Raw genomic sequence first — 46,671 nt, forward strand, 5'->3', positions numbered from 1 at the left:
CGTCGTGATCAAGCCGTCGACCGGGGAGATCCTCGCGATCGCGCAGAACGGCGGCGCCGACGCCGACGGTTTACCCGCCACCAACGGCCTGTTCCCGCCGGGGTCGACGTTCAAGATGATCACCGCGGGCGCGGCCGTCGATCGCGACATGGCCACGCCCAATTCGATGCTCGGCTGCCCGGGCCACCTCGACATCGGTCACCGCACCGTGCCCAACTACGGGGGCTTCGATCTCGGCGTGGTGTCGCTGTCGCGCGCCTTCGCCAGCTCGTGTAACACCACGTTCGCGGAGTTGGGCAGCCGCATGCCGCCGCGCGGTCTGACCCAGACGGCCGCCCAGTATGGGATGGGCCTCGACTACACGGTGGACGGCGTCACCACCGTGACGGGGTCGGTGCCACCGACGGTGGACCTGGCCGAACGCACGGAGGACGGTTTCGGCCAGGGCAAGGTGCTGGCCAGCCCGTTCGGGATGGCCCTGGTGGCGGCCACCGTCGCCGCCGGCAAGACACCCGTGCCGCAACTGATCGCGGGCCGCCAGACGGCGGTCCAGGGCGACGCCACGCCGATCAGCCCGAAGATGATCGACGCGCTGCGGCCCATGATGCGGCTGGTGGTGACCAACGGCACCGCCAAGGAGATCGCCGGCTGCGGCGAGATCTACGGAAAGACCGGTGAGGCCGAGTTCCCGGGCGGATCGCACTCCTGGTTCGCCGGATACCGCGGCGACCTGGCCTTCGCCTCGCTGATCGTGGGGGGCGGCAGCTCGGAGTGGGCGGTTCGGATGACCAAGTTCATGTTCGAAGCGCTGCCGCCGAACTTCCTCGCCTAGCCACCCCGGGCCGCTTGAGCGGTAAATTGCGAACATGACGGATACCGGCGGCGACATGGTGGCGTTGCGCGTCTCCGACGCCGACCGCAACGGGACGATGCGGCGACTGCACAACGCGGTCGCGCTTGGGCTGATCGACATCGACGAGTTCGAGCAGCGCTCGTCGCAGGTGTCCTACGCGCGCACCCGCGGCGAATTGGACGGCCTGGTCGGCGACCTGCCGGGACCCGGCGCCATCGTCACCTCCGCCGCCGACCGGGTGGAACTGCGCGGCTGGGCCGGTTCGCTGAAGCGCCACGGCGAATGGACGGTGCCCAGCCGTCTGGCCCTGGTCCGCCGCCTGGGCTCGGTGGAACTCGACCTCACCAAGGCCCGGTTCGCGGGACCGGTGGTGGTCGTCGAACTCGACATGAGATTCGGTTCGGTGGAGATTCGATTGCCCGACGGGGCAAGCGCCTCGATCGACGACGTCGAGGTGTACGTGGGCAGCGCCAGCGACCGGCGCAAAGACCCGCCCGGTGAGGGCAGGCCGCACGTGGTGCTGACCGGGCGGGTGGTGTGCGGCTCGGTGATCATCCGGGGACCGCGCCGCTCGCTGCTGCGCCGCCAGCGGCTCTGATCGCCCGGTCGGGTCGCGCGGCCTGCGATTAAGCTGGCGCCATGCCCGCTCGCACCGCACTCGCTCCCGGAGAGTTGTCCCCGACTCTGCCGGTGCCCAGCAGCATCCCACGCCCCGAGTACGCCTGGAAGCCAACGGCCCAAGAGGGCAGCGAGCCGTGGGTACAGACCCCCGAGGTGATCGAGAAGATGCGCGTCGCCGGCCGGATCGCGGCCGGCGCGTTGGTGGAGGCGGGCAAAGCCGTCGCACCCGGGGTGACCACCGACGAACTGGACCGGATCGCCCACGAGTACATGGTCGACCACGGCGCCTACCCGTCGACGTTGGGTTACAAGGGCTACCCGAAGTCGTGCTGCACGTCGCTCAACGAGGTCATCTGCCACGGGATCCCGGACTCGACGGTGATCGCCGACGGCGACATCGTCAACATCGACGTCACGGCCTACATCGACGGGGTGCACGGCGACACCAACGCGACCTTCCTGGCCGGCGATGTCTCCGAAGAACACCGGCTGCTGGTGGAGCGAACCCGGGAGGCGACGATGCGCGCCATCAACGCCGTCAAGCCCGGTCGTGCGCTCTCTGTCGTCGGCCGCGTCATCGAGTCGTACGCAAATCGGTTCGGCTACAACGTTGTTCGTGACTTCACCGGTCACGGCATCGGCACCACGTTTCACAACGGCCTGGTCGTCCTGCACTACGACCAGCCGTCGGTGTCAACGATCATTCAACCCGGGATGACGTTCACCATCGAACCGATGATCAACCTCGGCGGTCTGGACTACGAGATCTGGGACGATGGCTGGACGGTGGTCACCAGGGATCGCAAGTGGACCGCGCAGTTCGAACACACCCTGCTGGTCACCGACACCGGCGTCGAAATCCTCACCTTGCCATGACGTTTGCCGGATGACCGGAGCGTTGCTGGTCGCGGGCACCAGCTCCGACGCCGGGAAATCGGTGGTGGTGGCGGGCCTGTGCCGGTTGTTGGCCCGCCGCGGGGTCCGCGTCGCCCCCTTCAAGGCGCAGAACATGTCCAACAACTCGGTGGTGACCATCGAAGGCGGTGAGATCGGCCGCGCCCAGGCGATCCAGGCGCGCGCGGCGGGGCTGGAACCCAGCGTGCGATTCAACCCGATCCTGCTCAAGCCGGGCGGCGACCGCACCTCGCAGCTGGTGATCAAGGGTCAGGTCGCCGACTCGGTCAGCGCGAAAAGCTATGTGCGGCATCGTGATCGGCTGGCGTCCGTCGTATTCGACGAATTGTCCTGCTTGCGCGAAGAATTCGATGCGGTGATCTGCGAGGGGGCCGGCTCGCCGGCCGAGATCAATCTGCGCGCCACCGATCTGGCCAACATGGGGCTGGCCCGGGCCGCGAATTTACCGGTAGTCCTGGTCGGGGACATCGATCGGGGCGGCCTGTTGGCGCATCTGTTCGGGACGGTGGCGGTGCTCGAACCCGACGACCAAGCCCTGATCGCCGGCTTCATCGTCAACAAGTTCCGCGGTGACCCCGCGCTGCTCGAACCCGGGTTGCGTCAGCTGCATGACATGACGGGCCGCCCGACCTACGGCGTGCTGCCGTTCGCCGACGAGCTGTGGTTGGACGCCGAAGACTCGCTGTCGGTAGTCGCGCACCGCGTCATCGGCAGGCCCGCGCCCCCGCGCGGTGACCAGTGGCTGCGGGTAGCCGCCGTTCGGCTGCCCCGCATTTCCAACTCCACCGACGTCGAGGCGCTGGCCTGCGAGCCGGGTGTGCTGGTTCGCTGGGTCGCCGACCCCGCCGACCTCACCGACACCGACCTGATCGTCATCCCCGGCACCAAGGCCACGGTTTCCGACCTGTCTTGGCTGCGCGATCACGGCCTTGCCGATGCGATCACCGCGCATGCTCGTGCCGGCAAGCCGGTGCTGGGCATCTGTGGTGGCTTTCAGATGCTGTGCAGTCGCCTAGACGATCCGGTGGAATCCGGGACCACGGGCGTGCCCGGCCTGGGACTGCTGGACATCGACATCGCCTTTCATCCCGACAAGACGTTGCGTCGCTGGCAGCGACCGCTCACCGGCTACGAGATCCATCACGGCCGGGTCGCGCGCTGCGCCGAACAGAGCTGGTTCGCGGCCGGTGCGGATCCGGATACGCAGGGCGTGGTGCGCGGCGCGGTTTTCGGGACTCATTGGCACGGCTTGCTCGATAACGACGAGTTCCGGCGCGTTTGGCTCGACCGGGTTGCCGACGCCGCCGGCCGCAGTGGCTTCGTGGTCGCCGGCGTCAACGTCGTCGACCGCCGCGATGCCCAGCTCGACCTCGCCGCCGATCTGCTGGCCTGCCATCTCGACATCGACGGTATTCTCAGGTTGCTTGACGGTCCGCCGCCACAGCGGCCTCATCTCGCAAGTCGCTTGCGGCCGTGAGTTATTCGCCGTTTTGGCGGCTCGAACGTCGCCGTTGACGACGCGGTCAAAGAGTTAAGGCGCTGTATTAAATGCCCAGAATCGTCGCGCTCGCATGCCGTTTGGCTGTAGCGTGCTGGGGTGTCCTCGATGATGACCACTCTGGACGGGTTTCCCGTACCGGTGGTTGTGGCCGGCCCGGAGACCGGCGTCGTCGTCGTTATCTTGGGCGACGAGGACCGCATCCCGGCGGCGTATGACGCCGTCTGCGAGCGACTGCACACCGCGTCGCTTCGGACGGTCGTGATCGGCTTCGACCCGCGCCTGACGCCCAAGTCGGTGATCGGCATCCTCGACGCGCTGAGCATCGGGTGGGCCGTGGTGATGGGTGACCGCGCCGGCGGAGAACTCGCCTGGGAACTGACGGCAACCCGGCTGGGCCGGTTTGTCGGACTGGTGGTGATCGATCGCGGCCATCCGCGGGCCGCCGACTACGAAGGCGTCGTCACCGACGGCCACTGCCCGCCCGTTGAGATCGGCACCACCGTGTTGGTCAGCTCGCCGGCCGCGCGAGCGGTGGCACAGGCCAGCCAGCGCTTCGTCTACGCCGAATACCGGGTGGTGCACCTGGGGCGGCGCAGCGTGCAGGAGTCGACGGCGCAGCTGGCCGCCGAGATCATTTTGCGCACCAGTACCTGGTAGCGCCTGGTTGACTACGGTCATGGCCAGTGAAGAAAGTGCTGTGACCGAGCCGAACGCCGCGATGTTGTCGTTGACCGCGCTGCAGCGGCTCGTGAGCACCGGCGAGGTGGACACCGTCATCGTGGCGTTCGCCGACATGCAGGGCCGGCTGGTCGGGAAGCGGGTCGACGCACGGTTGTTCGCCGACGAGGTGGCCGCCCACGGCGCCGAGTGCTGCGGCTATCTGCTCGCCGTCGACGTCGACATGAACACCGTCGGCGGCTATGCGATCTCGAGCTGGGAAACCGGTTACGGGGACACCGTGGCCAGGCCCGACCTGTCCACCCTGCGGCGCGTCCCGTGGCTGCCGGGTACGGCGTTGGTGATCGCCGACGTCGGCTGGGCCGACGGCAGCCCCGTCACCGTGGCGCCGCGGGCGATCCTGCGCCGCCAGCTCGACCGGCTGGCCGAACGCGGCTGGGCCGCCGACGTCGCAACCGAACTGGAATTCATCGTGTTCGACGAGTCCTACCGTCAGGCGTGGGCCATCGGGTACCGCGGGCTGACCCCGGCCAGCGACTACAACATCGACTACGCGATCTCGGCGTCGTCGCGAATGGAGCCGCTGCTACGCGACATCCGGCTGGGGATGATCGGCGCCGGCCTGCGCTTCGAAGCCGTCAAGGGCGAATGCCACAAGGGGCAGCAGGAAATCGGTTTCCGCTACGCCGACGCCCTGGTCACCTGTGACAACCACGTCATCTACAAGAACGGCGCCAAGGAGATCGCCGACCAGCACGGCAAAAGCCTGACGTTCATGGCGAAATACGATGAGCGAGAGGGGAACAGCTGCCACGTTCACCTCTCGCTGCGTGACTCGCAGGGCGGTGCGGTGTTCGCCGATCCCAGCCACCCGCACGGCATGTCATCGGCATTCTGCAGTTTTCTGGCCGGCCTGCTGGCCACCCTGGGTGACCTCACACTGTTTTTTGCGCCGAATATCAACTCCTACAAGCGATTCGCCGACGGTAGTTTCGCGCCCACCGCCCTGGCGTGGGGACTGGACAATCGCACCTGCGCGCTGCGGGTGGTCGGTCGTGGGCCCAACACCCGAGTCGAGTGCCGGGTCCCCGGAGGCGACGTCAACCCGTATCTGGCGGTGGCGGCGATCGTCGCCGGGGGGCTGTACGGTGTTGAACGGGGCCTGGCGTTACCGGCTCCCTGCGCCGGCAACGCGTACCAGGCTCCCGGCGTCGAGCGGCTGCCCGTCACGCTGGCCGAGGCGGCCTCGGCGTTCGAACGCTCGACGTTCGCTCGGGACGTGTTCGGCGACGACGTTGTCGCCCACTACCTGAACAGCGCCCGCGTGGAGTTGGCGGCGTTCAACGCGGCGGTCACCGACTGGGAGAGGACGCGTGGGTTTGAACGGCTCTAGATCAGACGGTGGCGACCCGCGCCGCCCGGTGGTCGGCCTGACGACATATCTGGAGCAGGTGCAGACCGGCATCTGGGATATCCGCGCCGGCTTCCTGCCCGCCGACTATTTCGAAGGCGTCATCCTGGCCGGCGGGATCGCGGTGTTGCTGCCGCCGCAGCCGGTGGGCGCCGAGGTCGTCGACGCCGTACTGGACGGCCTGCATGCGCTGGTGATCACCGGGGGATATGACCTGGACCCCGCCAGCTACGGCCAGCAACCGCACCCGACCACCGATCAACCCCGCACCGAACGCGACGCGTGGGAGTTCGCGTTGTTGCAGGGCGCGCTGCGGCGCGGCCTGCCGGTGCTGGGAATCTGCCGCGGCGCACAGGTGCTCAACGTCGCGCTGGGCGGCACCCTGCATCAGCACCTGCCCGACGTGCTCGGGCACAGCGGGCATCGGGCGGGCAACGGGGTGTTCGCCAGGCTGCCGGTGCGCACCGTGGCGGGCACCCGGCTGGCCGCGCTGATCGGGGAATCCACCGACGCGCCGAGCTATCACCACCAGGCCGTCGACCGGGTGGGCGACGGCTTGGCGGTCAGCGCACGGGACGCCGACGGCGTCGTCGAGGCGCTGGAGCTGCCCGGGGACAGGTTTGTGCTTGCGGTGCAATGGCATCCGGAACAGTCGCTGGACGACCTGCGGTTGTTCGCCGCGATCGTCGACGCCGCCCGGTCGTACGCGGGGCGCGTGAGCTGAGTTGACCGCCGCGCAGCTGATCAATCCGGCAACCGAGGAGGTGCTGCGCTCGGTCGAGCACGCCGACGCCGCCGCGGTCGACGACGCGGTCGGGCGGGCGCGCGCGGCCCAGCGGCGATGGGCGCGGTCGGCCCCGGCCGAGCGGGCCGCCGCATTGCGGGCCTTCGCCGCCGCCGTCGACACCCATCTCGGCGAGCTGGCCGCACTCGAAGTCGCCAATTCGGGACACCCCATCGCGGCAGCCGAATGGGAAGCCGGTCACGTCCGCGACGTGTTGAACTTCTACGCCCCTAGCCCGGAAAGCTTGTCCGGCAAGCAAATTCCCGTAGCCGGTGGCCTGGACGTCACGTTCAACGAACCGATGGGCGTGGTCGGCGTGATCACCCCGTGGAACTTTCCGATGCCCATCGCATCATGGGGTTTCGCACCCGCCCTGGCCGCGGGCAACGCCGTGCTGATCAAACCCGCCGAGGCGACGCCGCTGACCACGATCCGGCTCGGTGAGCTGGCGGCGCAAGCCGGACTCGACGCGGACCTGCTCCAGGTGCTGCCGGGGCGGGGCCCGGTGGTCGGGAAGCGGTTCGTGACCCACCCCGACATCCGCAAGATCGTGTTCACCGGGTCCACCGACGTCGGCAAATTGGTGATGGCCGGTGCGGCCGCTCAGGTGAAGCGGGTGACCCTGGAATTGGGCGGCAAGAGCGCCAACATCGTTTTCGCCGACTGCGACCTCGAGCGCGCCGCGGCGACCGCACCGGCCGGGGTGTTCGACAATGCGGGACAGGATTGCTGCGCTCGCAGCCGAATCCTGGTGCAGCGCAGCGTCTACGACCGATTCATGGAGTTGCTCGAACCGGCCGTCACCAGTGTCGTGGTCGGCGACCCGGCCTCCCGTGACACCGAGATGGGCCCGCTGGTGTCGGCCGCCCATCGGGACAAGGTGGCGTCGTATGTGCCCGACGACGCCCCCGTCGCGTTCCGCGGTAATGCGCCGGCTGGTCGTGGATTCTGGTTCCCGCCAACCGTTTTGACACCGCAGCGCACCGACCGTTGCGTCACCGATGAGATCTTCGGCCCGGTCGTCACGGTGCTGGCCTTCGACGACGAGCACGACGCCATCGCCATCGCCAACGACACCAGCTACGGACTGTCCGGATCGATCTGGACCGACGACCTGTCCCGTGCGCTGCGCGTCTCCCGGGCGATCGAATCCGGGAATCTGTCGGTGAATTCGCACTCGTCCGTTCGGTACAACACGCCGTTCGGCGGGTTCAAGCAGTCGGGGCTGGGTCGCGAACTCGGCCCGGATGCGCCGCTGCACTTCACCGAGACCAAGAACGTGTTCATCGCGATCGAAGAGGAGTAGATGGGTGGCGGTGGATCTCACGCAACGACTGGCGGGCCGCGTGGCCGTCGTCACTGGCGCCGGCGGCGGCATCGGGCTGGCCGCGGCACGGCGGATGCACGCCGAGGGCGCCACGATCGTGGTCGCCGACATCGACGGCGACGCGGGCGGCGCGGCGGCCGCCGAACTGTCCGGCTTGTTCGTGTCCACCGATGTGTCCGACGAGGCCGCGGTCAACGCGCTGTTCGATGCCGCGGCGCGGGTCCACGGTCGCATCGACATCGCGTTCAACAACGCCGGCATCTCACCGCCCGACGACGACCTCATCGAGAACACCGATTTGCCGGCGTGGCAACGCGTCCAAGACGTCAACCTGAAGTCGGTGTACCTGTGCTGCCGAGCGGCATTGCGGCACATGGTTCCCGCGCGGAAAGGCTCGATCATCAACACGGCGTCGTTCGTGGCCGTCCTGGGGTCGGCGACGTCGCAGATCTCTTACACCGCCGCCAAGGGCGGCGTGCTTGCGATGTCGCGCGAGTTGGGCGTGCAGTTCGCCCGGCACGGCATCCGGGTGAACGCGCTGTGCCCCGGCCCGGTCAATACCCCGCTGCTGCAGGAGCTTTTCGCCAAGGACCCCGAGCGGGCCGCCCGCCGGCTGGTGCACGTCCCGGTCGGCCGTTTCGCCGACCCCGACGAAATCGCCTCGGCGGTGGCGTTTTTGGCCAGCGATGACGCGTCCTTCATCACCGCGTCGACGTTCATGGTCGACGGCGGCATCAGCGCGGCCTATGTCACCCCGCTTTAACCGCCGTACTGGTCGGCCGCTTGGGTGCCGGGCGGCTCGCTGACCAGGTGGATGTGCTCGCCGGCCCAGGCCCCGCGCAGCGGCTCTCTCGCGGGGGCGGCGGCTGTCCAGGTGGGCGGCACCGACAGTGCACCGACGGGTGCCCCGCGGCCCAGGGCCGCCCTGACCTCGTCGGTGACAGCCGGCTTTGGGAACAGTGAGTGCAGCGCCGCCGTTTTGTTCATCGCATTCAGGTATCCGATCGCGAAGTCCGACGGAGCGGTCACCGAATTGAGTTTCGACAGCGTCGGGGTGACCGCGGACAGCGTCGCCTCGAACGTCGTCAGCGGCGACGACGACAGGCGTCGCAACGCTTCGGGTATCACCGACATCACTTCGCGGCCGGTCGATATCACGTCCGGCGCCGAGCGAAGGGCCCAATTGCGTTTCGTCACAGCGGGATTGCCGGGTGGAGCGGGGAAGGGAGCCAGTGTCAGGACACCGGCCGCGGACTCGGCGTATGCGCGCATGGCGTCGGCGTTCTGCGCCCACATCGCGTCATACTCGGCATCGACGTTCGCGATCGCCGCGCTCTGCTGGCCCAGACAATTCGCTGACACCAGCGACATCCGTCGCGTGCGGTTGCCGGCGATCGCCGGTGGTGGCACCGTTGCCGTGAAGGCCGACCGGTACGCCAGGGTTGCCGCCTTGAGCCGGGTGGCCGCGTGCTCACTTCGGGCTGCGACGGCCTCGAGCCAGTCCGCGTAGCGAGTCGCGGCTTCGGTGAGCGCCGGGTGCTCGGCGCCGGTCCCCAGCTGTGCGGTCATTGCCCGGTAGTCGGCCGCCGCGGTGAAAAGCCGCGCTGCCAACGTTTCCCACGCCACGGCGGCCCGCATCATCGATCCCGCGCCGGGACCGGAATACATCAGCCCGGAGTTGGTCTCCGGAGGTAGCGTCGCGAAATTCATTACGGCCTGCGCCTGCTTGTGGCGGTGTCGGTGGCGCCCAAAAACATGAGGGTCTTCTTTCACGAGATACACACGGGGGTTACAAGCCGCGGGGCGCGGGCGCGACGGTCAGCGGCGGGCGATGCAGATCTCGGTCAGGATGTCTCGGTCAGACGCAATGGCCGCGGGTGCGCGCGATCGGGCGCCGCCAGGGGTAGACACGATCGGGGTGAACGACAACGGCGCCGGCGTCAGCACGGAGTGCGCTGACAAGCGGTTCCAGATCAGGGGTCGTTCTTTCGTCATCCACGCGCGGTGGATCGGCTTCTTGTTAGGGGGCGTCGAAGGCAGCGAAACGGTCGAGGCGGCTCGGCCGAGGGCGGCGGGACGGCCGGGCATCGGTGCGGTGTGCGCAGTGGCGGCTGGCGCCGACCAAGCCGCCGGCGGCGGTGTCTCCGGCGCGAAACTTTGTCGCAGCCCCGACCCGGTGGCCAGGGCGATGAACACCCCTAGAGCTGCGGCAACCGCGGTGACATGCTGCCATCGCCGAGTTTTGCCAACGCCCCGCAAAAACACAGTGCACCGAATGTACCGCGCCGAAATCGGTGCGCGGTTCCGGCGAGCTGTGAACTCGATCCGAGTCCGTTGTGTGTTCGGGCAGCTACGGCCGGAAAACGATGAGCGGAATCGCCATTTCCGCTGCCGTGCCTCCGCCGTGAAAGCCGATTAGGCGAGCCGTTTCCGGTGGCTCGTGTGCGCTGGCCAGCACCGCGGTGTCGCCGGAACAGACGACGACCACGTCGCCGAGCCGCTCGGCGTGTCGGGCGGTGACCGGCCCGAACATGCCGGTGGCTACCGCCTGCTCGCGGCTGTACACGGCGGCGCGGCCGTCCAGCAGCCCGCTCCACACGGCCTGCACGTCGCCCGCGGCGCCCGGCGCGGTGTGCAGATACCGCACCCGCGGCTCGCCGGCCACCACCCGGATTCCCTCGGCCAGCCGGCGGTCGGTGTCGAGATCGATGCGTGCCTCGGGTGAGACGTTGATTCCGCCGTGATCGGCGGTCACCAGCATCGCCGCGTTCGCGGGCAGCGCGTCGAGTAGGCGGGCCAGCAGCCCATCGACGTTCGCCGCCGCGGCGTGCCACTGGTCGGAGCCGATACCGAAGATATGGGCGGCGGTGTCGAGGTCAGCGGTGTAGCCGTACACCAGCCCGGGCGCCGCCCGCAGCTCGTCGGCCAGCAGCCGCGCGTAGTCGTCGGTCGGGTCGGCCGGATGGAGTTCGGCGCCGCGATACGCGGCTTCGGTCAGTCCGCTGCCGATGAACACCGCCGGCAGCACCGCGCGGGCGCTCACGCCGGCGTTTTTGAGCCGTTCGAACCAGGTCGGCACCGGCTGCCACAGAGCGGGTGGCGGGTCATCACGCCACCGGACGTGACTGAGCACCCGGTCGGTGCCGGGCACCCTGAGCGTGAAGCCCAGGACGCCGTGCTCACCCGGCAGCGCACCGGTGCCCAGCGACACCAGGCTGGTCGGGGTGGTTGACGGGAAGGTGCAGTCCAGCTGGGTCAGCCGCCCGGTGGCGCCGCCCAGCACGGACGCCAGCAGCGGCGCGCTGCCGGCCAGCTGCGGAAGCAGGTGCCAGCCCAGCCCATCGACCAGCACGACCAGCACCCGCTCGATGCGGTCTTCGCCAACCCACTGCGCCACCGCCAGGTTGTCGACGGCATCCTCGATCTCGAGCAGGGCGGCCGCGGCGGGCAACACGTCGCACAGAGAACCGGGCACCGGGCCAGTCTGGCGGCGAAGTCAGACGCGCGCCAGTCGTTGGCCGGTCACCAGCAGCTGCCGATCCGTGCTGTCGGTCAGCGCGCGAAGCTGCGCCGGCGACAGCCGGCCGCACAATCGGCCCCAGTGCATCGCCACCACATCGCCGGCTGCCACGTCGGGCACCGCGCTGTACCCGTCCGCCCACACGTCGAGCACGCGCGCCGACGGCGTCGACAGCGTCAGGGCCCGCCCGTCCCACGCCAGCCTTCGGCACAACACCTCGACGCGGTCGCCGTCGCGGGAAAGCACTGTCCCGGAGGTGATTCGGCAGTTGTCGAGCACGGTCAGCGGCTGCTCGTCGGTGCCTCGGCCTAAGAATCGCGTCCACGGATACACCCCGAACACGTGAAAGCAGTGGTTGCCGGCGGCCTCGCAGGCCAGATCCGTGGTGAGATGCGACCAGTAGTGGCCCGCCTGCGGGCCGATGATCGCGAGCAGCGCGTCAAAGAATTCCCGTGGGTCCAGGTCGGCGGCGACGCCGCCGCCGAGCCAGTACGACTCGACCAGCCGGTAATCCAGCGGGTCGGCGATGCCGGTCACTTTCGACAGCACCCGCAGATACGGCCACGCGCCGGAGAATTTCGTCGCCGCCCTGCGCACCTCGGCGACCGAACCGTCGCGCAGGGTGGCTCCCAACGGCGGACCGCAATAGCCGAGCGCGTTGGGCGCATAGGCGTAGCGGGCGAACATCTCTGCGCCCTTGTCAGGGGTCAAGTGCGCCCCACCAGCTTGACGGCGTCCCGGTGCATGCGGCCGAAGTTGTAGTACGCGGCGCAGGCCCCCTCCGGTGAGACCATGCACGTCCCAATCGGGGTCTCCGGTGTGCATGCCGTGCCGAAAACCTTGCACTCCCAAGGCTTGAGCACCCCCTTGAGCACCTCACCGCACTGGCAGGCCTTCGGGTCGGCGACCCGCACGCCGGGCATCGCGAACCGCAGCTCGGCGTCGAACTCGGCGAAATCGTCGTGCAGCCGCAGCGCGCTTTGCGAGATGAAGCCAAGCCCGCGCCATTCGAAGTGCGGACGCAGCGCGAACACCTTGCCCATCAGCGCCAGCGCCGCCGGGTTGCCGCGCTCGGGAACCACGCGCTTGTACTGGTTCTCCACCTCGCAGCGTCCCTCGCGGATCTGACGCAGCAGCATCGCGACCGAGGCCAGGATGTCCAGCGGCTCGAAACCGGCCACCACCAACGGCTTTCGATACACGTCGGGGACGAATCGGTAGGGCCGGTTGCCGACCACGGTGGACACGTGCCCGGGTCCGATGAACCCCGACAGCCGCAGGTCCGGCGACTCCAGGATGGCCCTGATCGGCGGCACGATCGTGACGTGGTTGCAGAAGACGCTGAAATTGGGCAGGCCCAACTCGCGCGCCCGTACCAGCGTCACCGCGGTCGACGGCGCGGTGGTCTCGAAACCGATGGCGAAGAACACGACTTGCTTGTCGGGATGTTCGACCGCGATCTTCAACGCGTCCAGCGGCGAGTAGACGAATCGCACGTCGGCCCCGCGGGCCTTGGCATCCAGCAGGCTGCCGTGCGAGCCGGGCACCCGCATCATGTCCCCGAAGCAGGTGAAAATCACGTCGGGTTGTCCGGCCAGCCACATCGCGTCATCGATGCGCCCCATCGGGATCACGCAGACCGGGCAGCCGGGGCCGTGCACCAGTTCGACGTTGTCGGGCAGCAGGTGTTCGATGCCGTGCCGGTAGATGGTGTGCGTGTGCCCGCCGCACACCTCCATGAACTTGAAGTCCTCACCCCCCGTCCCGGCCAGGTGCTCGATGGCCGTCAGCAGCTTGCGCGCCGCTGCCGGGTCGCGGAATTCGTCAACGAATTTCATTGCCGCTCCTCGTCAAACGATGGCCGACGAATCGAAGGCCTGCATTTCGGTCGTGTAGGTGTCGCCGAGCTTCTTGATGGCGGCCAGCGTCAACAGCGCCTCGGTCTCGTCGATCTTGGCCATCGCGAACCCGACGTGCACCAGCACCCAGTCGTCGGGTGCGGGCATGTCGTTCTCCAGCAGCCGGACACTGATCGCCCGCTGCACGCCGCTGACGTCAACCTTGGCCAAGCAGTTGGCGGGATCGGTGATCTCCACGATCCGGCCCGGAATTCCTAGGCACATGTCGGCCTATCTCCTTTCTGATCAACAGATCCGGGGCAGCGGGTCGCCGACCAGCATGTCGACGATCCGGGTCCCGCCGAATCCGGTGCGCAGCACCACGCTTTCGGCGGGTTCGGTGACGATTTCCCCGACCTCGGCCGCCTGCGCGCCCAGGGGGTGCGACCGTAATGCGTCAAGTCCGGCCTCGGCCTCCTGCGGCGGTACGACGGCGACGAATTTGCCCTCGTTGGCGACGTAGAGCGGATCGATGCCGAGCAACTCGCAGGCGCCATTGACCATGGGCGCCACCGGAAGTCGCTCCTCCTCGAGCAGCACCCCGAGGCCGCAGGCCTGGGCCAGCTCGTTGCACACCGTTCCCACGCCGCCGCGCGTCGCGTCACGCATCCATCGGGTGGACGGGGCGGCCGCCAGCAACGACTCCACCAACGGGCTGACCGACGCGGTGTCGGAGGCGATGTCGGCTTCGATGGCAAGGTCACCCCGGGCCAGCATCACCGCCATGCCGTGATCGCCCATCGACCCCGACAGCAGCACCTTGTCTCCGGCGCGCACCGACTGCGCCGACAGCGTGCGGCCCACGGGGATCACACCGGTTCCGGCGGTGGTGATGAACAGTCCATCCGCCGCGCCCTTGGGTACCACCTTGGTGTCCCCGGTGACGACCTGCACGCCGGCCGCCGCGGCCGCGGCGGCCATGTCGGCGACGATCGCCCGCAATTCCGCGATGGGGAAACCCTCTTCGAGCACGAACGCCGCGGAGATCCAGGACGGCACGGCGCCGGCCACCGCCAGGTCGTTGCAGGTGCCGTTGATGGCCAGTTCGCCGATGGACCCGCCGGGAAACCGGCGGGGCTGCACCACAAACGAATCCGTCGACATCGCCAGCCGCTCCCCACTGGGCAGGGCCAAAACGGCGCCGTCGCCCAGCGATTCGAGCAACGGGTTGCGAAACGCCTCCACGAACACCGCGTCCACCAGCGCCGCGGATGCCTTGCCGCCCGCCCCGTGCGCCAGCGTCACATGGTCGTCGAGGAGTCGGGGGCGACGCCGCCGGAACGACTCGATCCGCTCGATCACGTCGCCTTCGCCGAACCGCGGTCCCGACGACAGGTAGTCACCCGCCGGCTTGTTCATCATGCCGCCCCCAAACCTTGGTCGCCGCCGAGACATTCGTGTACTGCCAGCCACAACTGATAACCCAGCAGCGCCTGCGATTCCTGAATCCGGTGCACGCTCTGCGAACGAACGACGAAGCAGGCGTCCACGTTCGGGTTGTCCACGAACGCGCCACCGTCGTAGCCGCCGAACCCGATGGTGTACAGGCCGCGGTTGCGCGCCTCGGCCAACGCGGTCAGCAGGTTGGGCGAATTGCCACTGGTCGAAAGCGCGATCGCAATGTCGCCGTCCCTCGCGCGGGCGATCAGCTGGCGCGCGAACACCAGCTCGAAACCGACGTCGTTGCCCAGTGCGGTCAGGATTGCCTGATCGGCGGTCAACGACCACGCCGGAAGCGGCTTGCCGAGCGGTGGCCGCGCGAACAATCGCGCCAGCGTGGTGCAGTCGGTGCAACTGCCGCCATTGCCGAAGGTGAACATCCGTCCGCCGGCGGCGAACCGGCGCGCCAACTCAGCGGCGGCCGCGTCCAGCAGGCCGGCGTTGGCCTCCAGCGTGGCGCGCCGCAGCGCCAGGCTTTCGGACGCCTTGGCCTGCGCGGACGCGGCCAGATCGGCGAGCAGCGCGGAGGCGTCGTCCTCTTCGGCGTCGATGAACGGGTAGAGGAAGTTGGTGGGTTCGTCGGTGGGGCTCATGAAACGTCCTCCTCATCGATGCGGCTGATCGCGGTGCCGGCGTGCACCAGCACCAGATCACCGGGCGCGACGGGTTCGACGAGTGTGGTGACCACGTCCTCGATTCCCCGCGCGGTGCGCACCCTTGCCTGACCGTCGACCGACGCGCTCATCACCTCGCCCGGGCGGCCTTCGTCGCTGCACGTGACGCATACCCCGTTGTCGTCGTCGCACGTGGGCTTGAGCAATCCCGAATGCTCGAAACACACGTGGGTCAACTCCCACAACAGGTGGTAGAACAAAACGAAGCCACCGGTGGCGGGCACGCGCGGGTCGGGATCATCCAGCCACAGCACGTGATCGGCCGCCGCCGCCGCGGGTGGCGCGCCGCTGCCGATCCAGATCGTGGTGGCGCCCCAGGCCGGGCCGCGTCGCATCACCGAGCGGACGTCCGCATTGTCCACACCGGAGATCGCGACCACGATGTCGCCGGGCCGAACCGATACGCGCACCAGGTCCACCAGTTCGGGTCCGGTCAGCGCGACGGCCGGCAGGGCCCGCTTGCCCATGATGACCGGATGGACGAATTCGACCGCGATGTGCAGCGCGTGGGGTTCCCACGATGGCGCGATGGACCACATCGTGGCACCCGCGGCGAATCGCTTGGCCAGCGTCAGAGCGGTGGCGGCAAGGTCTTCGGCCAATTCGGCGCTCAGCCCGCGGTCGATGGCGGTGGTGATCATCGCGTCGACGCCTCCTCCTTCGCGATCAGCGCCGCGACCGCGGCCTGGCCCAGGGCCAGCCCCCCGTCGTTCGGCGGCACGGTGTGATGGGTGAGAACCTCAAACCCGTTCTGCCGCAGCAGCGAACGGCACGCGCCCAGCAACAGGACGTTCTGGAACACCCCGCCAGTGAGACCCACCAGCGTGGTGCCGCCCGCCACCTGGGTGACGACTTCGGCGACGGCGGCGGCCACGGCGCGGTGAAACGCAGCGGCGAGCACCGGCGGTGGGGTCCCGTCGTGCAGGGCCGCGACCATGGCCCGCACCGTCGGGGCCGGATCGATGACCCCGTCGGGGCGCACCGGCAGCGGCAACGCCGGCTGGGTGCCGGTCTGACCGGCCGCCAGCGCCTCGAGCTCAATCGCGGCTTGCCCCTCGTAGTCGATGCGGTGCCGCACCCCGAGCAGGGAGGCGACCGCGTCGAACAGGCGGCCCACGCTCGAACACGGCACGCAACCCGCTCCGGTCTCCAATTGCGAACGGACCAACTGCAATTCGGCAGCGGTGGCGGCGGTCACCGGTGCCAGGTCGGGGGTCCACTCGATGCCGGCCACCCACAACTGGGACAGCGCCGTCCGCCAGGGGTTACGCACCGCCGCGTCCCCGCCCGGCAGCGGCACCGCCGCCAGGTGCCCGGCCCGAACGAAACGATGGCTTCGGGTGTCGAGGGTGAGAATCTCACCGCCCCAGATCGTTTCGTCGCAGCCGTATCCGGTGCCGTCGAAGGAGACCCCGACGATGGGTTCGCCGAGACGCCCGTGTTCGGCCAGCAGCGACACCACGTGGGCGTGGTGGTGCTGGACCAGATTCAGCGGGCGTTCGTCCGCATGTCGCTCGGCCCAGCTTCGGGTGTGATAGCCCGGATGCAGGTCGGCGGCCAGCCGCACTGGCCGGCCGCGGATTTCGCTGAGCTGGCTCACCGCCCGCTCGAAGGCGCGCAGCGTCTCCCAGGTGGCCATGTCGCCGATGTGGCCGGACAGGTAGGCCCGGTGGCCGTCGGTGAGGCAGAAGGTGTTCTTCAGTTCGCCGCCCACGGCCAGCACGGCGGGGGACCCGACCTTCAAGTCGATCGGCAGCGGCGCGTAGCCGCGGGACCGGCGGATCGGCAGTTCGTGGGCTGCGCCCTCATCGTGGACGACGCGCACCACCGAGTCGTCGCACGGCACGTGAATAGGTCGGTCATGATCGAGTACGGCGTCACACAGCGCGGAAAGCCGTTGCCTTGCATCACTATTAGTGAAGCAGATGGGCTCATCAGAGCGGTTGGCACTGGTCAGCACCAGCGCGTCGGGCCCAGGCCCAGAGGCTCCGGGCACCGGCGCGAGTAGCAGGTGATGGATGGGGGAGTACGGCAGCATCAACCCCAGCAGCGGGCTGCCGGGCGCGACCGCCGCGGCGACCGGAGCGCCGGCACGCCGCCGCAGTAACACGATCGGGCGGGCCGGACTGGACAGCACCGCGGCCTCGGCGTCGTCGACGTGCGCGTAGCGGCGCGCGACGTCTAGATCCCGCACCAGCATGGCAAACGGCTTGGTGCCACGCGCTTTCCGCGCGCGTAACGCGTCGACCGCCGTCGCGTCGTCGACCGCGCCGGCCAGGTGATAGCCGCCGACGCCCTTGATGGCCACCACCGCGCCGGATGCCAACGCGACCTGCGCCGCGTTCAGCGCCGCGTCCGAGCCACTCACGCGGCCGGCCGGCGATGCGAACCACAGGCTCGGCCCGCAGTCGGGGCAGGCGATCGGCTGCGCGTGGAATCGGCGATCCGCCGGATCGTGGTATTCGGTGGCGCAGCGCGCGCACATGGCGAACCCCGACATCGTGGTGGCCGGCCGGTCGTACGGGAGGTGTCTGATGATGGTGAACCGGGGCCCGCAGTTGGTGCACGTCACAAACGGATGGCGGTAGCGCCGGTCGAGCGGATCGAACAGTTCGGCGATGCAGTCGTCGCACACCGCGATGTCGGGCGGGATCGGGGTGGTCGTGCCGGTGGCCGATTGGCTTGCCACGATCTTGAATTCGGGTGGGCACGCGGGGTCGACGGCGACGCCGGCGACCCGCACGTCGGCGATCCGTGCCAGGGGCGGCGCCTGCGCGCGCAGCCGGCGACCGAATTCCGCCACCGAGGCGGGCCCGCCCTGCACCTCGAGAAAGACCGCACCCGAGTCGTTACCGACGAATCCGGCCAGACCCAGTTCTGTCGCGATCCGGTGCACGAACGGACGGAAGCCGACCCCCTGCACCACGCCGGTCACCGTGACGCGCTGCCGCACTTGGGTGTCAGGGCGGCCGGGTCGCAACAGCAGTGGGGTATCGGTCATCTCAACCCGCCTCCGGGTGCGGTGCCAGGTCCGTGCGGCCCCGGCCCATCAGCTCGAGGCCGGCCATCGCCTGTTCGGCCCCGGCCTGATCCGTCTTCTCCACGACGAAGCCCATGTGGATGATCACCCAGTCGCCGGGCGCGAACGTCTGTTCCGGCAACATACCAACGTTGACCTTGCGTTGTTCACCGGTGACGTTGACGAGTGCGAGCTGTCCCTCGAAACCGTCCAGCATTTCGATGACCTGTCCGGGTATCCCCAAACACATGGCTCAGCACCCCTTTTCGGCCGCGGACGGCGCGGCCTGCAACGCCGCGACGATCTCTTCCACCGCCCGCGCCGCCCGGGGGACGGCCTGTGCGACCGGTGCGGTCAGGCCGATACCCTCCTGGACGCTGCCCGCCTCGCAGCCCACCACCACGGTGTAGGGCGGTTGGCCACCCAGCGCCCGCAGGCTGGCGAAGACCGCGGCGGGGTCCATGCTGTGCCCGTCGAGGCCGTCGGGCCCGGACGACGACTCGTGGTCGGCCTGAAAGACGTGCAACGTGCCGGGATGTCCCCGGCTCGGCACGGCGTCGACCAAAACCAGCGTGTCCCACTCTTCGAGCAGGTCATACGCCAGGTGCATGCCCCGGATTCCGTAGTCGATGACCTGGACCGTCGGATCATCCTGGGGCAGTTCGGCGTTGCGAACCACTTCCGAGCCGAACCCGTCGTCGCCCAGGAAGATGTTTCCGATCCCCGCTACCAGGATGCGCGTCGTCATGGTGGCACCCGCGTCGGCTACATCCGCCTCAACTTGAGATAGCGTCGGGCATCCGGCACCGATATCGCGCCGAGCGCCAGCCCGATCGCTGCCACCAGCGCGACGATGGCGATGAAGATCCAACCTAGGACTTCCATAGTGAACTCCTTTCAGGGGTTTGTGCTGTGCTGCGACTGCAGCGGTTCGACTTCGTCGGGGGAGAAGTACAGGTAGCGGCCGTACCAGTCGTGCAGGTCCGCCGCCGGGTCCTCGTCGACGACGACGCCGACGTGCTTGTTGCCTTCGACGTCCTCATGCACCGACGTGACGCGGGCGATCTTGCCCGCGACGAAGATGTCCTGGGCGTCGGCGTTGCGCCGTGGGCGCAACCGGACCCTGCTGCCCCGCGCTATCCGGATCCCGTTCACCAGCACCGCGTCGATCTCGGGTCGAACGGCGTTGTCGGCCAGTGGATCCCACCAATCCACTCCTTCGGGGATCTCGGGTACCAGGCCAACGGGGACGTTGAGCGCGTGCGGATCGCGCAGCACGCCGTGCAGTCGCGCCATGGCCTCGGGCGACATGGCGTCGCATTCGTCGATGATGCGCGCGGCCCGCGGGTCGGTCGCCCGGGCCTGCGCCTTCTCGTCATCGGTCATGGTCATCACGCGCAGGGTGAGGATCTCGTCGATCTCGGTGCAGTCGTAGAGGGCGGTGTCGCTCTGTTCGGCGACCTCCGGGTGGTCGTAGAGGATGATCGGTGAGATCAGCAGCATGTCGTCGGCGCCCGGCGGACCCGCGAGTACCGGGAAACAGCGATGCCGGCCGCACCGGGACACCGCATCGGCCGCGGACGGTGGCGACTCGAGCAGCGAGATGAAGCGCCCGCCAACCACTTCGGCGATGAGGTGCGTCCCGATCATGGATCGCGCGATCACTGAATCTTTATCGTCATGTGCGTTGACGGGCGCGCCGATGTTGGCGACCCGCACCGAGACCCGCCGCAGGTTGCCGTCGGGCTCGCTGGTGACGGTCAGGACGCCGCGTATCTCGTGGCGTTCGCGCACCAGTCGGCCGCCGTCCAGTATTTCGATGTCCGTTGCCGCCTCGGCGGTCACCGGCAGCGACCAGGGTTCGTCCCCGAATGCGAGGGGGCCGAAGGCGGTCTCGCATTCCACCGCTTCGTCCCAGGTCAACCACGAACCGGCCGGGGTTCGCAGTTCGTCGACGGGTGCGTAATCGCCGGCATCGGTGGCTTGTTCGGCGCGCCGGTGCTGCAGTTGCAGGAACCGCACCACCAGCGTCAGGGCCCGGGCGTCGGCGACCAGGAAATCCGCGGCAATGGCGTCGTCTTCGCCCAGGCCGGATTCGGCCGCTCCCGGGGTCCCCAAAACGCCGAATTGCCAGCGAGATTGATTCTTGCTCGATGTCCCTCGGTAAGGGTAGAGCAGATAGCCTTCGTAGAGCACCGCGTCGGCGACGGCGCGGGCGCGATCCCAGCTCGATGTCATCGCGTCACCTCGCGATCGGTGACGTCAAGCAACGAGGTGATCGCGTGGTCGAAGTCAAGCATTCCGTGGGCGGACTTGTAACCGGCCAGTTGCTCGATGGTCTCGTGGCTCAGCCGAATCCATCCGCTGTTGGGATAGTGCTGTGCGACCAGGTCACGCCAGACCGTGACCGGCATCGCGTAGTTGTCCTCGCAGTCCCACGACACCTGCTGAACCGAGAATCCGCGCTCGGAGTTGACGAAAATCGTTCCGCTGAACAGGAACTGCAGCGGAACCGCGCCGTCGCGCAGCGCGTGCAGGTACTTGGCGGCGGCCACCTCGAAGTCGTAGGTGCATTCCAGGGGCAGGGTCGCGATCGTGTGACCGGTGAACCCCGGCACCATTGCGGCGCAATGCTGCCAGAGGAAGGTGCGTTGGGTGCTGGCCCAGCGTTCGCGGCCGCCGAACAGATCCAGCAGCCCGGCCGCTTCGTCGTCGGAGTAGGAACGGCGCAGCGGTTCGATCCGGACCTGGCAGCGCAGGGCGATGGCGTGCACCGGGTCGTCGCCGCTGGCGGTGACACCGACGCGGGCGGTGAGGACCGGGCTGACGGTATAAGGCTCGGCGGTCACGTCCAGGACCGCGAAGCTCACGTTCATCGGCGCGTTCATCGCGGTGTCCTCGTGGCACGGGTGGCGAGCCGGTCGAAGAAGCCGTCGATGAATTCGCGGGCCTGCTGGCCGCCGTCGAAGCCGCGCCATACCAGGCGCAGTCGTCCAACGAATTCGTAGCAGGCATCGATGGGCACCAGATACGTTTGGGGTTGCGATAATTCGCCATCCTGGGCGCTGTCGGACACCCGGACCAGCAGCGCCTCCACGTCGTCGGCCAGCAGACTCACCCGCGGGTCGGCGCCGCGGATGGTGTCCCAGACCTCCATGTCCAGCTCGGATTCGCATGCACCGGCCGGCCCCGGGTAAAAGGCGACGGTGTGCCCAAGGGCGGAGTTGGTGAAGAAGAACGCGACCCCGACCGGGATCTGCAGTGCCTCCCACACCAGGCGATCGAGTGCGAAGTCGGGAAACGACAGATAGCGATCCGGCACCGCGCGGTAACGCAGGTCGGCTTCGGTGTCGGTGAACAGCAGATAGCAGGCGCGGCAGACGCACATCAGTTGTCGGCCTGCCACATTGACCACGTGCTGGTGCTCGTCGGCGATCGACTCCGCGCACATCTCGCAACGTTCGCCCGGCGGCTCGGGAGCGCGCCGGTCGTTCCGGACGCGGGCCAGGACCTCGAACGGGGTGCTCATGCCGGTGCGCCCAACGCGGCGGTCCGCAACGCTACGGACAGCAGTCCGTCGCGGGTCAGCAGCGGAATGGGGTCCAGGTGGCCGGCCGAGTCACGGGCCGCGGCGGCTCCCGCACCGACCACGTCGAAATCCGTTTCACAGCCCGCACAGCGCAGCATCCGGCCGTGCAGTTGCGAACCGGCCAGCGAGTCGTCACACACCGGGCAGCGATCCCGGTAAGCGAAGGTCTGGTCACCGACACGGCAGCCCAGCACGGTTACCCCGTCGATCACGAATCCCGCCACTTCGCCGGATGCCAACTCGGCGAGTTCGGGCGCCGGGTGCCAGGCGGTCGGCCCATGGCCGTTGGAATGCAGCCGCGTCAGCAGGGATTCGGCGGGAATGACATTCGCCGGAGCGGTCTCGGCGGTCACCACCTCGATCGAGGAGATCTCCGGTGCGGCCGCGCGGACCGCGTCCTGCACGGCCAGCTCCAGAGTCACCGCCGACGACGGGCAGCTCTTGCAGCTGCCCTTGAAGGCCAGCCGCACGACGTCGCCGCCGACGACCTCGAGCAGGTCGACGTCGCCGCCGTGCGAACCCAGGTAGGGCCGCACCCGGTCCAGCGCGTCGGACACCCTGCGGTACACGTCGTGCGGATGCAGACCGTGCACCAGGAGCAGGCTGGCCACCAGGTCGTCGGTGGCCAGCCGCTCGACCAGTCCCCCTTCCGGCCCGGGATCGCCGGCTAGCCGCACGATCCGTTCCAGCCCGGCGCCGTACAGCCCGACTACCTCGCGAACCAGTTGCTGCGCACGGTCATACGCGGCGGCCCCACCTGCCGCGCAGGAATCGAGCAGTGTCTGGATCCGATCGCCCGCTTCACGCCACTGCGCGTCGTTCGCGGACTTCTCCGGGCGATCCGCCATGCGTCACTCCTCGACGGGTGACTGGGTTGGCGTGTGCAGTCTGTCCAGGGTCTTGCCCTTACCCAGGTACATGTGCACGCCACACGGCAGGCATGGATCGAAGCTGCGGACCGTGCGCATGACGTCGATTCCCTTGAAGTTGTCGCGGCCGTTCTCCTCGAAGATCGGCTGCCCCTGCACCGCATCCTCGTACGGACCCGGTGTGCCATAACTGTCGCGCGGGTTGGCATTCCACGGTGTGGGCGGGTACGGGTGATAGTTGGCGATCTTGCCGTCCCGGATCACCATGTGGTGGCTGAGCACACCGCGCACCGCCTCGGTGAAGCCGCAGCCGATGGCCTCGTCGGGCACCTCGAACTTCTCCCACGTCTTGGTGCGCCCGGCGCGAATCTCCTCGAGCGCCTTCTCGGCGAAGTGCAGCGCGCACGCCGCCGCGTAGGCCTGGAAGTAGGTGCGCGCCCGGTCGCGTTCGATCGTGTTGCTGCCGTACTTGGGGATCTTCCACTCCAGTTCGACGGGCCCCTTCAGGGCCGTCTTGGGCAGGTTGATCTTGACGCTGCTGCCGGTCGCCTGCACGTAACCGATGTTTACCAGGCCGGCCAGCGCCGTCGCCCACAGCCGGGCCAGTGGTCCGCCGCCGGTGTCCAGCGCGAGGTGGTCCTTGCCGTCGAACCAGCGCGGTGACATCACCCAGCTGTATTTGCCGCCCTCTAAGTCCCGCTTTTGCGGGTGCGGGTTGGTGTGTTGGTTCCACGGGTGGCGCCGGTCCACCGGGTTGCCCAGCGGGTCGGTCTTGACGAACATCTCCTGGTCGGTCCAGTCATCGTAATATGAACTGCCCAACAGGATTCGGATGCCGAGGTTGATGTCCACCAGCGAGTGGGTGACCAGCTTGCCGTCGACCACCACGCCCGGGGTGACGAACATCGCGTTACCCCAGCGCTCCATGTCCTTGTATTCGAAGTTGCACACCTCGGGATCCTGGAAGGAACCCCAGCAGCCGAGCAGGGTGCGGCGCAGCCCGACGTTCTCGTAACCGGGCAGGGCCTCATAGAAGAAGTCGAACAGGTCGTCGTGCATGGGCACGACCTTCTTCATGAACTCGACATAGCGCATCAGCCGCGTCATGTAGTCGGTCATCAGCTGAACGGTCGCGACGGTGCCGACCCCACCGGGGTACAGCGTGGACGGGTGCACGTGGCGACCCTCCATGAGGCAGAACATCTCTCGTGTCCAGCGGCTGACCACGAGCGCCTCGCGGTAGAACTCGCCGCTGAACGGGTTGAGCGAGCGCATGATGTCGGCGATCGTCTTGTACCCGTGCGCGTCGGCGTGCGGTGCCGGGGTTTTCTCTGCCAGGGAAAGCACGCTCGGGTTGGTCTCGGAGACCATCTTCTCGCAGAAGTCCACGCCCACCAGGTTCTCCTGGAAGATGTTGTGGTCGAACATGTATTCCGCGGCCTCGCCGAGGTTGACGATCCATTCACCCAGATGCGGCGGCTTGACGCCGTAAGCCATGTTCTGCGTGTAGCACGAACAGGTGGCGTGGTTGTCCCCGCAGATGCCGCAGATGCGGCTGGTGATGAAGTGGGCGTCGCGGGGATCCTTGCCCTTCATGAAGATCGAGTAGCCGCGGAAGATCGACGAAGTGCTGTGGCACTCGACGACTTCTTTGTTCTCGAAGTCGATCTTGGTGTAGATGCCCAGGCTGCCCACGATCCTGGTGATGGGGTCCCAGGCCATGTCGACCAGTTGGCCGGGCTCCCGCTTGGCGTGGGTGGGGTCAGGAATGATGGTTGTCATCGCGCTACTTCTTCCCGCTTTGGCTGTCGTCAGCGTTGGCTGATGTGGCGACGGCTCTTCGGCTACGAGTGGAGAAGAGCGCGCCGACCGGGTAGGTGACCTACCAGGTGCGGCGCGCTCCAGTGGTGAGCTGGTCACCGTTGTGGCGCCACCGCGGCTCTTTGTCGACGGTGCGTTCCGTGATACCCCTCAGACTGCGAATCACGGTTCCGTACAGACCCGATGCGGTGCTCGAGATTTTGCCGCCCGGTGGCTCGTCCATGAACGGCATGAACTTGTCCGGGAAGCCCGGCATCGTGCAACCGATGCAGATTCCACCGACGTTGGGGCAGCCCCCGACGCCGTTGATCCACCCGCGCTTGGGCACATTGCATTTGACAACCGGCCCCCAACAGCCAAGCTTCACAATGCATTTCGGTGATCCATACTCGGTGGCGAAGTCGCCCTGCTCGTAGTAGCCGGCCCGATCACACCCCTCGTGCACGGTCTTGCCGAACAGCCATTGTGGGCGAAGCGCGTCGTCGAGCGGGATCATCGGCGCCTGACCGGTCGCCATGTAGAGCAGGTAGGTCAGCGTCTCCGACAGGTTGTCGGGATGGATCGGGCAGCCGGGCACGCACACGATCGGAATGCCCGCCTTGCTCTTCCAGTCCCAGCCGAGGTAATCCGGCACGCCCATCGCTCCGGTCGGGTTGCCGGCCATCGCGTGGATTCCCCCGTAGGTGGCGCAGGTCCCGACCGCCACGATGGCGGTGGCCTTGGGGGCCAACCGGTCGAGCCACTCGCTGGTGGTGATCGGCTGCCCGGTGGCCGGGTCGTTGCCGAAGCCGCACCAGTAGCCTTCGTCCTTGATCTTCTCGTTCGGGATGGATCCTTCGACGACGAGCACAAAGGGCTCCAACTCGCCGCGGTCGCCCTTGAAGAACCACTCCAGGAAGTCGTCCGCACCTCCGTTGGGTCCGCATTCGAAGTCGATGAGGGGCCAGTGCACGGCGACTTGGGGGAGTCCTGGCAGGGCCCCCAATGCGATTTCCTCGACGCTCGGTTGGGTGGCAGCAGTCAACGCCACCGAATCACCGTCACAACTGAGGCCCGCATTGATCCATAGAACATGGATCAATGTTTGTTCTGCCTTGACTGCTGCTTCTGTTGGCATGCTGCAGCTTTCCGGAGCCGGGCTGGGGCTCCTGCGCCACCGGAGTCGACCGTCGGCCCACTTGCGCAGCGCTATTTTTTGGGTCTACTCCCGCTATCGAGCGTTGTCAACGGTCCGACTTGAGGGACTAATAGTCATGTGTTGTATAGCGTCGAAAGGCGTTGCGCGCCTAGGTGATCCGTCGATTGTGGCCAGCCAACACGGGCCCGGTCGTCCTGCGAATGGTTCGCAGGAGCGGCGCTCCCCCGGTGGGCGTCGCGCGCGCGGTTTAGGGCGCGTCGGTGGCGAAGCGCCGCAGCCAGCCGAACCAGGCGCCCATGCCAGCGCCCGTGCGGGCGCTGACGGGCAGAATTGTCGCTGCCGCATTCACTTCGCGAACATGGGCGATGTACGTGTCGACATCCACGTCGAGGTGGGGCACCAAGTCGATCTTGTTGAGCAGTACCACGTCCACGGACCGGAACATCACTGGGTACTTCAGCGGCTTGTCCTCGCCCTCGGTCACCGAATAGACCATTGCCTTGGCGTGCTCGCCGACATCGAACTCCGCCGGACAGACCAGATTTCCGACGTTCTCGATGATCACCAGGTCCAGCGCGGCGAGGTCGAGGCCGGGCAGCGCGCGGTTGATCATGGGCGCATCGAGGTGGCATTCGCCGCCAAATCCGTTGCTGGTATTGAGCAGTGACACCTGGGCGCCGCGGCCGCTGAGCTTTGCCGCATCCAGATCGGTGGCGATATCGCCCTCGATCACCCCGAGCGCCAGTTCGCCGGCGAGTTCGTCGAGCGTTGCCTGCAGGATGGTGGTTTTGCCCGATCCCGGAGAGCTCATCAGGTTCAGGGTGCGCACCCCGTTGCTCTCGAAGGCCGCCCGGTTCGCGTCGGCGAGCACGTCGTTCTCGGCGAAGATCGCCTCCAGCACGTCGATGCGCTGACTGCCGGTCTGATAGCTGCTGTGATCGCCATGATCGTGATCGTGCGGAACGTGATCGTGTTCGTGGGTGTGCACGGTTCCATCGTCGTGCCGATGAAATCTACCCATCGTCAACGCCTTTCACGAGACATCTAACGACGTCACCAAGAATTCGTTGCCGCGCAGCACCTCGACGTCGGAACTGTCACACCGGGGGCACCAGATCGACCACGGCGAGGTGATCTCGGATTGCCCGCCGCACGCACGGCACTCGACTTCGGCGCCGACGCACTCGAGTTCCAGTTCGGCGTCCGGCATGTCCTCGGCGTCGCGGACCAGCGTCCAGCAGAATGACAGCGACTCCGGCACCACCTGCCGAAGGGCGCCCACCCGCACCCGCACCACGTCGACGTGGCGACCGTCGGCGTGATTCTTGACGACACCGGCGATCGCCTCGCACAGCGACAGCTCGTGCACCGCCGGTCACCGCCGATCCGCGAGCTGGGCGCAGGCCAACGAGCCCATGAGCACCGTTCTACACCCGAACGGCGATCTGTGGTCGGCCTTGGCTCGTTCGGTTCAGGCGGTCCACTTCTCTTCGATGCGCCCGTAGCGCCAGATGAGCAGAGCCACCGCCCACGTGACGACGAACATGCCGACGATGAAGTCGCCGATCGTGTTGAGGTCCAGCCCCCCGATCCAGCTCCAGAAGGGCCCGCGCCAACCGAACTGGTCGGCGAACAGGATGAGGAGTTCGATGCTGCCGATCACCCACGCGATCGCCACCGACAGCGCCGTGATGGTGATGTTGTAGTAGATCTTGCGCACGGGGTTGGAAAAGGCCCATCCGTAGGCGAAATTCATGAACGAGCCGTCGATGGTGTCCAGCAGACACATGCCCGCGGTGAACAGCACCGGCAGACACATGATGGCGTACCAGGGCAGCCCGGCGGCTGCGCTGGTACCGGCCAGCACCAAGAGCGCGATCTCGGTGGCGGTGTCGAACCCGAGCCCGAACAACAAGCCGACCGGATAGCAGTGCCAGGACCTGGTGATCGACTTGGTGAAGCGGCCGAGCAACCGGTTCATCACCCCACGGTTGTCCAGATGCCGCTCCAGTTCGGCCGCGTCGGTCTCGGGATCGAATTCGCCCCGGCGTAGCCGCGCGAAGACGCGCAGTATGCCGACCAGGACGATGACGTTGAGAAGCGCGATTGCGTACAGGAACACGCCCGAGACGCTCGTGCCGATCAGCCCGGTGTAGTGATGCAGCGTCGAGGAGTCGTCGCTGACCGGTCCGACGACCGTCCGCACTCCACACGCCAGCAGCACCGCCAGCCCGAACACCACGGTGGAGTGGCCCAGCGAAAAGAAGAAGCCGACGGCCAGCGGGCGTTGCCCGTCGTTCATCAGCTTGCGGGTGGTGTTGTCGATGGCGGCGATATGGTCGGCGTCAAAGGCGTGACGCATGCCCAGGGTGTAGGCCGTTAAGCCGATACCGACGCCAAAAGCCTTGCCGCCCAGGCTGTATTGGGCCGGCGCCACGAAGAACATCATGGTGAACCAGCCGAGCATGTGCAGCGCGACGATCACCGCCAGCATCGATGCCAGTCGCCACCACTGCGCCGGCGTCAGGGCGCCGAGAAGCCTGGTCGTCCGTGACGGCCGCCAGTCGATCTCGGTACTGGCCACTGGGGTCCTTCCGGCGCGTCCTTGCGGTATCGGCTGAGAACAACCGGCACGACTGTAAGTTCCACGGCTTCCCAGATGCAAGTGAGTTGCAGGAATCGCGGAGCCTGGATCTCGTCGAAGACTGGCGATCCGCCCGCTTGGGCGCGACACTGAAGCGGTGGCGCCCAAGCCCTCGGCACTGGATGCGTCGGTCACCGAGAGGATCGGCGATTTCCTGCGCGCCCGGGGGCTGCGACGAATGGCCTCGCGCATCCAGGTGCTGGCGGTGCTCGAGCCCGTCAACGGTCACCTGCCCGTCGGCGAGATCTACAAGCGGATGCGGGAATGCCTGCCGTCCGGGACACACGCGCCCGACGTGGCGACCGTCTACCGCACCGTGACCACGCTCGTCGACCAGGGCGTGCTGCACGCGTTGACGCTCGACGGCGGCGTGACGACCTATGGGTTGGCCACCGCGCCGCACCATCACGCCGTATGCACCAACTGCGGCACCATCATCGAGGTGCCCGCCCGCCAGCTGAGTTCGGCACTCGAACACGCGATGGCGGGCAGTTCCTTCGCGCTGTCGGACGCCGCGGGTCTGACGCTGCACGGCCTGTGTCCGCAATGCCAGGACGACGACAAGCCCGCCGCGCGACCGCGCCGGGGTTAAGCCAGACCCAGTAGAGCGTTCTCCACCACTTCGGGAAGCGCCGGGTGGATCCAGTATTGCCCCCGGGCCATCTGCGCCGCGGTCAGCCCGAAGCTCATGGCCTGGACCAACGGCTGAATGATCGATGAGGCCTGCTGGCCCATGATGTGCGCGCCCAGCAGGCGCCCGGTGCCGCGCTCGGCGACGAGCTTGACGATCCCGGTGGTGTCCTCCGACGCCCACCCGTAGGCGACGTCGCCGTAGTCCTGGATCTTCGCCGAGACTTTGAAACCCTTTGCGATGGCTTCGTTTTCGGTCAGCCCGACGCTGGCGACCTGCGGATCGGTGAACACCGCCGAGGGCACGTAGCGATGGTCGGTGACGGCCATCGCCCCGGTGTCGTCCCAGTCGCAGAACAGGTTGTGCTGCACCACGCGCGCCTCGTGATTGGCCACGTGTTTGAGCTCATAGGGCGACGAGACGTCGCCGAGCGCGAAAACCCCACGCGCCGTGGTCCGCTGGTACTGATCGACGGCCACCAGGCCGTCCTCGACAGCGACTCCGGCCTGCTCGAGGTCGAGTCGATCGGCGTTGGACACCCGGCCCGTCGCCACCAGCAGCGCGTCGGCGTGCACGGTGCGACCGTCATCGAGTTCCACCGCGACGCCCGGACCGTGGTTTTCGGCGCCCACGACGTTGCGGTGGGTGTGCAGTTCCCATTTGCTCGACGCGATACGGGTGAAGCGCTCGCTGACGACATCGTCGAGATGGCGCAGCAGTGTGGAGCCCCGGACCACCAGGGTGACGCGTGAGCCCAGCGAGGAGAAGATGTGGGCGAATTCGGCCGCGACGAAACCGCCTCCGACGATCATCAGATGTTCTGGCAGTTCGGGGATTCGCATGATCGTGTCGCTGGTGTGGTACCGGGCGCCGCACTCGAGGATCGCCGGGGGCACCACCGCTCGCGCGCCGGCGGCGATCACCACCTGGTCGGCCGTGAATTCGTCGCCGGCATCGGTGCGCAACAGGTAGCGCCCGTCGGACTGGACCGGCCCGAAGCGGGTGTGCTGCTTGTACACATCGACGTTGGGTGCCGAACAGCGATAGTCCTCACCGCCGACCCCGATCGGATCGATGCGCCCGAAGACGCGCGACACGATATCGTCCCAGCGCACCCGGTCGATGCGCGCGTCGATGCCGAAGCGCGCCGCATCCCGGACAGTCTGGGCCACCTCGGCGGCGTAGACGAACATCTTGGTCGGGATGCACCCGACGTTCAGACATGTGCCACCGAAGGTGCCCTCTTCGCAGATCGCCACCCGCTTATCGTCGAATCGGTCATCGAGAATGCTGTTGCCAGAACCGGTTCCGATGATCGCGACGTCGTAGGTCTCCAAGCCGTCACCCCTTTCGCAGCGACGCCGGGGCATCGTTGACAGTGCGCAGGTAGCCGTCCAGCCACAGATCCAGTTCCCGATAGGCGACTGCGCGCGGCTCGGGCAACGACAAAAACACGTCGTGCTTGGCGTCGGCCACCGGGACCACTGCGGTGCGGTTGCCGACGCAGCCCGCCCAGCGGGCGATCTGGGTGACGTCGAGAACCGCATCGCCGCACTGCATGGACGCGGAATCGGTGCCTTCGTGCACGCTGCGATCGGATCGCAGGATCAGATTGGGCACGCCGACGTCGAGGCCACGGTGCAGCCGGGCCTGGCCGCGTCGGATGGCGTGCAGCCAGCCAAAGGTGATGGGGAAGCCGCCCACGGGTTTCCACTGCAGGTTGTAATCGAAATCGCCGCCATAGTCGCGGTGCAGGGTGGTGCCGTAGCCGCCGTCACCGGGCGACCGGGCCACGCCCTTGGACCGCACGCGGGACAAGCCGGCGATCAGCGCCACCGTCATGGAATGCCGCAGGATGGGCGGGCCGGGCAGGTCCAAGAACGGGCTGTTGAGCACCAGGCCGCCGACGCGGGCGTGCGCGGCCGGGTCTCGCCGGCGTAACCGGTCCAGCCACAGCGACACGATGAGTCCGCCCGCGGAATGCGCGTACAGCAGGACCCGGTCGTGCTCCGCGACGCCGGCCAGCGCCTGATCGAGTTCGGCCTCGTAGTTGGTGAGGTCGGTGATGAAGTGCGGCGTTTGGCCGTCGCGCCACGACCGGCCGCACTTGTGCAGGTCCAGCGCGTAGAAGGCGAAGCCGCGGGCCGCGAAATGATCGGCCAGCTCGGTATGGAAGAAGTAGTCGGTGTAGCCGTGCACCGCCAACACCGCGTGCGCGGCGGGGATTGTCCCGCGGCCCGCGTGCTGCGGTTCGGATCCGCGGCGTATCAGGGTCGCGACGATGTCGCCCTCACCGGCCGGATCGGACCCGAGCGCGAGGGTGCGCTGCTGGTAACCGGAAAGAACGTCGGGCACCCAACCGGTCACTTCGCGGGCCACCCTGCCAGTCACGAGGCCAGCTTAGAGCTTTTGCTGAGGGCGGGGCGGCGCACGTGGTTCGCGGCCCAATTGCCTCGGGATAACCTGAGGATCGGCCCAGTCGAGGGAAGGACCAGCACGCCGGTGTCAGCGCTAGCCACAACCACGTCCACAGACGTCGTGCTGGTAGGCGCGGGCATCATGAGCGCGACGCTGGGGGCGTTGCTGCGCCGGCTGCAGCCGGATTGGTCGATGACCTTCGTGGAGCGCCTGGATGCCGTCGCCGGCGAAAGCAGCAGCCCGTGGAACAACGCGGGCACCGGGCATTCGGCGCTGTGCGAGCTGAACTACACCCCGCAGCGCGCCAACGGCTCCATCGACATCGGCAAAGCCGTGCGCATCAACGAGCAATTCCAGGTGACCCGGCAGTTCTGGGCCTACGCTGTCGAGAACGGGATCCTGACCGATAGACGCTTCCTCACCGCGATCCCGCACGCGAGCTTCGTGCGCGGCGCGCAGCGCGTCGACTATCTACGGCGCCGGCAGCGGGCCTTGGCGTCCAACCCGCTGTTCGCGGGTGTCGAATTGATCGACGACCCGGCCGAGTTCGCCCGCCGGTTGCCGTTGATGGCGGCCGGACGCGACTTCTCCGAACCCACGGCGCTCAACTGGGCGCCCAACGGCACCGACGTCGACTTCGGCGCTCTGTCACGACAACTCGTCGGCTTCTGTGTGCGCAGCGGCGCGACCGCGCTGTTCGGTCACGAGGTCCGCGCCCTGTCCCGCCAGTCCGACGGCACGTGGACGCTGTCGATCCGCAACCGGCGCACCGGCGAAAAGCACCGTCATAACGCTAAATTCGTCTTCGTCGGGGCCGGCGGTGCGGCGCTGCCGCTGTTGCAGAAATCCGGCATCCACGAGGTCCGGGGTTTCGCCGGGTTCCCGATCGGCGGCCGATTCCTGCGCGCCGGCAATCCGGCGCTCACCGCCGCGCACCGGGCCAAGGTGTACGGCGTGCCCGCACCGGGCGCCCCGCCGCTGGGCGCGCTGCATCTAGACCTGCGCTACGTCAACGGCAAGCCGTGGCTGGTGTTCGGCCCATACGCCGGCTGGTCACCGAAGTTCTTGAAGCACGGACACTTCACCGATCTGTCCCGCTCGGTGAAGCCGGACAACCTGGCCTCGCTGGTCGGTGTCGGAATCGGTCAGCTGACGCTGGTCAGATATTTGATCGGGCAGCTGCGGCTGTCCGGACCGGATCGGCTTCGCGCGCTGCGCGAGTTCGCCCCCACCGCAGTCGCTTCGGACTGGGAGCCGACGGTGGCCGGCCAGCGGGTGCAGGTGATCCGGCGCGACAAGCGCAAGGGCGGTGTGCTCGACTTCGACACCACCGTGGTGGGCGCCGCCGACGGAAGCATCGCTGGGTTGCTCGGCGGTTCCCCGGGAGCGTCGACGGCGGTGCCGATCATGCTCGGCGTGCTGGAACGCTGCTTCGCCAACCGCTTTCAATCGTGGTTACCCGCGCTCAAGGAGATGGTTCCGTCGCTGGGGGCGAAGCTGTCGGATGAGCCGGCGCTGTACGACGAGGTTTTTTCCTGGGGAACGAAGGTGCTGGGGTTGGGCGATGAGGAGCGGAGCCGGTGACAGAAGCGCTGCGACGTACTTGGGCCAAAGACCTTGACGCCCAGACACTTTACGAGCTGCTCAAGCTCAGGGTGGAGGTGTTCGTGGTCGAACAGGCGATCCCATACCCGGAGCTGGACGGGCGTGACCTGCTCGCCGAGACCCGGCACTTCTGGCTGGAAACGCCGGACGGCGAGGTGATCTCCACGCTACGGCTGATGGAGGAGCACGCCGGGGGCGAGAAGGTGTTTCGGATCGGGCGGCTGTGCACCAAGCGCAATGCGCGCGGTCAGGGGCATACCACCCGGCTGCTGCGCGCGGCGCTGGCCGAGGTGGGTGACTACCCGTGCCGGATCAATGCGCAGGCCTACCTGACGGACATGTACGCCCAACACGGATTCGTCCGCGACGGCGACGATTTCCTCGACGACGGCGTTCCGCACGTCCCCATGTTGCGGCCCGGCTCGGGTTTGGCGGTGAAGCCGTGAAGCCCTACCCGTTCAGCGCGATCGTCGGGCACGACCAGCTGCGCCTGGCCCTGCTGCTGTGCGCCGTCCGCCCGGAGATCGGTGGCGCGCTCATCCGCGGCGAGAAGGGCACCGCCAAGTCGACGGCCGTGCGCGGCCTTGCGGCGTTGCTGTCCGAGGCCACCGGAAGCGACGCCGGCCTGGTCGAAATGCCGCTCGGGGCAACCGAAGACCGGGTGATCGGCTCGCTGGACCTGCAGCGGGTGCTGCGCGACGGCGAGCACGCGTTCTCACCCGGCCTGCTCGCCCGCGCGCACGGCGGCGTGCTCTATGTCGACGAGGTCAACCTGCTGCACGATCATCTGGTCGATGTGCTGCTCGACGCCGCAGCGATGGGGCGGGTGCACATCGAACGCGACGGCGTCTCCCATTCACACGAGTCCCGGTTCGTGTTGATCGGCACCATGAATCCCGAAGAGGGAGAACTGCGTCCACAGCTGCTGGACCGATTCGGGCTCACCGTCGACGTCCACGCCTCGCGCGACGTCGACGTGCGGGTACAGGTCATCCGGCAGCGGATGGCCTACGAGGCCGACCCGGACGGCTTCGCCGAGCGATATACCGACGCCGATGCCGAACTGGCCCGGCGGATCGCAACGGCGCGCGTGTTGGTCGACGATGTGGTGTTGCCCGACAAAGAGTTACGGCGCATCGCGGCGCTGTGCGCGGCGTTCGACGTCGACGGCATGCGCGCCGACCTGGTGGTGGCCCGCACCGCCGTCGCGCACGCGGCCTGGCGCGGCGCGCACGCCGTCGAGGGAGAAGACATCCGGGTGGCCGCCGAGCTGGCGCTGCCGCATCGGCGCCGCCGCGATCCGTTCGACGATCCGGGCATCGACCGCGATCAGCTGGACGAGGCCCTGGCGCGAGCCGGTTCCGAGCCGGACCCCGATCCCGACCCGCCCGGCGGCGGCCAGTCCACCCAAACCGAACAGGATGCGCCGCAACAGAATTCACCAGAAAACGCCAATCCCCAGCAACCGAAGACCAGGCCCAGCGCGCCGCCGTCGAAGACGTTCCGCACCCGCGCGCTGCGAGTTCCGGGTGTCGGGGAGGGGGCGCCCGGACGACGGTCGCGGGCCCGGAACGCCAGTGGCAGCGTCATCGCCGCCGCCGGCGCCGACGACACGAGTTGCGCGGGGCATGGACTGCACCTGTTCGCCACCCTGCTCTCGGCCGCCGAGCGCGCCGGTGCCGGTCCGCTACGGCCGCGGCCGGACGATGTGCGCCGCGCCGTACGCGAGGGACGCGAAGGCAATCTGGTGATTTTCGTCGTGGACGCGTCGGGTTCGATGGCCGCGCGCGATCGCATGGCGGCGGTCAGCGGTGCCACGCTGTCGCTGCTGCGGGACGCCTATCAGCGGCGCGACAAGGTCGCCGTAATCACCTTCCGCGAGCACCAAGCGCGGCTGTTGTTGCCGCCGACCTCATCGGCGCACATCGCCGGGCGGCGACTGGCCCGGTTCGACACCGGCGGCAAGACCCCACTGGCCGAAGGGCTGCTGGCCGCGCGTGAACTCATCCTGCGGGAGAAGGCGCGTGACCGGGCGCGGCGTTCGCTCATAGTGGTGCTGACCGATGGCCGGGCCACCGCCGGTCCGGATCCCTTGGGCCGCACCCGAACCGCGGCTGCCCGGCTGGCGGCCGAGGGTGCCGCAGCGGTGGTCGTGGACTGCGAGACATCTTTCGTGCGGCTGGGCCTGGCCGAGCAACTGGCCCGCCAACTCGGCGCGCCGGCCATCCGGCTCGAGCAGTTGCATGCGGATTCGTTGACGCGTGCGGTGCGCGACGCCGCCTGAACGGAAAGGATAAGCGCCGATGCCGCAAGGCGTTCCACTCCAAGTTCCCGATGACGGCCTCACTACGCGGGCGCGCCGTCACACGCCCGTGCTGGCCGTGCACACCGGCGCCGGCAAGGGAAAGTCCACGGCGGCATTCGGAATGGCGTTGCGGGCATGGAATGCCGGGTTGTCCGTGGCGGTGTTCCAGTTCGTCAAGAGCGCCAAGTGGAAGGTGGGCGAGGAGGCGGTCTTCGCCCGGCTGGCCCAGCTGCACGACGAGCATCGGATCGGCGCTCCCGTCGAATGGCACAAGATGGGTGCGGGCTGGTCCTGGACCCGCAAGGCGGGCAGCGACGTCGACCACGCGGCGGCGGCTGCCGACGGCTGGGCGGAGATCGCGCGGCGGCTGGCCGATCAGCACCACGACTTCTACGTCCTGGACGAGTTCACCTACCCGCTCAAGTGGGGGTGGGTGGATGTCGACGAGGTGGTGGAGCTGCTGGCGGCCCGGCCGGGGTATCAGCACGTGGTCATCACCGGACGCGACGCCCCGCCGCGCCTGATCGACGCGGCCGATTTGGTGACCGAGATGGCCAAGGTCAAGCATCCGATGGACGCCGGGCGTAAGGGGCAGAAGGGCATTGAGTGGTGAGTGTTCCCGCCGTCGTCGTCGCCGCTCCAGCCTCGGGTAGTGGAAAGACTACGGTGGCAACTGGTTTGGTCGGCGCGCTGCGGCGCGCGGGCCACACCGTGGCGCCGTTCAAGGTCGGCCCGGACTTCATCGACCCCGGCTATCACGGCCTCGCCGCCGGCCGGCCCGGCCGCAACCTCGACCCGGTCCTGGTGGGGGAGCACCTGATTGGCCCGCTGTACGCCCACGGCGCAACAGGCGCGGACATCGCCGTGATCGAAGGGGTGATGGGGCTGTTCGACGGACGCATCGGGCCCGCCGCCATGAGCCCCGCGTCGGGATCGACGGCACACGTCGCCGGACTGCTGGGCGCGCCCGTCGTCCTGGTCGTCGATGCGCGCGGGCAGAGCCAGAGCATCGCCGCTTTGCTGCACGGCTTTTCGACATACGACACCGCGACCCGCGTCGCCGGTGTGATCCTGAACCGGGTCGGATCGGCGCGGCACGAGCAGGTGCTTCGGCAGGCCTGCGAGGAGGCCGGGGTCCCGGTGCTGGGCGCCATCCCCCGGGTGGCCGAATTGGAGTTGCCGACAAGGTATTTGGGCCTTGTCACCGCCGTGGAGTACGGGCAGCGGGCACGGTTGGCGGTGGATGCGATGACCGCCCTGGTCACCCGCCACGTCGATCTGTCGGCCATCGCCGCGGTCGCCGGAGGCCGGGTCGTGCATTCGCCGTGGGATCCCGCTGCGGCGGTAGGGGAGACGCCCGCGGGGCGCGCTCGCGTCGCGGTAGCGGCCGGAAAGGCCTTCAGTTTCGGCTACGCCGAACACACGGAGCTGCTGAAGGCCGCCGGCGCCGAGGTCGCCGAATTCGATCCCCTCGTCGATGCGTTGCCCGACGGCACCGACGCGGTGTTGCTGCCCGGGGGTTTTCCCGAACAGTTCACCGCGGAGCTCTCGGCCAATGAGCTGGTGCGCCGTCAGATCAACGAACTGGCCGCCGCCGGGGCGCCGATACACGCCGAGTGTGCCGGACTGATCTATCTGGTCTCCGAGTTAGACGGCCATCCGATGTGCGGTGTGCTGGCGGGGCAGGCGCAATTCACCTCGCACCTGTCCCTGGCGTATCGCGATGCCGTCGCCGTCGCGGATTCGTCGTTGTACGCCGCCGGCCAGCGTGCGGTGGGGCATGAATTCCACCGGACCACAGTCACATTCACCGACGACTATCAACCCGCCTGGATGTATCGGGCCCACGGCGCCGAACGGCAGGGCGGTCCCGTGCGCGACGGTGTCGTGCACGGCGGGGTCCACGCGTCATATTTGCACACCCATCCGGCCGCGGCGCCGGAGTCGGTGGCGCGCTTCGTCGCACACGCGAGCGCCCGGCTTCGCCGCGCTCGCGATCGCCACTAGATCGATGGTGGCGACCCGCAGCGCCCGGCTTCGCCGCGCTCGCGATCGCCACTAGATCGATGGTGGCGACCCGCAGCGCCCGGCTTCGCCGCGCTCGCGATCGCCACTAGATCGATGGTGGCGACCCGCAGCGCCCGGCTTCGCCGCGCTCGCGATCGCCACTAGATCGATGGTGGCGACCCGCAGCGCCCGGCTTCGCCGCGCTCGCGATCGCCACTAGATCGATGGTGGCGACCCGCAGCGCCCGGCTTCGCCGCGCTCGCGATCGCCACTAGGCTTGCCGGGTGACCGAGAGCGCCTACCTCGCTGGGCTGCGGCTGAACGGCAAAAAGGTCGTCGTGGTCGGCGGCGGCACCGTTGCCCAACGCCGGCTGCCCTTGCTCATCGCCAGCGGCGCCGACGTTCACGTCATCTCCCGCAGCGCCACCAGGTCCGTCGAGGCGATGACCGGAATCACCCTGGCACTGCGCGAATACCGAGACGGCGACCTCGACGGAGCCTGGTACGCGATCGCGGCCACCGACGACGCGCGAGTGAACGAGGCGGTGGTCGCCGAGGCCGAAAGCCGTCGCATTTTCTGCGTCCGGGCCGACATCGCCGTCGAGGGAACCGCAGTAACCCCAGCGTCTTTCGACTACGCCGGACTGTCCGTCGGAGTGCTGGCCGGCGGGGACCACCGCCGGTCGGCGGCGATCCGCTCGGCTATTCGCGAGGCGCTGCAGACCGGGCTCATCACGCCCGACAGCCCGGTGAGCTCCGACGTCGTCAAGGGCGGCGTCGCGCTGGTCGGCGGCGGGCCCGGCGATCCCGAACTGATCACCGTGCGCGGCCGGCGTCTGCTGGCCCAGGCCGACGTCGTGGTCGCCGACCGTCTCGCGCCACCGGAGCTGCTGGCCGAGCTGCCCCCACACGTCGAAGTCATCGACGCCGCCAAGATCCCGTACGGGCGGGCCATGGCCCAGGACGCCATCAACGACGTCATGATCGAACGCGCCCGCTCCGGCAGCTTCGTGGTGCGCCTCAAAGGTGGCGACCCCTTCGTGTTCGCGCGCGGATATGAAGAAGTGCTGGCGTGCATCGAGGCCGGGATTCCGGTGACGGTGGTGCCAGGTGTGACAAGTGCCATAGGAGTCCCCGCTTTGGCGGGCGTTCCGGTCACTCATCGGGCGATAAATCACGAGTTTGTGGTGGTCAGCGGACATCTGCCGCCCGGCCACCCCGAATCGTTAGTGAATTGGGACGCACTGGCCGCAATGTCAGGCACGATCGTTTTGCTGATGGCGGTCGAACGCATCGAACTCTTCGCCGACGCCCTGCTCAAAGGCGGACGACCTGCGGATACGCCAGTACTGGTGGTTCAGCATGGAACGACCGCCGCCCAACACACTTTGCGGGCTACCCTGGCCGACACGCCCGAGAAGGTCCGCGCCGAGGGTATTCGACCTCCCGCGATCATCGTGATCGGCGCCGTGGCGGCCTTCGGGCTTTAAACGATTCTTAAGATTACTGTAAGGTAACCCTTTATGACGGCTCTCAACGATGCAGAGCGCGCGATGCAACAGCTTGCCTCGGCGCGCCCCGATCGTCCGGCCCCGGCGAGCACTGCGCTCCCGGCGGAGACCGCCTCCAATCCCCCGGCGGAGACCGCCCTCAAGCGCATCAGCAAGTACTACCCGGCATGGCTGCCCTCTCGGCGCTTCATTGCGGCCGTCATCGCCATCGGCGGTATGCAGCTGCTCGCCACGATGGACAGCACCGTCGCCATCGTCGCGCTCCCCAAGATCCAGAACGACCTCAGCCTGTCCGACGCCGGCCGCAGCTGGGTGATCACCGCCTACGTGCTGACCTTCGGTGGGCTGATGCTGCTGGGTGGCCGCCTCGGCGACACCATCGGGCGCAAGCGCACCTTCATCGTCGGTGTCGCACTGTTCACCATCTCATCCGTGCTGTGCGCGGTCGCCTGGGACGAGGCCACCATGGTCGTCGCGCGGCTGTCGCAGGGGGTGGGCCCGGCCATCGCCTCGCCGACCGGTCTGGCCCTGGTGGCGACGACCTTCCCCAAGGGCCCGGCCCGTAACTTCGCGACCGCGGTGTTCGCCGCGATGACGGCGATCGGTTCGGTGATGGGCCTGGTGGTCGGCGGCGCGCTCACCGAGGTGTCGTGGCGGCTGGCGTTCCTGGTGAACGTGCCGATCGGCCTGCTGATGATCTACCTGGCGCGCACCGCGCTGCGCGAGACCAACCGCGAGCGGATGAAGCTCGACGCCACCGGCGCCATGCTGGCCACCCTGACGTGCACCGCGGCCGTGTTCGCCTTCTCGATGGGTCCGGAAAAGGGCTGGGTGTCGATCACCACCATCGGGTCGGGCGTCGTGGCGCTCGGTGCCGCCCTCGCCTTCGTCATCGTCGAACGCACGGCGGAAAATCCCGTCGTCCCGTTCAACCTGTTCCGTGACCGCAACCGGCTGGTCACCTTCATCGCCATCTTCCTGGCCGGCGGGCTCATGTTCAGCCTGACCGTGTGCATCGGCCTGTACGTGCAGGACATCCTCGGTTACAGCGCGCTGCGCGCCGGCATCGGCTTCATCCCGTTCGTCATCGCGATGGGAATCGGCCTCGGCGTCTCCTCGCAGCTGGTGTCGCGGTTCTCGCCGCGGGTGCTGACCATCGGCGGCGGGATCCTGCTCTTCTGGGCGATGCTGTACGGCTGGGCGTTCATGCACCGCGGCGTCGCCTACTTCCCCAACCTGGTGCTGCCCATCGTGGTCGGCGGGATCGGCATCGGCATGGCCGTCGTCCCGCTGACACTGTCGGCCATCGCCGGCGTGGGCTTTGACCAGATCGGCCCGGTCTCGGCGGTCACGCTGATGCTGCAAAGCCTGGGCGGGCCGCTGGTGCTGGCCGTCATCCAGGCGGTAATCACCTCGCGCACGCTGTATCTGGGCGGCACCACCGGACCGGTGAAGTTCATGAGCGACGCGCAGTTGTCCGCGCTGGACCACGGCTACACCTACGGGCTGCTGTGGGTGGCCGGCGTCGCCGTGATCGTCGGCGGTGCGGCGCTGCTGATCGGCTACACCCCCGACCAGGTTGCGCACGCACAAGAGGTCAAGGAAGCGATGGACGCCGGGGAGCTGTAGCTCACCGGCGCGGACGCTCTTCACAATCACCGCTGTGCTCGATGGCGGTGACCTGCCGCGCCCAACTTCGTTGCGCTCTGCCTGATTGCCCGGTTCCTCAGCGGGCCGACGCGGCCCGCATCGTCGCCGAGCGCCAAGTCACCGCTAGGCTGGCCCGCTGTGATCACCCGGATGTCCCAGCTGTTTTTGCGCACCCTGCGCGACGATCCCGCCGACGCCGAAGTCGCCAGCCACAAGCTGTTGATCCGGGCCGGCTACGTCCGGCCCATCGCGCCCGGGCTGTACAGCTGGCTGCCGCTGGGACTGCGGGTGCTGCGCCGAATCGAGCGCATCGTCCGCGACGAGATGAACGCCATTGGCGGGCAAGAGATCTTGTTCCCCGCCCTGCTGCCGCGCGCACCGTATGAAACGACGAACCGGTGGACCGAGTACGGCGACTCGGTGTTTCGGCTGCAGGACCGCCGCGGCAACGACTACCTGCTGGGCCCCACCCATGAAGAACTGTTCACGCTGACCGTCAAGGGCGAATACAGCTCCTACAAAGACTTTCCGGTCCTGCTGTATCAGATCCAGAACAAATATCGTGACGAGGCGCGACCGCGGGCCGGCATCCTGCGGGTGCGCGAGTTCCTGATGAAGGACTCCTACTCGTTCGACATCGACGACGCCGGACTCAAGGCCGCCTACCACGCGCATCGCGAGGCCTATCAGCGCATCTTCTCGCGCCTGCAGGTGCGCTACGTCATCGTCTCCGCCGTCTCGGGCGCCATGGGCGGCAGCGCCTCGGAGGAATTCCTTGCCGAGAGCGCGGTCGGTGAGGACACCTTCGTGCGGTGCCTGGAATCCGGTTATGCGGCCAACGTCGAGGCCGTCGTCACCGCCCGCCCAGAGGCGCAGCCGATCGATGGGCTGCCCGAGGCGGTAGTCCACGACACCGGCGACACCCCCACCATCGCCACCCTGGTGGACTGGGCCAACCAGGCGGACCTGGGCCGCCCCGTCACCGCGGCCGACACGTTGAAGAACGTCCTGCTCAAGGTCCGCCAGCCCGGCGGGGAGTGGGAGCTGCTGGCCATCGGGGTGCCGGGGGACCGCGAGGTCGACGACAAGAGGCTGGGCGCGGCGCTGGAACCGGCCGAATACGCGCTGCTCGACGACGCCGACTTCGCCAAATACCCCTTCCTGGTGAAGGGCTACATCGGACCGAAAGCGTTGCAGGGCAACGGTGTTCGTTATCTCGTCGACCCGCGGGTGGTGGACGGCACCAGCTGGATCACCGGGGCCGACGAGCCCGGACGGCACGTCGTCGGACTGGTCGCCGGCCGGGACTTCACCGCCGACGGCACCATCGAGGCCGCCGAGGTGCGCGACGGCGACCCCTCCCCGGACGGCGGGGGCCCGCTGGTCTCCGCACGCGGTATCGAGGTCGCCCACATCTTTCAGCTCGGCCGCAAGTACACCGACGCGTTCACCGCCGACGTGCTCGGTGAGGACGGCAAGCCGGTGCGCCTGACCATGGGCTCCTACGGCCTCGGGGTGTCGCGGATGGTCGCCGTCATCGCCGAGCAACACCACGACGAGCTGGGCCTGCGCTGGCCGGCGGCGGTCGCGCCCTTCGACGTCCATCTGGTGATCGCCAACAAGGACGCGCAGGCCCGCACCGGAGCCACCAACCTGGCCGACGAGCTGGACCGGCTGGGCGTCGAAGTGCTGCTCGATGACCGTCAGGCCTCGCCCGGGGTGAAGTTCAAGGACGCCGAACTGCTCGGCGTGCCGTGGATCGTCGTGGTGGGGCGGGGCTGGGCGGACGGCGTGGTGGAACTGCGCGACCGCTTCGGCGGCCAAACCCGCGAACTCGCGGCCGGCCCCTCGCTGGCCAGCGACATCGCGGCGGCGCTGAGCCGCTAGTCGTTTCCGCCGGGAAAGCTCGTCGTGATGGGCCAGGCGCCCAGCACGCGGCTCCACCGCGCGCCCATCACCGCGCTCTGGACCAGGGCGGTCGCCGCGAACGCGCGATCCGCGCCGGTCTCCGCGTGCTCGGCGACCACGCGCCACGCGCCCGCGCCGTCGTTCTCCATCCGTGCCGCCAGCCGCGCGGCGTCGGCCGGACCGCCGACCACCATCGGCAGCTGGTAGCCGGCCGCCGCGACCGGAGCGGTCACCTTGCGGGCGTTCAGTATGGCGATGACGTCGTCGCGGCGCTGGCGGTGCTGCGCGAGCGCCTCCACCACCATGTCGTTCACGCTCGGCGGCGACAGCGCGGACACGATGCCGTAGCCGTAGATCGTCGAATGCTCGATGGCCAGCGCGTCGCACAGCGCCGTGTTGTCGGCGTCCTTGCCGGAGGTCATATCGACGGACCCCCGGGGACCAGCGCAACCGTGTACGACGCCGTGCAAGAGGCGGCGATCGAGGCGAGCAGTCCGGCCCGGTAGCCGGATTCGGTGCCCACCAGGCGACTCGCACTGTCGGCCGAGGCGCGCAACGCGTCGATCACGTCGGACACCGGCGGCGGGGGAGGGGGCGGCCCGGGCGGCGCGGCCTGGCTCGGGCTGGGCGTTTCGCTCGAGGACGATGTGGCCAGCTTGCCGGCCACGCGCGAGATCTCCGCCGACAACGCGCGGGCATGTGCGCCGCGCTGGCTGGCCACCACCCCCAGCGCGGCGGCGACCTGTGGCGGGTTCCCGACGGCCGCGGCGGCGGCACCCGCCAGCGCGCTGTCGTGCCGGGCCTGATCGAGCGGCCCCAGCAGTTGCTCGACGGGCGGGGGCTTGGGAGCGGGCTTGCCGCACGCGCTCACCACCGCCCCGAGCGCAGCCAACGCCGCACCGCCGGCGAGGACATCTCGTCTGTTGAGGAACGGAACTGCGCTAGGCACAAGGACATCCTGCCATCGGGGCGAAGGCGGGCAAGATGCCAGGACGCGATCCCGCCGTCAACCTCGAATCCTGGCGTATCGTGGATAGCTGGTTCTCGCAGAGGGCAGCCACTGACAGCAACGTCGGCATGGATGCTCCGCCGCGGGGACGCCGGAAGTCGCCTGCGAAGCCATCGGGGCGCCGACATCCGCCAGATGACCGGACAACTCAAGATGAGGAGCTCGCCGTGACCACCGGGCTACCGTCGCAGACGCAGGTGATCGAGCTACTCGATGGAGAGTTTGCGCGCGCCGGCTTCGACATCGAAGACGTGGTCATCGACACCCGCACCCGCCCACCGCGAATCATGGTGATCGCCGACAGCGACGACGGCCTCGATCTGGACACGGCAGCCACGCTGTCCCGCTCGGCATCGGCACTGCTCGACGGCCTGGACACCATTTCCGGCCACTACGTGCTCGAGGTCTCCTCGCCCGGCGTGGACCGCCCGCTGACCAGCGAAAAACACTTCCGTCGGGCCCGCGGCCGCAAGGTCGACGTCGTCCTGGCGGACGGATCGACGCTGACCGGCCGCGTCGGTGCGACAACCGACGGCGCGGTCGCACTGGTAATCCGCGCCGGCCGGGACTGGACGGTGCGCGAGATCCCGCTCGGCGATATCGCGAAAGCTGTTGTCCAGGTGGAGTTTTCGCCTCCTCACCAAGCGGAGCTGGAACTGGCGAGTATGGGTCAGGCCCGCAGGACGGAGACCGGAGCATGAACATCGACATGGCCGCGCTGCACGCCATCGAGGTGGATCGGGGCATCTCGGTCAACGAGCTGCTCGAGACGATCAAGTCGGCGCTGCTCACCGCCTACCGGCACACCGAAGGCCACCAGAACGACGCGCGGATCGAAATCGACCGCAAGACCGGTGTCGTCCGGGTGATGGCCCGGGAGACCGACGAAGACGGCAACGTCATCAGTGAGTGGGACGACACCCCCGAGGGTTTCGGGCGCATCGCCGCCACCACCGCCCGCCAGGTCATGCTCCAGCGCTTCCGCGACGCCGAAAACGAGCGGACCTACGGCGAGTTCTCCACCCGGGAGGGGGAGATCGTCGCGGGCGTCATCCAGCGTGACAGCCGGGCCAACGCCCGCGGCCTGGTCGTGGTCCGGATGGGCACCGAGACGAAGGCCTCCGAGGGCGTGATCCCGGCGGCCGAGCAGGTTCCCGGCGAAAGCTACGAGCACGGCAACCGCGTGCGGTGCTACGTGATCGGGGTGACCCGCGGGGCCCGGGAGCCGATGATCACCCTGTCGCGGACCCACCCGAACCTGGTCCGCAAGTTGTTCTCGCTGGAAGTCCCCGAGATCGCCGACGAATCGGTGGAGATCGTCGCCGTGGCGCGGGAGGCCGGCCATCGCTCCAAGATCGCGGTGAAGTCCAACCTTCCCGGCCTGAACGCCAAAGGCGCCTGCATCGGCCCGATGGGGCAGCGGGTCCGCAACGTGATGAGCGAACTGTCCGGCGAGAAGATCGACATCATCGACTACGACGACGATCCGGCGCGCTTCGTCGCCAACGCGCTGTCGCCGGCGAAGGTGGTGTCGGTGTCGATCATCGACCAGGCTGCCCGCGCCGCCCGCGTGGTGGTACCCGATTTTCAGCTGTCGCTGGCCATCGGCAAGGAGGGCCAGAACGCGCGCCTGGCGGCCCGGCTGACCGGCTGGCGCATCGACATACGCGGGGACTCGCCCGGCGGTTCCGGAGGTCATTCGGAGAGCCAGTCCGAACACGGCGCCACCCACGGAATGGCCCACGACCGCTAGCGGCCCGGCGGGCCGCGGCCGCGCACCCTCGGGCGGTTCTGACCATCGATTCGGTGACGCTAGACTGAGCCGTGATCCAGCGCGAACCTTCGGCCTTGGCGCACCGTCATGCGGGTGGACCCGTACGGACGTGTGTCGGGTGCCGAAAGCGAGAGCTGGCCGTCGAGCTGCTTCGAGTGGTGGCTGTGCCGAACGGGAACGGTGACTTCGCCGTGATCGTTGACACAGGCAAGAGCCTGCCGGGGCGGGGTGCATGGCTGCATCCCGAGCCGCAGTGCGCGCAACAGGCGATCCGGCGGCGGGCTTTCACCAAAGCGCTGCGCATCACCGGTTCACCGGATACATCCGCGGTGGTCGAGCACATAGAGTTCCTCTGTGCGCCCGATCGCCCGGCAACAGAACAGGTAGCAAAGAACATGAGCACACCGTGAAGTCCCGATGACTCGCATTCCTATGCGTTACAGCTAATTCCCGAGGCGCGGCCCCACGACTGTCGCCTCATAGACAGGAGATGTAGTGGCAGGTAAGGCCCGCGTACACGAGTTGGCTAAGGAACTCGGTGTCACCAGCAAGGAAGTCCTCGCCCGACTGAATGATCAGGGCGAATTCGTTAAATCCGCATCGTCGACGGTAGAAGCCCCGGTGGCTCGCCGGCTGCGCGAATCCTTCGGCGGCGGCAAGGCCGCCGAGAAGGCCCCCGCGAAAGCCTCCGCACAAGGGGCGGCCAAGGCGGCCGCCGCCAAGGCGCCCGACAACTCGCTCGACAAGGCCCTCGACAACGCCATCGGCAGCGCGGTCGGCAACGGCGAAGCGACGGCGACGCCCGCCGCCCCTTCGGCCTCGGCCGGGGCGCCCGCCGAGGCACCGGCCCGACCGGGCCCGGCTCCCGTCCGGCCGTCCGCGCCGTCTCCGGGGCAGCCGAAACCGCCCGCGCCCGGGCAGCCACCCGGCCAGGCGCCGCGCCCGGGTATGACGCCGAGTCCGCGACCGGGCCCGATGCCCAAGCCCCGCGCCCCGCGCGTCGGCAACAACCCGTTCTCGTCGGCGCAACCCGTCGACCGGCCCATCCCGCGCCCGCAGGCGCCCCGTCCAGGAGCGCCCCGGCCGGGCGCGCCGCGGCCCGGCGGCGCTTCCCCGGGCAACATGCCGCCCCGCCCCGCCGGTGCTGGCGG

Annotated in this window: 46 protein-coding genes and 1 pseudogene (1 of these 47 running past the window's edge); 22 read left to right on the forward strand and 25 right to left on the reverse strand. The window is 68.3% G+C overall.

All coding sequences use genetic code 11. The features are described 5' to 3' along the window. From A5753_RS17675 to A5753_RS17715, 9 genes are all read left to right on the forward strand, one after another. Window positions 1-832, forward strand: partial view of a penicillin-binding transpeptidase domain-containing protein gene (locus A5753_RS17675; RefSeq protein WP_067131005.1) — the 3' end only. It extends 983 nt beyond the left edge of the window; only the last 832 of its 1,815 coding nucleotides appear in the window; its start codon lies beyond the left edge, outside the window; the stop codon is at window positions 830-832. Window positions 833-866: 34 nt separating this feature from the next. After that, window positions 867-1,451 (forward strand): DUF1707 domain-containing protein, encoded by a 585-nt coding sequence (locus A5753_RS17680; protein WP_067130862.1) that lies wholly within the window; start codon window positions 867-869, stop codon window positions 1,449-1,451. Between the two features lie 41 nt (window positions 1,452-1,492). Beyond that, the gene (gene map / locus A5753_RS17685; RefSeq protein ID WP_067130865.1) at window positions 1,493-2,350 is read left to right on the forward strand and encodes a type I methionyl aminopeptidase; all 858 of its coding nucleotides are present in this window, start codon (window positions 1,493-1,495) and stop codon (window positions 2,348-2,350) included. Window positions 2,351-2,360: 10 nt separating this feature from the next. Beyond that, complete coding sequence (locus tag A5753_RS17690; RefSeq protein WP_067130868.1) at window positions 2,361-3,866, forward strand: cobyric acid synthase; 1,506 nt, start codon at window positions 2,361-2,363, stop codon at window positions 3,864-3,866. Window positions 3,867-3,995: 129 nt separating this feature from the next. Beyond that, window positions 3,996-4,547, forward strand: coding sequence for an alpha/beta hydrolase (locus tag A5753_RS17695; protein WP_067131008.1), 552 nt, complete (start codon window positions 3,996-3,998; stop codon window positions 4,545-4,547). Window positions 4,548-4,566: 19 nt separating this feature from the next. Beyond that, window positions 4,567-5,961 (forward strand): glutamine synthetase family protein, encoded by a 1,395-nt coding sequence (locus A5753_RS17700; protein ID WP_067130871.1) that lies wholly within the window; start codon window positions 4,567-4,569, stop codon window positions 5,959-5,961. Continuing rightward, complete coding sequence (locus tag A5753_RS17705) at window positions 5,942-6,703, forward strand: gamma-glutamyl-gamma-aminobutyrate hydrolase family protein (protein ID WP_082971362.1); 762 nt, start codon at window positions 5,942-5,944, stop codon at window positions 6,701-6,703. Before A5753_RS17700 ends, A5753_RS17705 begins: the two co-directional genes overlap by 20 nt. A 1-nt stretch (window position 6,704) precedes the next feature. After that, window positions 6,705-8,069 (forward strand): aldehyde dehydrogenase, encoded by a 1,365-nt coding sequence (locus A5753_RS17710; protein WP_067130876.1) that lies wholly within the window; start codon window positions 6,705-6,707, stop codon window positions 8,067-8,069. 10 nt (window positions 8,070-8,079) lie between these two features. Continuing rightward, on the forward strand, window positions 8,080-8,853 hold the full coding sequence (locus A5753_RS17715; protein WP_067130880.1) for a 3-oxoacyl-ACP reductase: 774 nt from the start codon (window positions 8,080-8,082) through the stop codon (window positions 8,851-8,853). On the opposite strand, the gene A5753_RS17720 is transcribed toward A5753_RS17715, so the two are convergent. The 21 genes and pseudogenes from A5753_RS17720 to A5753_RS17820 form a co-directional block, all read right to left on the reverse strand. After that, a complete protein-coding gene (locus tag A5753_RS17720) occupies window positions 8,850-9,800 on the reverse strand; it encodes a PPE family protein (protein WP_067130883.1) in 951 nt (316 codons plus the stop codon). The genes A5753_RS17715 and A5753_RS17720 overlap by 4 nt on opposite strands. A gap of 108 nt (window positions 9,801-9,908) precedes the next feature. After that, window positions 9,909-10,085: a hypothetical protein gene (locus A5753_RS24925; protein WP_231990102.1), complete on the reverse strand. Its 177-nt coding sequence runs from the start codon at window positions 10,083-10,085 to the stop codon at window positions 9,909-9,911. Between the two features lie 355 nt (window positions 10,086-10,440). After that, the gene (locus tag A5753_RS17730; protein WP_067130888.1) at window positions 10,441-11,565 is read right to left on the reverse strand and encodes an alkaline phosphatase family protein; all 1,125 of its coding nucleotides are present in this window, start codon (window positions 11,563-11,565) and stop codon (window positions 10,441-10,443) included. A 21-nt stretch (window positions 11,566-11,586) separates the two neighbouring features. Beyond that, window positions 11,587-12,321: a DUF6390 family protein gene (locus A5753_RS17735; RefSeq protein WP_255361368.1), complete on the reverse strand. Its 735-nt coding sequence runs from the start codon at window positions 12,319-12,321 to the stop codon at window positions 11,587-11,589. Further along, a complete protein-coding gene (hypD, locus tag A5753_RS17740) occupies window positions 12,318-13,448 on the reverse strand; it encodes a hydrogenase formation protein HypD (RefSeq protein WP_067130894.1) in 1,131 nt (376 codons plus the stop codon). The genes A5753_RS17735 and hypD overlap by 4 nt, the downstream gene beginning before the upstream one ends. 12 nt (window positions 13,449-13,460) lie before the next feature. After that, on the reverse strand, window positions 13,461-13,733 hold the full coding sequence (locus A5753_RS17745; RefSeq protein WP_067130897.1) for a HypC/HybG/HupF family hydrogenase formation chaperone: 273 nt from the start codon (window positions 13,731-13,733) through the stop codon (window positions 13,461-13,463). A 21-nt stretch (window positions 13,734-13,754) separates the two neighbouring features. Then, window positions 13,755-14,867: a hydrogenase expression/formation protein HypE gene (gene hypE, locus A5753_RS17750; RefSeq protein WP_067130900.1), complete on the reverse strand. Its 1,113-nt coding sequence runs from the start codon at window positions 14,865-14,867 to the stop codon at window positions 13,755-13,757. Beyond that, on the reverse strand, window positions 14,867-15,541 hold the full coding sequence (locus tag A5753_RS17755; RefSeq protein WP_067130903.1) for an SIS domain-containing protein: 675 nt from the start codon (window positions 15,539-15,541) through the stop codon (window positions 14,867-14,869). The genes hypE and A5753_RS17755 overlap by 1 nt, the downstream gene beginning before the upstream one ends. Continuing rightward, window positions 15,538-16,263, reverse strand: a complete 726-nt coding sequence (locus tag A5753_RS17760) for a HypC/HybG/HupF family hydrogenase formation chaperone (protein WP_067130906.1) — start codon at window positions 16,261-16,263, stop codon at window positions 15,538-15,540. Before A5753_RS17760 ends, A5753_RS17755 begins: the two co-directional genes overlap by 4 nt. Then, window positions 16,260-18,623: a carbamoyltransferase HypF gene (gene hypF, locus A5753_RS17765; RefSeq protein WP_067130909.1), complete on the reverse strand. Its 2,364-nt coding sequence runs from the start codon at window positions 18,621-18,623 to the stop codon at window positions 16,260-16,262. The genes A5753_RS17760 and hypF overlap by 4 nt, the downstream gene beginning before the upstream one ends. Window position 18,624: 1 nt before the next feature. Then, window positions 18,625-18,891 (reverse strand): HypC/HybG/HupF family hydrogenase formation chaperone, encoded by a 267-nt coding sequence (locus A5753_RS17770; RefSeq protein ID WP_067130910.1) that lies wholly within the window; start codon window positions 18,889-18,891, stop codon window positions 18,625-18,627. A 3-nt stretch (window positions 18,892-18,894) separates the two neighbouring features. Then, complete coding sequence (locus A5753_RS17775; RefSeq protein ID WP_067130913.1) at window positions 18,895-19,389, reverse strand: hydrogenase maturation protease; 495 nt, start codon at window positions 19,387-19,389, stop codon at window positions 18,895-18,897. 124 nt (window positions 19,390-19,513) lie between these two features. Further along, a pseudogene (locus A5753_RS17780) lies at window positions 19,514-20,879 on the reverse strand (hypothetical protein). Continuing rightward, a complete protein-coding gene (locus A5753_RS17785; protein ID WP_067130919.1) occupies window positions 20,876-21,529 on the reverse strand; it encodes a DUF6084 family protein in 654 nt (217 codons plus the stop codon). Before A5753_RS17785 ends, A5753_RS17780 begins: the two are co-directional and overlap by 4 nt. Further along, the gene (locus A5753_RS17790) at window positions 21,526-22,170 is read right to left on the reverse strand and encodes a DUF5947 family protein (protein ID WP_067130922.1); all 645 of its coding nucleotides are present in this window, start codon (window positions 22,168-22,170) and stop codon (window positions 21,526-21,528) included. Before A5753_RS17790 ends, A5753_RS17785 begins: the two co-directional genes overlap by 4 nt. Continuing rightward, entirely contained in the window at window positions 22,167-23,078 is a 912-nt protein-coding gene (locus A5753_RS17795) for a NifU family protein (protein WP_067130925.1), read from the reverse strand. The genes A5753_RS17790 and A5753_RS17795 overlap by 4 nt, the downstream gene beginning before the upstream one ends. Before the next feature lie 3 nt (window positions 23,079-23,081). Beyond that, on the reverse strand, window positions 23,082-24,881 hold the full coding sequence (locus A5753_RS17800) for a nickel-dependent hydrogenase large subunit (RefSeq protein ID WP_067130928.1): 1,800 nt from the start codon (window positions 24,879-24,881) through the stop codon (window positions 23,082-23,084). Window positions 24,882-24,981: 100 nt separating this feature from the next. After that, window positions 24,982-26,037 (reverse strand): hydrogenase expression protein HypE, encoded by a 1,056-nt coding sequence (locus A5753_RS17805; protein ID WP_067130931.1) that lies wholly within the window; start codon window positions 26,035-26,037, stop codon window positions 24,982-24,984. Window positions 26,038-26,305: 268 nt separating this feature from the next. Beyond that, the gene (gene hypB, locus A5753_RS17810) at window positions 26,306-27,079 is read right to left on the reverse strand and encodes a hydrogenase nickel incorporation protein HypB (RefSeq protein WP_067130933.1); all 774 of its coding nucleotides are present in this window, start codon (window positions 27,077-27,079) and stop codon (window positions 26,306-26,308) included. A 12-nt stretch (window positions 27,080-27,091) separates the two neighbouring features. Continuing rightward, complete coding sequence (locus tag A5753_RS17815) at window positions 27,092-27,427, reverse strand: hydrogenase maturation nickel metallochaperone HypA (protein ID WP_067130936.1); 336 nt, start codon at window positions 27,425-27,427, stop codon at window positions 27,092-27,094. A gap of 102 nt (window positions 27,428-27,529) precedes the next feature. Next, the gene (locus A5753_RS17820) at window positions 27,530-28,642 is read right to left on the reverse strand and encodes a HoxN/HupN/NixA family nickel/cobalt transporter (protein ID WP_067130939.1); all 1,113 of its coding nucleotides are present in this window, start codon (window positions 28,640-28,642) and stop codon (window positions 27,530-27,532) included. Window positions 28,643-28,799: 157 nt separating this feature from the next. On the opposite strand from A5753_RS17820, the gene A5753_RS17825 reads away from it, so the two are divergent. Beyond that, window positions 28,800-29,294, forward strand: coding sequence for a Fur family transcriptional regulator (locus A5753_RS17825; RefSeq protein WP_067130941.1), 495 nt, complete (start codon window positions 28,800-28,802; stop codon window positions 29,292-29,294). Here A5753_RS17825 and mtr read toward each other — a convergent pair. Both mtr and A5753_RS17835 read right to left on the reverse strand, forming a co-directional pair. Continuing rightward, entirely contained in the window at window positions 29,291-30,670 is a 1,380-nt protein-coding gene (gene mtr, locus A5753_RS17830; RefSeq protein WP_067130944.1) for a mycothione reductase, read from the reverse strand. The two genes, A5753_RS17825 and mtr, sit on opposite strands and share 4 nt — an antisense overlap. A gap of 4 nt (window positions 30,671-30,674) precedes the next feature. Continuing rightward, complete coding sequence (locus A5753_RS17835) at window positions 30,675-31,688, reverse strand: alpha/beta hydrolase (protein WP_067131014.1); 1,014 nt, start codon at window positions 31,686-31,688, stop codon at window positions 30,675-30,677. Window positions 31,689-31,835: 147 nt separating this feature from the next. Between A5753_RS17835 and mqo the strand changes: the two genes are divergently transcribed. The 8 genes from mqo to A5753_RS17875 all read left to right on the forward strand — a co-directional run bounded on the left by mqo (window position 31,836) and on the right by A5753_RS17875 (window position 42,716). Further along, window positions 31,836-33,335 carry a malate dehydrogenase (quinone) gene (gene mqo, locus A5753_RS17840; RefSeq protein ID WP_082971363.1) on the forward strand — a complete coding sequence of 500 codons (1,500 nt, stop codon included), beginning with the start codon at window positions 31,836-31,838 and terminating at the stop codon, window positions 33,333-33,335. Continuing rightward, window positions 33,332-33,802, forward strand: coding sequence for a GNAT family N-acetyltransferase (locus A5753_RS17845; RefSeq protein WP_067130947.1), 471 nt, complete (start codon window positions 33,332-33,334; stop codon window positions 33,800-33,802). The genes mqo and A5753_RS17845 overlap by 4 nt, the downstream gene beginning before the upstream one ends. Next, the gene (locus A5753_RS17850) at window positions 33,799-35,640 is read left to right on the forward strand and encodes a magnesium chelatase subunit D family protein (protein ID WP_067130952.1); all 1,842 of its coding nucleotides are present in this window, start codon (window positions 33,799-33,801) and stop codon (window positions 35,638-35,640) included. Before A5753_RS17845 ends, A5753_RS17850 begins: the two co-directional genes overlap by 4 nt. Before the next feature lie 19 nt (window positions 35,641-35,659). Beyond that, window positions 35,660-36,274, forward strand: a complete 615-nt coding sequence (cobO, locus tag A5753_RS17855) for a cob(I)yrinic acid a,c-diamide adenosyltransferase (protein WP_067130955.1) — start codon at window positions 35,660-35,662, stop codon at window positions 36,272-36,274. Next, window positions 36,271-37,668: a cobyrinate a,c-diamide synthase gene (locus A5753_RS17860; protein WP_156656151.1), complete on the forward strand. Its 1,398-nt coding sequence runs from the start codon at window positions 36,271-36,273 to the stop codon at window positions 37,666-37,668. Before cobO ends, A5753_RS17860 begins: the two co-directional genes overlap by 4 nt. 284 nt (window positions 37,669-37,952) lie before the next feature. Further along, window positions 37,953-39,158, forward strand: coding sequence for a uroporphyrinogen-III C-methyltransferase (gene cobA / locus A5753_RS17865; protein WP_067130961.1), 1,206 nt, complete (start codon window positions 37,953-37,955; stop codon window positions 39,156-39,158). Between the two features lie 33 nt (window positions 39,159-39,191). Next, window positions 39,192-40,808: an MFS transporter gene (locus A5753_RS17870; protein WP_067130965.1), complete on the forward strand. Its 1,617-nt coding sequence runs from the start codon at window positions 39,192-39,194 to the stop codon at window positions 40,806-40,808. Window positions 40,809-40,967: 159 nt separating this feature from the next. Beyond that, complete coding sequence (locus tag A5753_RS17875; protein WP_067130968.1) at window positions 40,968-42,716, forward strand: proline--tRNA ligase; 1,749 nt, start codon at window positions 40,968-40,970, stop codon at window positions 42,714-42,716. Here A5753_RS17875 and A5753_RS17880 read toward each other — a convergent pair. Then, the gene (locus A5753_RS17880) at window positions 42,713-43,159 is read right to left on the reverse strand and encodes a ferritin-like domain-containing protein (protein ID WP_067130971.1); all 447 of its coding nucleotides are present in this window, start codon (window positions 43,157-43,159) and stop codon (window positions 42,713-42,715) included. The genes A5753_RS17875 and A5753_RS17880 overlap by 4 nt on opposite strands. Continuing rightward, a complete protein-coding gene (locus tag A5753_RS17885) occupies window positions 43,156-43,686 on the reverse strand; it encodes a hypothetical protein (RefSeq protein WP_067130974.1) in 531 nt (176 codons plus the stop codon). The genes A5753_RS17880 and A5753_RS17885 overlap by 4 nt, the downstream gene beginning before the upstream one ends. 227 nt (window positions 43,687-43,913) lie before the next feature. Here A5753_RS17885 and rimP point away from each other — a divergent pair, with 227 nt between their 5' ends. From rimP to A5753_RS17905, 4 genes are all read left to right on the forward strand, one after another. After that, complete coding sequence (gene rimP / locus A5753_RS17890; protein ID WP_067130977.1) at window positions 43,914-44,447, forward strand: ribosome maturation factor RimP; 534 nt, start codon at window positions 43,914-43,916, stop codon at window positions 44,445-44,447. After that, the gene (gene nusA, locus A5753_RS17895; protein WP_067130980.1) at window positions 44,444-45,499 is read left to right on the forward strand and encodes a transcription termination factor NusA; all 1,056 of its coding nucleotides are present in this window, start codon (window positions 44,444-44,446) and stop codon (window positions 45,497-45,499) included. The genes rimP and nusA overlap by 4 nt, the downstream gene beginning before the upstream one ends. A 176-nt stretch (window positions 45,500-45,675) precedes the next feature. After that, a complete protein-coding gene (locus A5753_RS17900) occupies window positions 45,676-45,930 on the forward strand; it encodes a YlxR family protein (protein WP_369829333.1) in 255 nt (84 codons plus the stop codon). A gap of 85 nt (window positions 45,931-46,015) precedes the next feature. Next, the coding region (locus tag A5753_RS17905; RefSeq protein ID WP_197694734.1) for a translation initiation factor IF-2 N-terminal domain-containing protein at window positions 46,016-46,671 on the forward strand (656 nt) is incomplete at its 3' end.

The sequence above is a fragment of the Mycobacterium sp. 852002-51971_SCH5477799-a genome, from assembly GCF_001667145.1.
Taxonomy (GTDB): domain Bacteria; phylum Actinomycetota; class Actinomycetes; order Mycobacteriales; family Mycobacteriaceae; genus Mycobacterium.

What these genes read in the sequence shown, in the direction of transcription:
- A5753_RS17680 (WP_067130862.1), top strand. Translation starts at nt 867, where the DNA reads ATGACGGATACCGGCGGCGACATGGTGGCGTTGCGCGTCTCCGACGCC.
- map (WP_067130865.1), top strand. Translation starts at nt 1,493, where the DNA reads ATGCCCGCTCGCACCGCACTCGCTCCCGGAGAGTTGTCCCCGACTCTG.
- A5753_RS17690 (WP_067130868.1), top strand. Translation starts at nt 2,361, where the DNA reads ATGACCGGAGCGTTGCTGGTCGCGGGCACCAGCTCCGACGCCGGGAAA.
- A5753_RS17695 (WP_067131008.1), top strand. Translation starts at nt 3,996, where the DNA reads ATGATGACCACTCTGGACGGGTTTCCCGTACCGGTGGTTGTGGCCGGC.
- A5753_RS17700 (WP_067130871.1), top strand. Translation starts at nt 4,567, where the DNA reads ATGGCCAGTGAAGAAAGTGCTGTGACCGAGCCGAACGCCGCGATGTTG.
- A5753_RS17720 (WP_067130883.1), bottom strand. Translation starts at nt 9,800, where the DNA reads ATGAATTTCGCGACGCTACCTCCGGAGACCAACTCCGGGCTGATGTAT.
- A5753_RS24925 (WP_231990102.1), bottom strand. Translation starts at nt 10,085, where the DNA reads ATGACGAAAGAACGACCCCTGATCTGGAACCGCTTGTCAGCGCACTCC.
- hypD (WP_067130894.1), bottom strand. Translation starts at nt 13,448, where the DNA reads ATGAAATTCGTTGACGAATTCCGCGACCCGGCAGCGGCGCGCAAGCTG.
- A5753_RS17745 (WP_067130897.1), bottom strand. Translation starts at nt 13,733, where the DNA reads ATGTGCCTAGGAATTCCGGGCCGGATCGTGGAGATCACCGATCCCGCC.
- hypE (WP_067130900.1), bottom strand. Translation starts at nt 14,867, where the DNA reads ATGAACAAGCCGGCGGGTGACTACCTGTCGTCGGGACCGCGGTTCGGC.
- A5753_RS17755 (WP_067130903.1), bottom strand. Translation starts at nt 15,541, where the DNA reads ATGAGCCCCACCGACGAACCCACCAACTTCCTCTACCCGTTCATCGAC.
- A5753_RS17760 (WP_067130906.1), bottom strand. Translation starts at nt 16,263, where the DNA reads ATGATCACCACCGCCATCGACCGCGGGCTGAGCGCCGAATTGGCCGAA.
- hypF (WP_067130909.1), bottom strand. Translation starts at nt 18,623, where the DNA reads ATGACCGATACCCCACTGCTGTTGCGACCCGGCCGCCCTGACACCCAA.
- A5753_RS17770 (WP_067130910.1), bottom strand. Translation starts at nt 18,891, where the DNA reads ATGTGTTTGGGGATACCCGGACAGGTCATCGAAATGCTGGACGGTTTC.
- A5753_RS17775 (WP_067130913.1), bottom strand. Translation starts at nt 19,389, where the DNA reads ATGACGACGCGCATCCTGGTAGCGGGGATCGGAAACATCTTCCTGGGC.
- A5753_RS17785 (WP_067130919.1), bottom strand. Translation starts at nt 21,529, where the DNA reads ATGAACGCGCCGATGAACGTGAGCTTCGCGGTCCTGGACGTGACCGCC.
- A5753_RS17790 (WP_067130922.1), bottom strand. Translation starts at nt 22,170, where the DNA reads ATGAGCACCCCGTTCGAGGTCCTGGCCCGCGTCCGGAACGACCGGCGC.
- A5753_RS17795 (WP_067130925.1), bottom strand. Translation starts at nt 23,078, where the DNA reads ATGGCGGATCGCCCGGAGAAGTCCGCGAACGACGCGCAGTGGCGTGAA.
- A5753_RS17800 (WP_067130928.1), bottom strand. Translation starts at nt 24,881, where the DNA reads ATGACAACCATCATTCCTGACCCCACCCACGCCAAGCGGGAGCCCGGC.
- A5753_RS17805 (WP_067130931.1), bottom strand. Translation starts at nt 26,037, where the DNA reads ATGCCAACAGAAGCAGCAGTCAAGGCAGAACAAACATTGATCCATGTT.
- hypB (WP_067130933.1), bottom strand. Translation starts at nt 27,079, where the DNA reads ATGGGTAGATTTCATCGGCACGACGATGGAACCGTGCACACCCACGAA.
- cobO (WP_067130955.1), top strand. Translation starts at nt 35,660, where the DNA reads ATGCCGCAAGGCGTTCCACTCCAAGTTCCCGATGACGGCCTCACTACG.
- A5753_RS17870 (WP_067130965.1), top strand. Translation starts at nt 39,192, where the DNA reads ATGACGGCTCTCAACGATGCAGAGCGCGCGATGCAACAGCTTGCCTCG.
- A5753_RS17880 (WP_067130971.1), bottom strand. Translation starts at nt 43,159, where the DNA reads ATGACCTCCGGCAAGGACGCCGACAACACGGCGCTGTGCGACGCGCTG.
- nusA (WP_067130980.1), top strand. Translation starts at nt 44,444, where the DNA reads ATGAACATCGACATGGCCGCGCTGCACGCCATCGAGGTGGATCGGGGC.